The organism is Candidatus Bathyanammoxibius amoris (genome assembly GCA_024451685.1).
GTDB lineage: Bacteria > Planctomycetota > Brocadiia > Brocadiales > Bathyanammoxibiaceae > Bathyanammoxibius > Bathyanammoxibius amoris.
Map to the genome: position 1 here is coordinate 1 of JAMXCW010000010.1, position 55441 is coordinate 55441.

The 55441-nt window shown below is 52.2% G+C and carries 67 protein-coding genes and 5 tRNA genes (1 of these 72 cut by a window edge); 10 read left to right on the forward strand and 62 right to left on the reverse strand.

Annotated elements, in window-relative coordinates; translation table 11 throughout:
- The 3 genes from NOU37_06660 to NOU37_06670 form a co-directional block, all read left to right on the forward strand.
- Positions 1-348, forward strand: a 348-nt coding sequence (locus tag NOU37_06660; protein ID MCQ4574914.1) for a hypothetical protein, incomplete at its 5' end; no start/stop codon positions are given.
- A gap of 437 nt (positions 349-785) precedes the next feature.
- Entirely contained in the window at positions 786-1595 is an 810-nt protein-coding gene (locus NOU37_06665; GenBank protein MCQ4574915.1) for a 1-acyl-sn-glycerol-3-phosphate acyltransferase, read from the forward strand.
- Positions 1588-2196: a YIP1 family protein gene (locus NOU37_06670; protein ID MCQ4574916.1), complete on the forward strand. Its 609-nt coding sequence runs from the start codon at positions 1588-1590 to the stop codon at positions 2194-2196. The genes NOU37_06665 and NOU37_06670 overlap by 8 nt, the downstream gene beginning before the upstream one ends.
- A 62-nt stretch (positions 2197-2258) precedes the next feature.
- Here the strand turns inward: NOU37_06670 and glnE are convergent, their stop codons facing one another.
- The 10 genes from glnE to NOU37_06720 all read right to left on the reverse strand — a co-directional run bounded on the left by glnE (position 2259) and on the right by NOU37_06720 (position 13588).
- Positions 2259-5357 (reverse strand): bifunctional [glutamate--ammonia ligase]-adenylyl-L-tyrosine phosphorylase/[glutamate--ammonia-ligase] adenylyltransferase, encoded by a 3099-nt coding sequence (gene glnE, locus NOU37_06675; GenBank protein MCQ4574917.1) that lies wholly within the window; start codon positions 5355-5357, stop codon positions 2259-2261.
- A 179-nt stretch (positions 5358-5536) separates the two neighbouring features.
- A complete protein-coding gene (locus tag NOU37_06680; GenBank protein ID MCQ4574918.1) occupies positions 5537-6463 on the reverse strand; it encodes an FAD-dependent oxidoreductase in 927 nt (308 codons plus the stop codon).
- A gap of 15 nt (positions 6464-6478) precedes the next feature.
- Entirely contained in the window at positions 6479-6727 is a 249-nt protein-coding gene (locus tag NOU37_06685) for a glutaredoxin family protein (protein ID MCQ4574919.1), read from the reverse strand.
- A 107-nt stretch (positions 6728-6834) separates the two neighbouring features.
- Positions 6835-7617 (reverse strand): Sir2 family NAD-dependent protein deacetylase, encoded by a 783-nt coding sequence (locus NOU37_06690; GenBank protein ID MCQ4574920.1) that lies wholly within the window; start codon positions 7615-7617, stop codon positions 6835-6837.
- Complete coding sequence (cobO, locus tag NOU37_06695) at positions 7607-8125, reverse strand: cob(I)yrinic acid a,c-diamide adenosyltransferase (protein MCQ4574921.1); 519 nt, start codon at positions 8123-8125, stop codon at positions 7607-7609. The genes NOU37_06690 and cobO overlap by 11 nt, the downstream gene beginning before the upstream one ends.
- Positions 8126-8564: 439 nt before the next feature.
- Positions 8565-10391, reverse strand: a complete 1827-nt coding sequence (locus tag NOU37_06700; protein MCQ4574922.1) for a hydroxylamine oxidoreductase — start codon at positions 10389-10391, stop codon at positions 8565-8567.
- A gap of 40 nt (positions 10392-10431) precedes the next feature.
- Positions 10432-11496: a cytochrome c family protein gene (locus NOU37_06705; GenBank protein MCQ4574923.1), complete on the reverse strand. Its 1065-nt coding sequence runs from the start codon at positions 11494-11496 to the stop codon at positions 10432-10434.
- A gap of 18 nt (positions 11497-11514) precedes the next feature.
- Positions 11515-12249, reverse strand: coding sequence for a hypothetical protein (locus NOU37_06710; GenBank protein ID MCQ4574924.1), 735 nt, complete (start codon positions 12247-12249; stop codon positions 11515-11517).
- Positions 12250-12273: 24 nt separating this feature from the next.
- Positions 12274-13047: a cytochrome b N-terminal domain-containing protein gene (locus NOU37_06715; GenBank protein MCQ4574925.1), complete on the reverse strand. Its 774-nt coding sequence runs from the start codon at positions 13045-13047 to the stop codon at positions 12274-12276.
- A gap of 13 nt (positions 13048-13060) precedes the next feature.
- Complete coding sequence (locus NOU37_06720) at positions 13061-13588, reverse strand: ubiquinol-cytochrome c reductase iron-sulfur subunit (GenBank protein ID MCQ4574926.1); 528 nt, start codon at positions 13586-13588, stop codon at positions 13061-13063.
- Positions 13589-14023: 435 nt separating this feature from the next.
- Between NOU37_06720 and NOU37_06725 the strand changes: the two genes are divergently transcribed.
- From NOU37_06725 to NOU37_06745, 5 genes are all read left to right on the forward strand, one after another.
- On the forward strand, positions 14024-15814 hold the full coding sequence (locus NOU37_06725) for a DUF255 domain-containing protein (protein MCQ4574927.1): 1791 nt from the start codon (positions 14024-14026) through the stop codon (positions 15812-15814).
- Between the two features lie 130 nt (positions 15815-15944).
- Positions 15945-16664, forward strand: a complete 720-nt coding sequence (locus NOU37_06730) for a 4Fe-4S binding protein (protein MCQ4574928.1) — start codon at positions 15945-15947, stop codon at positions 16662-16664.
- 50 nt (positions 16665-16714) lie between these two features.
- On the forward strand, positions 16715-17191 hold the full coding sequence (locus NOU37_06735; GenBank protein ID MCQ4574929.1) for an AsnC family transcriptional regulator: 477 nt from the start codon (positions 16715-16717) through the stop codon (positions 17189-17191).
- A 22-nt stretch (positions 17192-17213) separates the two neighbouring features.
- Complete coding sequence (locus NOU37_06740) at positions 17214-17675, forward strand: AsnC family transcriptional regulator (GenBank protein ID MCQ4574930.1); 462 nt, start codon at positions 17214-17216, stop codon at positions 17673-17675.
- Positions 17676-17778: 103 nt separating this feature from the next.
- Positions 17779-18864 (forward strand): tetratricopeptide repeat protein, encoded by a 1086-nt coding sequence (locus NOU37_06745; GenBank protein MCQ4574931.1) that lies wholly within the window; start codon positions 17779-17781, stop codon positions 18862-18864.
- Positions 18865-19030: 166 nt separating this feature from the next.
- Here NOU37_06745 and NOU37_06750 read toward each other — a convergent pair whose 3' ends face one another.
- From NOU37_06750 to NOU37_07000, 51 genes are all read right to left on the reverse strand, one after another.
- Entirely contained in the window at positions 19031-19480 is a 450-nt protein-coding gene (locus NOU37_06750) for a dual specificity protein phosphatase 23 (GenBank protein MCQ4574932.1), read from the reverse strand.
- Between the two features lie 30 nt (positions 19481-19510).
- Entirely contained in the window at positions 19511-19927 is a 417-nt protein-coding gene (locus NOU37_06755) for an HIT family protein (protein ID MCQ4574933.1), read from the reverse strand.
- Complete coding sequence (gene rplQ, locus NOU37_06760) at positions 19924-20760, reverse strand: 50S ribosomal protein L17 (GenBank protein ID MCQ4574934.1); 837 nt, start codon at positions 20758-20760, stop codon at positions 19924-19926. The genes NOU37_06755 and rplQ overlap by 4 nt, the downstream gene beginning before the upstream one ends.
- Complete coding sequence (locus NOU37_06765) at positions 20750-21772, reverse strand: DNA-directed RNA polymerase subunit alpha (GenBank protein ID MCQ4574935.1); 1023 nt, start codon at positions 21770-21772, stop codon at positions 20750-20752. Before NOU37_06765 ends, rplQ begins: the two co-directional genes overlap by 11 nt.
- 54 nt (positions 21773-21826) lie before the next feature.
- The gene (gene rpsD, locus NOU37_06770; GenBank protein ID MCQ4574936.1) at positions 21827-22453 is read right to left on the reverse strand and encodes a 30S ribosomal protein S4; all 627 of its coding nucleotides are present in this window, start codon (positions 22451-22453) and stop codon (positions 21827-21829) included.
- Between the two features lie 6 nt (positions 22454-22459).
- Positions 22460-22840, reverse strand: a complete 381-nt coding sequence (rpsK, locus tag NOU37_06775) for a 30S ribosomal protein S11 (protein MCQ4574937.1) — start codon at positions 22838-22840, stop codon at positions 22460-22462.
- Complete coding sequence (locus NOU37_06780; GenBank protein MCQ4574938.1) at positions 22840-23685, reverse strand: SAM-dependent methyltransferase; 846 nt, start codon at positions 23683-23685, stop codon at positions 22840-22842. Before NOU37_06780 ends, rpsK begins: the two co-directional genes overlap by 1 nt.
- 7 nt (positions 23686-23692) lie before the next feature.
- A complete protein-coding gene (gene rpsM / locus NOU37_06785) occupies positions 23693-24073 on the reverse strand; it encodes a 30S ribosomal protein S13 (protein MCQ4574939.1) in 381 nt (126 codons plus the stop codon).
- 19 nt (positions 24074-24092) lie between these two features.
- Positions 24093-24206 carry a 50S ribosomal protein L36 gene (rpmJ, locus tag NOU37_06790; protein ID MCQ4574940.1) on the reverse strand — a complete coding sequence of 38 codons (114 nt, stop codon included), beginning with the start codon at positions 24204-24206 and terminating at the stop codon, positions 24093-24095.
- A gap of 33 nt (positions 24207-24239) precedes the next feature.
- The gene (gene infA / locus NOU37_06795) at positions 24240-24458 is read right to left on the reverse strand and encodes a translation initiation factor IF-1 (GenBank protein MCQ4574941.1); all 219 of its coding nucleotides are present in this window, start codon (positions 24456-24458) and stop codon (positions 24240-24242) included.
- A gap of 11 nt (positions 24459-24469) precedes the next feature.
- The gene (gene map / locus NOU37_06800; GenBank protein MCQ4574942.1) at positions 24470-25225 is read right to left on the reverse strand and encodes a type I methionyl aminopeptidase; all 756 of its coding nucleotides are present in this window, start codon (positions 25223-25225) and stop codon (positions 24470-24472) included.
- On the reverse strand, positions 25222-25884 hold the full coding sequence (locus NOU37_06805; GenBank protein ID MCQ4574943.1) for an adenylate kinase: 663 nt from the start codon (positions 25882-25884) through the stop codon (positions 25222-25224). The genes map and NOU37_06805 overlap by 4 nt, the downstream gene beginning before the upstream one ends.
- The gene (gene secY / locus NOU37_06810) at positions 25881-27263 is read right to left on the reverse strand and encodes a preprotein translocase subunit SecY (GenBank protein MCQ4574944.1); all 1383 of its coding nucleotides are present in this window, start codon (positions 27261-27263) and stop codon (positions 25881-25883) included. The genes NOU37_06805 and secY overlap by 4 nt, the downstream gene beginning before the upstream one ends.
- Complete coding sequence (gene rplO, locus NOU37_06815) at positions 27260-27706, reverse strand: 50S ribosomal protein L15 (protein MCQ4574945.1); 447 nt, start codon at positions 27704-27706, stop codon at positions 27260-27262. The genes secY and rplO overlap by 4 nt, the downstream gene beginning before the upstream one ends.
- Positions 27703-28170 (reverse strand): 30S ribosomal protein S5, encoded by a 468-nt coding sequence (gene rpsE, locus NOU37_06820; protein MCQ4574946.1) that lies wholly within the window; start codon positions 28168-28170, stop codon positions 27703-27705. Before rpsE ends, rplO begins: the two co-directional genes overlap by 4 nt.
- A gap of 39 nt (positions 28171-28209) precedes the next feature.
- A complete protein-coding gene (gene rplR, locus NOU37_06825) occupies positions 28210-28578 on the reverse strand; it encodes a 50S ribosomal protein L18 (GenBank protein ID MCQ4574947.1) in 369 nt (122 codons plus the stop codon).
- 18 nt (positions 28579-28596) lie between these two features.
- The gene (rplF, locus tag NOU37_06830; protein MCQ4574948.1) at positions 28597-29160 is read right to left on the reverse strand and encodes a 50S ribosomal protein L6; all 564 of its coding nucleotides are present in this window, start codon (positions 29158-29160) and stop codon (positions 28597-28599) included.
- A gap of 14 nt (positions 29161-29174) precedes the next feature.
- On the reverse strand, positions 29175-29570 hold the full coding sequence (gene rpsH / locus NOU37_06835; GenBank protein MCQ4574949.1) for a 30S ribosomal protein S8: 396 nt from the start codon (positions 29568-29570) through the stop codon (positions 29175-29177).
- A gap of 10 nt (positions 29571-29580) precedes the next feature.
- Complete coding sequence (locus NOU37_06840) at positions 29581-29766, reverse strand: type Z 30S ribosomal protein S14 (GenBank protein MCQ4574950.1); 186 nt, start codon at positions 29764-29766, stop codon at positions 29581-29583.
- Positions 29767-29769: 3 nt separating this feature from the next.
- Entirely contained in the window at positions 29770-30309 is a 540-nt protein-coding gene (rplE, locus tag NOU37_06845; protein MCQ4574951.1) for a 50S ribosomal protein L5, read from the reverse strand.
- Positions 30310-30313: 4 nt separating this feature from the next.
- Complete coding sequence (gene rplX / locus NOU37_06850) at positions 30314-30655, reverse strand: 50S ribosomal protein L24 (GenBank protein ID MCQ4574952.1); 342 nt, start codon at positions 30653-30655, stop codon at positions 30314-30316.
- 15 nt (positions 30656-30670) lie between these two features.
- Positions 30671-31039 (reverse strand): 50S ribosomal protein L14, encoded by a 369-nt coding sequence (gene rplN / locus NOU37_06855; protein ID MCQ4574953.1) that lies wholly within the window; start codon positions 31037-31039, stop codon positions 30671-30673.
- A gap of 2 nt (positions 31040-31041) precedes the next feature.
- Positions 31042-31299, reverse strand: coding sequence for a 30S ribosomal protein S17 (gene rpsQ, locus NOU37_06860; protein MCQ4574954.1), 258 nt, complete (start codon positions 31297-31299; stop codon positions 31042-31044).
- Between the two features lie 2 nt (positions 31300-31301).
- Positions 31302-31526 (reverse strand): 50S ribosomal protein L29, encoded by a 225-nt coding sequence (gene rpmC, locus NOU37_06865; protein ID MCQ4574955.1) that lies wholly within the window; start codon positions 31524-31526, stop codon positions 31302-31304.
- Positions 31527-31528: 2 nt separating this feature from the next.
- Entirely contained in the window at positions 31529-31936 is a 408-nt protein-coding gene (rplP, locus tag NOU37_06870; GenBank protein ID MCQ4574956.1) for a 50S ribosomal protein L16, read from the reverse strand.
- Positions 31911-32585 carry a 30S ribosomal protein S3 gene (rpsC, locus tag NOU37_06875; protein MCQ4574957.1) on the reverse strand — a complete coding sequence of 225 codons (675 nt, stop codon included), beginning with the start codon at positions 32583-32585 and terminating at the stop codon, positions 31911-31913. Before rpsC ends, rplP begins: the two co-directional genes overlap by 26 nt.
- Before the next feature lie 16 nt (positions 32586-32601).
- Positions 32602-32943, reverse strand: a complete 342-nt coding sequence (gene rplV / locus NOU37_06880) for a 50S ribosomal protein L22 (protein ID MCQ4574958.1) — start codon at positions 32941-32943, stop codon at positions 32602-32604.
- A gap of 20 nt (positions 32944-32963) precedes the next feature.
- Entirely contained in the window at positions 32964-33248 is a 285-nt protein-coding gene (gene rpsS, locus NOU37_06885) for a 30S ribosomal protein S19 (GenBank protein MCQ4574959.1), read from the reverse strand.
- A 9-nt stretch (positions 33249-33257) separates the two neighbouring features.
- Positions 33258-34088, reverse strand: coding sequence for a 50S ribosomal protein L2 (rplB, locus tag NOU37_06890; GenBank protein MCQ4574960.1), 831 nt, complete (start codon positions 34086-34088; stop codon positions 33258-33260).
- Positions 34089-34099: 11 nt separating this feature from the next.
- Positions 34100-34381, reverse strand: coding sequence for a 50S ribosomal protein L23 (rplW, locus tag NOU37_06895; GenBank protein ID MCQ4574961.1), 282 nt, complete (start codon positions 34379-34381; stop codon positions 34100-34102).
- 6 nt (positions 34382-34387) lie between these two features.
- Positions 34388-34999, reverse strand: a complete 612-nt coding sequence (rplD, locus tag NOU37_06900) for a 50S ribosomal protein L4 (GenBank protein MCQ4574962.1) — start codon at positions 34997-34999, stop codon at positions 34388-34390.
- Positions 34996-35637 (reverse strand): 50S ribosomal protein L3, encoded by a 642-nt coding sequence (gene rplC, locus NOU37_06905; protein ID MCQ4574963.1) that lies wholly within the window; start codon positions 35635-35637, stop codon positions 34996-34998. Before rplC ends, rplD begins: the two co-directional genes overlap by 4 nt.
- Before the next feature lie 49 nt (positions 35638-35686).
- The gene (gene rpsJ, locus NOU37_06910) at positions 35687-35998 is read right to left on the reverse strand and encodes a 30S ribosomal protein S10 (protein MCQ4574964.1); all 312 of its coding nucleotides are present in this window, start codon (positions 35996-35998) and stop codon (positions 35687-35689) included.
- A gap of 55 nt (positions 35999-36053) precedes the next feature.
- A complete protein-coding gene (gene fusA, locus NOU37_06915; protein ID MCQ4574965.1) occupies positions 36054-38126 on the reverse strand; it encodes an elongation factor G in 2073 nt (690 codons plus the stop codon).
- Between the two features lie 9 nt (positions 38127-38135).
- Positions 38136-38609, reverse strand: a complete 474-nt coding sequence (gene rpsG, locus NOU37_06920) for a 30S ribosomal protein S7 (protein ID MCQ4574966.1) — start codon at positions 38607-38609, stop codon at positions 38136-38138.
- 11 nt (positions 38610-38620) lie between these two features.
- Complete coding sequence (gene rpsL / locus NOU37_06925) at positions 38621-38995, reverse strand: 30S ribosomal protein S12 (protein ID MCQ4574967.1); 375 nt, start codon at positions 38993-38995, stop codon at positions 38621-38623.
- 15 nt (positions 38996-39010) lie between these two features.
- Positions 39011-43114, reverse strand: coding sequence for a DNA-directed RNA polymerase subunit beta' (rpoC, locus tag NOU37_06930; GenBank protein MCQ4574968.1), 4104 nt, complete (start codon positions 43112-43114; stop codon positions 39011-39013).
- A gap of 23 nt (positions 43115-43137) precedes the next feature.
- Positions 43138-46818 (reverse strand): DNA-directed RNA polymerase subunit beta, encoded by a 3681-nt coding sequence (gene rpoB / locus NOU37_06935; GenBank protein ID MCQ4574969.1) that lies wholly within the window; start codon positions 46816-46818, stop codon positions 43138-43140.
- Positions 46819-46860: 42 nt separating this feature from the next.
- A complete protein-coding gene (gene rplL, locus NOU37_06940) occupies positions 46861-47304 on the reverse strand; it encodes a 50S ribosomal protein L7/L12 (protein MCQ4574970.1) in 444 nt (147 codons plus the stop codon).
- A gap of 6 nt (positions 47305-47310) precedes the next feature.
- Entirely contained in the window at positions 47311-47856 is a 546-nt protein-coding gene (gene rplJ / locus NOU37_06945; protein MCQ4574971.1) for a 50S ribosomal protein L10, read from the reverse strand.
- Positions 47857-47866: 10 nt separating this feature from the next.
- Positions 47867-48547, reverse strand: a complete 681-nt coding sequence (gene rplA / locus NOU37_06950; protein MCQ4574972.1) for a 50S ribosomal protein L1 — start codon at positions 48545-48547, stop codon at positions 47867-47869.
- Between the two features lie 4 nt (positions 48548-48551).
- Positions 48552-48977 carry a 50S ribosomal protein L11 gene (gene rplK, locus NOU37_06955; GenBank protein ID MCQ4574973.1) on the reverse strand — a complete coding sequence of 142 codons (426 nt, stop codon included), beginning with the start codon at positions 48975-48977 and terminating at the stop codon, positions 48552-48554.
- A gap of 1 nt (position 48978) precedes the next feature.
- Entirely contained in the window at positions 48979-49527 is a 549-nt protein-coding gene (gene nusG / locus NOU37_06960; protein ID MCQ4574974.1) for a transcription termination/antitermination protein NusG, read from the reverse strand.
- A gap of 141 nt (positions 49528-49668) precedes the next feature.
- Positions 49669-50121 (reverse strand): preprotein translocase subunit SecE, encoded by a 453-nt coding sequence (gene secE, locus NOU37_06965; GenBank protein ID MCQ4574975.1) that lies wholly within the window; start codon positions 50119-50121, stop codon positions 49669-49671.
- 20 nt (positions 50122-50141) lie between these two features.
- Positions 50142-50218: transfer RNA gene (locus NOU37_06970), tRNA-Trp, on the reverse strand.
- A 17-nt stretch (positions 50219-50235) separates the two neighbouring features.
- Entirely contained in the window at positions 50236-50385 is a 150-nt protein-coding gene (gene rpmG / locus NOU37_06975; GenBank protein ID MCQ4574976.1) for a 50S ribosomal protein L33, read from the reverse strand.
- Positions 50386-50395: 10 nt separating this feature from the next.
- Complete coding sequence (tuf, locus tag NOU37_06980) at positions 50396-51598, reverse strand: elongation factor Tu (GenBank protein MCQ4574977.1); 1203 nt, start codon at positions 51596-51598, stop codon at positions 50396-50398.
- A gap of 50 nt (positions 51599-51648) precedes the next feature.
- Positions 51649-51723: transfer RNA gene (locus tag NOU37_06985), tRNA-Thr, on the reverse strand.
- A 72-nt stretch (positions 51724-51795) separates the two neighbouring features.
- Positions 51796-51866 (reverse strand) — tRNA-Gly (locus NOU37_06990).
- A gap of 3 nt (positions 51867-51869) precedes the next feature.
- A tRNA-Tyr gene (locus NOU37_06995) sits at positions 51870-51954 on the reverse strand.
- Between the two features lie 119 nt (positions 51955-52073).
- Positions 52074-52148: transfer RNA gene (locus tag NOU37_07000), tRNA-Thr, on the reverse strand.
- Positions 52149-52269: 121 nt separating this feature from the next.
- Here NOU37_07000 and NOU37_07005 point away from each other — a divergent pair.
- Both NOU37_07005 and NOU37_07010 read left to right on the forward strand, forming a co-directional pair.
- Positions 52270-53163: a phospholipase D-like domain-containing protein gene (locus NOU37_07005; protein MCQ4574978.1), complete on the forward strand. Its 894-nt coding sequence runs from the start codon at positions 52270-52272 to the stop codon at positions 53161-53163.
- Between the two features lie 16 nt (positions 53164-53179).
- Positions 53180-55018, forward strand: a complete 1839-nt coding sequence (locus NOU37_07010) for a tetratricopeptide repeat protein (protein ID MCQ4574979.1) — start codon at positions 53180-53182, stop codon at positions 55016-55018.
- A gap of 141 nt (positions 55019-55159) precedes the next feature.
- On the opposite strand, the gene modC is transcribed toward NOU37_07010, so the two are convergent.
- Positions 55160-55441, reverse strand: the 3' end of a protein-coding gene (gene modC, locus NOU37_07015; GenBank protein ID MCQ4574980.1) for a molybdenum ABC transporter ATP-binding protein. Its footprint extends 792 nt past the window's final position; 282 of the gene's 1074 nt are visible here — the last part of the coding sequence; its start codon lies beyond the right edge, outside the window; its stop codon occupies positions 55160-55162.

Below are 55441 nucleotides of genomic sequence, written 5' to 3' on the forward strand. Positions count from 1 at the left end.
ATATTACAGGACATTCCAGATTTTGCCGGACAAAGAGACAAAAACTCCGCAAGGCAGATTGATGTAATATGGTTTGACGAAGATGAAAATCCAAAATTTTGTATAGAAGTAGAGCACACAACCGATATCACAAAAGGATTACATAGGCTCCTACAATTAGAACACTTCCACGTAACTTTCGTAATTGTTGCAACAGAAGACAAAAGATCTAAATATGAAATAGAGATGAATAAGTCTCCCTTTAGAAAAATGAAAGAGCGGTACAAGTTTATCTCATATGAAGAGGTATTAGAGTTATGTGAAGCTGCCTTGAACTATAAGAAATTAAGAGATACACTCCTTGGGTAACATTTTAGCACTAATGTAAAAACAAGAATCCACCTTGTGAAAATACATCCTTCTTCACTTCAATTTATATAAAACCCTACACTGACAGCTTCTCGTAGCTGCCCCATTTATGGGGCGCATATAAATAACCTGATAAATCAGGCAACTACCGAAATATTATTGTAGTGGTAGGGTTTACTCTGCTTCAACGACCGTAAAGATCGTTGTCTACCATAATAGTCGAGCAAGCCTTCGGGCTGAGGCCCTCAAGGCCGAAGGCTCGCACGCTGCAATTTATAAATAATTTCAGTCCGTATCGGACAGACCTGAAGGTCTGTCCCTGCAGGGGTGCCGCGGGGCTTCGGCCCTGCGCCAATCCCCCACAAAAGTGTTAGACACGTAACCCTTTCCCCGCACCCAACATAACAGATTAGATTCGTTGACAGAAGGTGTTGTGGATGTTATATTTGCTACGGGAATTATTGGCCAAAATGTTCGTGAATATACTACGAAGCACGCCCGTCAGAATAGTTTACCTTGTATACGCATGGATTGTCGTTGCCGGTATCTGGCTGATCGGCTACATCTTTACCTTGATTGCCTCTGTCGGGAGTAAGCGAAAGGACTATGTATACAACACCCTGTGCCGGCTGGGGGCACAGGTGTCAGCGAAGGGATTGGGCATGCGTGCCGTGGTGGAAGGGGAAGAAAACATTCCCATGGACGAGCCGGTTATATTTATATGCAACCACCAGAGTTATTTTGACATATACACGGCCTTCGCTTTTATCCCCAGGAGCTTTTGTTTTATATCCAAGGAGGAGGTCTTCAAGTTGCCGGTGATCGGGGGTTACATGAAGACAGCCGGACACCTATCCCTGCCGCGCGAGGAGGGCCGGAGGTCTTATTCAACGCTTACGGAGGCGGTCAAGAAGGCCAGAGAGGGGAAGTCCCTCCTGATTTTCCCCGAAGGCACCAGAAGTCCGGACGGAAGGCTTGGCAGCTTTAAGAGGGGCATCTCCCTTATCGTGCTTAAGGCGGGGAGAAAGGTGGTACCGATGTGTATAATCGGCAGCCGCGATTTTTTGCCCATGGGCACACTTATTCCTAACCCTGCGGAACGTAACATAACGGTAAGATTCGGCAAACCGATGGAATTCCGGAGGGTGGCAAAGATGACGAAAAAGGAGTCCGTAGATTCAGTGGAGAGGCTCAGGCAGGCAGTGGCACATCTGCTGGAGGACACAGGAGAAGGCGGCCGTGGATGAGGAAAGACAAGAGAGTTTCTTCGGTCGCATAGAAGGGCTCATAAGGACCGGGCAGGAGATAATACTAAGGCCGCAAGGTTTCTTCAAGAACCTTCCGGCAAAAGACGGCTACCTACGGCCGTTACTGTTTTCTATGGTCATCTTTTGCATCGTTCTGGGCTACAACCTGGTCCTTGTCTCCTCAGGGCTTCTGCGCCCCGATGGACAGGGGTCGGCGGACAGCCCGTCTTTAACTGATGCGCTGACGAACGTCCCCGTGCTTGTAGTGCTCTGGCTCTTCGGTCTTATCCTGGGGTCCCTCGTGCTCCATGCCACTTTCAAACTGCTAAAGGGCAAAGGGCGCTTCGAGTCCACTTTCAGTATATTCGCATACAGTTCCATAGCCAACCTCCTGACGATAATACCCTCGATAGGGCATTATGCCTGCACTATCTACACCCTCGTACTTATAATGCTTGCAGGGAGGGTCGTCCACAAACTCTCAAGCATCAGGGCCGTAGCGGCTCCGATACTCCCCGCACTCGTCCTGTGGGGAGTAATGATGGTCCTGGTCCTCTCGGGGATCATACCAATCGAGCGACTAACCTCGAGCCTCAAATAGTAGTCCCGCGTTTTTAGAGCGTCTCCCGGTACCACATGGATAAAAATCTTCCCTGCGCCGCGCTACGCGTGCCTGTGAACGTCGCATATCTCCCTGAAAATCTCGCGGGTGAGGGAGGTATGGCTCTCATTATCCGCGAGGAGTCCTTCCGCCGGCGAGGGAATCTCGTCGGGCGAATAGCCCAGCCTCTTGGCAAGTTTGTCCAGGGCCTCGTGTGACTCGGGAAGCTTGTCCTGGGTAATGTCATGTACTATGCGAAGGCGGCTCTCCACCTTCCTGAGAAATTTGTACGCGGACACAAGGGACTTATAATGTTTTTCCTCCATGAGGCGAGAGTCGTATATGTTGTGGAGTGCGTCCAGTGTGTTCGGAGTCCGGATGTCAGGATAATCCCCGCCGTACTTAAGCTGAAGGAGCTGCGCGATAAACTCTATGTCAACAATCCCGCCAAAACCCCTCTTAATGTCTTTCCCTGTGGTAGACTGCTCCATGCGCCCCCTCATCTCCGCTATCTCATCGACCATTTCCGGCCGCCACTGCCCGGCATAGATACACTCTTCTACGGCCCCCATGACCTCCCTCCCAAGCCCTTCGTCACCTGCTATCCACCTGGCCTTTGTAAGGGCCTGTTTCTCCCAGAGGCCTGCGCCGCCGCTGTAATACTTCGCAAAACTGTCCAGCGACGTTACCAGTATCCCGCCCCTGCCCTCCGGCCTGAGCCTGGTATCCATCCTGTACAGCGTCCCCCATTCAGTCATTTCTCCCAGGGCCTTCATCAGTCTGTGAGAGATATCGGTAAGCTGGTTAGACACGCCTGTCTTCGGCCCTTTTGCCTCCCTGTAAACAAATACCACGTCAATGTCGGAACTATAACACATCTCCCTGCCGCCAAGTTTGCCTAGGGCGAGAACTCCAAATTCAGGCGCGTCACCTTCCCAGTCAACGCCTTTTGCGCACATGTGAAAGGCGTTTACGAGGACGGCTTCCGCCAGTCCGGAAAGGTCTTCCATGGTAGTCTTCATGTCGGCCTTGCCCAGTATGTCTCTGACGCCGATGCGGAGGATCTCCTGGTTCTTGTACCCGTGGAGGCACCGCAATGTATCCGGGGCATGTGCCATAATGGCGGAGAGCTCGGCGGTCATCTCTTTTGTGTCCTTGTGCTCACCGATAATCAGTGAATCTATGAGCTGGTCTACCATGCCGGGGTTCTTTATAAGTATGTCGGAAAGGAACTGGCTCCAGGCGCACAGGTCCACGAAGACCTCCAGGGCCTGTGGGTTTTCCACCAGCATCTGGAAGAAGATGGTCTTGGCGCCGAGCGAGGCCGTGCAGCGTTCCAGATTGTTGAGGGCCATATCAGGGTCCGGGGCGCGTTTAAGCATGGATAAGAGGGAGGGCGCCATACTGGCAAAGAAGGCGCGGGTTCTTGGGGAATCATGAAGCGGAGGAGCCTCTCTGGAAAGCAGCTCTATGTTTCGGTGGGCCTTGGTCAGGTCCTTAAAATTGTACTTTGCAAGCATACTTTCCATCTGCTCGACTGTGTGTTCGGGGTCCAGAATCAGGTCCACCTCCGGCGCGGAGGCCTCGCCCTCCTCTCCAAAGAGGTTATGGAATAAATTGTTAAGTATACGGTTGGTCCTCCTTGTATGCTTGCCCAGTTCCTTCTGGAACCTTTCCTGTGCCGTAGCCGTTTTTGTGTCACGGAAGCCGAGCTTTAGCGCAAGCTTACGCTGTTCCTCAACATCAGGGGAGAACTTGTGGACCTGCAGCTCATGCATGGTCTGTAGCCGGTGCTCAAGCGTCCTCAAGAACGTGTAACTCTCCTCCAGTGATTTCCTTTCATGTGGTTCGAGACATCTTGTCTCCTCCAACAACTCAAGGGAGCGGAGGGTGTTGTGATGTCTGATATCCGGATGCAGCCCGCCGTGGAACAGTTGCAGGAACTGCACCGTGAATTCCACGTCCCTTATCCCCCCAAACCCCGTTTTAACCTCCAGGTGGGCCTCGCCCTTCTTTTCAACCACACTCTCTATCCTTCTCTTCAATCTCTTTATCTCGTTTATCTCGGCCAGCCTCAGGAACCTCTGATACACAAACGGCGTGATACTCTCCATAAACGCCTTACCCAGAGGCATGTTTCCGGCCACAGGCCGGGCCTTTATCAGGGCCTGTCTCTCCCACGTACTGCCCTGGGTCTGGTAGTAATTGCAATAGGCGTTAAGCGACCTCACCAGGGGACCAAAGCGTCCCTCCGGCCTGAGACGGGTATCCACCCTGAAGACGTAGCCTTCACTGGTACTTGTCCTGAGTAGGTGTACCACCTGCTCGGCCAGCCTGTGGTAATATTCCGCAGCCGCAGCCTCCTCAAGCCCCAGACCCTCAGGTGAGTACACAAAGATTATGTCGATGTCGGAGCTGTAATTTAGCTCCTCGCCCCCCAGCTTCCCCATGGCAATGACCACAAAACCTATTTTCTCAGGGTCTTGCTCTTTAATCTGGAATTTTTCTCTAAGTTGCTCATGGGCAACACGCAGCGCCGCCTGCGCCTCTACCTCCGCAAGGTCAGTGATTGCCTTTGTAACCGTTGAGAGCGAGGCACCCAGCACCAGGTCAAGGTAGCCTATTCGCAACAACTCCCTCCGTTTAAACCTTCGCAGGGTATTAAGTCTTTTATCAAACGACTGAAGCACGTCTATCTCGGAGAACAATACCCTTCTCAGCCCGTCCTTGCTTGCAAACTTCTCCTTCTCATCAAGACCCGACAGCCAGTAAAAGTACTCCGGGTTCCGGATCAGGGTATTGGAAAACGCCTGGCTGGAGCCGAAGAGACCCACCAGCATATAGACAGACGACGGGTTCTGTCTCATGTAGGAATACAGGTTCATCCCGCTGCAGCATGCCGCGGCAAACCTCTCCATGTTGTTCAAGGCCGCGTCCGGGTCGGGGCAATCTTTCAATGCGTCTGTGAGGAAGGGCAACACCTCAAGGAAGAGCTCCGCCTTTGGCAGACTGCCGGCCAGGGCCTTGAGGTTTTTGCGGGCAAGCCTCGCATTCTGAAGTCCATAGCCTCTGAGAGCGGCGGATACTCTCGACTCCTCCATCTCCTCACCCAGGACTATGTCTCTTAATTCCAGTGAACAGGTGTCCGGCAACTTTGTCATGGAAACATCTCTTCCCAAACGAGAAATGAACAAGAAGGGACAAAAGTGTATGCGGGCAAAGACCGTGTCAGCGGCAAGTTTGTTTTAACGGGAACCCTGACGAATCCTGCCCCTGCGGGATTCTTCGCTCAAAAGACTCAGAATGACACCGGGCATTGGGGCAACCTTTTCAGAGGTCTTTAGCGTCTCTTTAATAAATACTCAAACACACCCATGGCCGCCAGGGCACCCTGGCCGGCGGCTATAACAATCTGTTTATCCTTAACGTTTGTAACGTCACCGGCGGCAAAAAGACCCGGAACACCGGTGGAGGTGTCACAGTCCACAACTATTTCCCCAAAATCGTTAATCGCAACAAGGTCCCTGGCAAGGGATGAATTTGGCCGCAGGCCGATTTCCACAAATATCCCGTCTACCGTCAAGCTCCTTTTGCCGCCGTTACCCTCCCGCGGCTTTACGGTAACACCCTTGACCGTTTCCTCACCCACTATCTGTTCAATCACGTAACCAATTAAAGGTTCAATATTTGCGGACGCCTTCACGCCCTCTATCAGCGGTGCCTCGTCCGCCCTCCACTGCCTGCGTGAGATGAGATATACCTTACTGGCAATCCTTGAGAGTTCAAACGCGGCGGAAAGGGCGGAATTGCCGCCGCCAACCACTGCCACGGTCGCATCCGCAAAGAGCGGGGCATCGCACGTGGCGCAATAGCTGACGCCTTTGCCACGATATTTTTCTTCGCCCTCAACTCCCAGCTCCCGGGGGTGAGCGCCGGTCGCAATCACGGCGGACCGGGCAGAGAATTTCTTGCCGGATTCCGTAACGGCGACGTAGTTACCGTTCACCCTGGAAAGCTCTGTGACCCTTTCACCCGTATGCTGCTCTATGTCAAACTGGTCCATCTGTTCTACTAATTTTTCCACAAGCTCAGGGCCTGTTATATATCGGAATCCCGGATAGTTTTCGATGCCAAAGGTGGTGGCGACCTGCCCGCCGACGTCTTTACTCACTATTTGAACGTCAATCCTCTTACGGGCGGCATAAATCGCCGCCGTTATCGCGGCAGGACCACACCCGATTATCAAAAGCTCACGCTCCGGTTTCATGGCTTACAGTTTTCCCTAAGAATCCTTTTTCTCTTCTCCCAGTAACTTGTCAAGCCTCTCCTGGTTAAAGCCCAGCATTACCTCACCATTCACTGCTATGACAGGAACGCTCCTGCCACCGCTGAGCTCTGTCATCTCTCGCAGCGCGTCCTTGTCCTGAGCCACGTTATACTCCGTGTACTTAATTCCTTTCTTGGCAAAGTATTCCTTGGCCTTCAAGCAATAAGGGCATGTAGGGGTAGTGTATATCTTCACCTCAGCCATGGCTACAACCTCCCAATAAGGATGTGTTGAAACTAAGGGCCCTCAAGTGCATACTATTATATACAATACAGGACTTCAAGGCCATTTCACACCACCCACAGTACCCGCTATACGGCCATCCCCAGCGTCTCCATGAGCTTTTCGGCGGCTTCGTCGAGGGGTAACCGTATGGCGGCGTCCGCGCGGCTGTCGTACTGCGTCGGCTGGAGGTTTATTATGATGAGCCTTGCCCCATGCCCCATCGCCACTTCCGGCATATCCGCCACGGGGTAGACTACCAGGGAAGAACCCATTACAAGAAGAAGGTCGCAGTGTTTCAGATATTCAACGGCCCTCTGATATGCCCCCCCGGGAAGTTCCTCGCCAAAAAGGACTATGTCGGGCCTTATCACGGCCCCGCACTCCGGACATAGAGGCGGGAGTTCTCCCTCCTCCACCCTCCTGATTATATCTTCCAGGCCGAACTCCTTTGGGCACGTACGGCTGGTGCACCTCCCGGTACTTAACCCGCCGTGCATCTCCATTACGTTTTTCGAGCCGGCCTTCTGGTGGAGTCCGTCTATGTTCTGGGTAATAACGCACTTTAGCCCAAAAGAATCCTCCTGCTCCAGCCGCGAGAGGAAACGGTGTGCCAAGGTAGGTCTGGCATTTTGGAAGCCGGGAAGGATTTCTCTGCCAAACTCGTAAAAACCTTTAGGGTTGCTGGCAAAACCCACGTCCGTAAAGAGCATCATCTTGGAGGGATCTTTCGCCCAAAGTCCTTCTTCGGGGCTTCGGAAGTCGGGAATCCCGGCCGAGGTGCTGATACCCGCTCCGGTCAGCGACACTATGCCGCGGGACTCCTTTATGATAGAGGCAACACTCTCTATCCTGTTGCTATCAGTACTCAACCCCGGGCCTCGCCTCAACGCCTTCTTTATAATAATGCTTCACGGCCCTTATCTCGCTTACCAGGTCCGCCGCATCGACTATCCGGGGATGGGCATTGCGCCCGGTTAAAATAAGTTCCACCCCCTTCGGCCTCTTCTTTATGAGATCCACCACCTGGCTGACGTCTATCATATTATAATCAATGAGCAGGTTTATCTCGTCAAGGATGACCAGCTCGTAGTCACCCGAGAGCACCGCCTCCCTCGCCCTCTCAAAACCCTTCTTCGCCAGCTCTGTGTCTTCCGGTGTGGGCTTGCCACATACAAACTTAGACGAGCCGAAACGTTCCACGGTGACGTTCTTCATCTCCCCCAAAATCTTCACCTCACCGCTCGGCCTCCCCTTGAGGAACTGGACCAGCAGCACCCTGTGTCCGTGTCCCAGAGCGCGTATGGCCTGGCCAACGGCGGCCGTGGTCTTACCCTTCCCGTCACCCGTGTAAACCTGTACTGTCCCTATCTTTTCCATATTGTGGGCATCCTATCATACAGGACAGAGTTAAGGCAATACTTTAAGTAGGGGCGACCCGCCGGGTCGCCCCTACCATCACTACAGGTTAGAACATCCGTAGGTCAAGGCAACCCCGGTTTTGTCATTGCGAGGGGTGTAGCCCCGAAGCAATCTCTTTAACGCACAGGGGATTGCTTCGCTACGCTCGCAATGACACCTGGGATACGGTGCGTCGAGACGTCATGCCATAGGCAGATGCGCCTTTGGCGCGCACACTGCGAGTAGATTCTTCGTATCGTTTGGAATGACAAACTGTTGCCGCAGGGCTAAAGCCCTGCGGCACCCATAAATGAGGCCGCTGATGTGGGCATAAAAAGGCCCCGGTTACGGATGTAACCGGGGCCTTTTTCACTGATTCAGACCAAAGACTTCAGAAAGGAGGTTGTTTCTACTGCTGTTACTTTCTCCTCCTCATTACTATGCCAGCTCCGAGTACAAAACCGATAATACCTCCAAAGATAAGTGCCAGAGAAGGTATGCTCTTATACCTGCCCTTCTCCTTGAGGAGGCGGTCCGTATCCTTGGCCCTCATAAGCATGCGTGATTCACTCTCGATATAGGACAGTTTCTCAAAGACCTTGGAAGCCCCGTACCACCAGGAAATATCCTGCTGTACGTGAGCCGTTCCTTTATAGAGGAACGCCTTATCGCCAAACCACATATCCGTGTACCACCGCTCTATCTTGGATGGGTTGTACTTTCCGGGATAGAACACGCCGTAGACGCCGAGTATTGGCCCCAGCACGGGCAGCTTACCCTCCGTCTGTTTAAAGGCGTTGTAGATGGGTTCTCCAAGGAGACCCGGACCGAGCGCGTCAGCAACCACGTCACCGAGCGGGTAGATGTCCCTGTCCGCGGGGCCGGGATCAAACGCGCCGGCGGCAATCACGTCTTCTATCGCCTTCTGCGCCCTGTCCTGGAGACCCCAGACCTGGAACATAACGTCGTCCAGGTTTTCAAGAAACAACCTTCCCCAACGGGGGCTGTGGCAGTTGGTGCAAACCTCTATCCACTTCTCCCTCTTCTTCTTGCTCTCTGGACTGTAAATGTCCAGCTTATAGTCCAGGGGCGGAAGTTTTACGCCGTACGGGTAGTCCTTGAGTGACGACTTGAACTTCATGCCTTTAGGCGGCACCGTGCCCATTCGCCAGATACCCTTCGATACGGTGTTGTGAGTGTATTTGCCGTCAATGGAGTACATATGGCAGAACTGACAGGTCGGGGTGCGATAATCCTTGCCGGGTATCACCTCCGCGAGGGGCTTCTCAAAGTCCCACTCATCGCCTTCCATATCATATATGTAGCCCATCTTGGACTCACTGTAGGACTCGGCGTCCGGGTGGTCATAGCCCATGTGGCAACTCATACAGGCCTCGGGCCTTCTGCCCTCGGACGCGCGGAAGGCATGCCTCGTATGACAGATGTCACATTTCTCCGAGGCGGCGTGACAGTAGTCACAGCCGAACTGCAGCTGGCCGATGCCCATCCTGTAGAGTTCAGGATACCAGGGTACTATAACGTTTGCCTCCGTAGTCTGTGGATGGTTCGGTCTGCCATATTCCTTTTCAGACAACCACTCGTTGACCTCCTTAACGTGGCACTGGCCGCAGTGCTTGGAGGAAGGCATATAGAGTTCCTTATGGTCCTTCCCGTGACACCAGCTACAGTCCACCTCATCCAGCTGCTGGTTCAGGCGTTTTTCTATACCCTTTGTCTTTTCGGCAAAGTATTCGTTCTTCTTGGGGTTGGCGTGGGTAGATCCCCTCCAGTCGTTTACCAGGCCGGGGTTTAACTCCTCGTGGCACTTGACGCACTCGTCGGCCTTATATTTCTCCAAGAGCTGGTCGTAATACGTGCCGTCGGGCCTCACATAGTGCCTGGTCGGATACCAGTACATGTGCATGGCCGGCGGCTTGTAAAAGTCCATCCACGGCCCGCTTCCCTTCTCGAGGCCCACGTACTCCTCGTACCACTTCTTGAGGGTGTCGTTATCATAGAGTTCCCCGAGCTTCTCCTGGGCCTGGGGTTCAGGCGCCTTATACTCCTGTTGTTGCTCCTGTTGTTGCTCCTGTTGCTGCTCCTGTTGTTGCTCCTGTTGCTGCTCCTGTTGTTGCTCCTGTTGCTGCTCCTGTTGTTGCTCCTCGGCGACTGCGAGAATTCCCCCAGACACCCCAAGGAGTAGGGATAAAATCAACAGCGCTCCTAAAGGTCTTAGAAATCTCATAAATACATCTCCTTTTAAACTTCCTTCTTTAATCTCCATATTATTCTTTCAGCCAAGCCTCGGAAGGCGAGATATTCTCCGACTCCATCAACAGCTTGGAGTATTTGGTGAACCACCAATCTCCGGACTTGCCCCGTTTTTTGTAGTACTCGGGCCTCATCTCGTGGCGCCGGCTTATATGACAGTCAAAACACACGTTGTAAGGGCTGTTAACGCGGGCAATTTTCTGGCCCTCCTGAGCCTTCCCGATGTCCATAAAGTAGCTGTACAGCTCGCCCGGGCCATGACATCCCTCGCAGGTCACACCGGTCTCCGTGTACTTCCCGGTCTTCGGGTTATACCCGGTGGTGTGACACTTGTAACACTTCTTCCTGTACTCCTCATCACCGTCAACAAAGTCGGCGGCACGTTTTACTCTTTTAAAGCTTGTAAACTTGGTGCGCTTCCAGCGTTCTACGTGCGGGGCGGTAAGCCCGGTATGACAGCTCAAACACTTCTTGCTGCCCGTAAATATCGCATGTTCACCCGTTACGGTCAGATGCCTGAAATTTCCCCATACCGGGTTGAGATTGGGATCGGTTTCTTCGGGTGAGAGTTCGGTAAATTCGAGCCACAGCGCAAAAATCGCTTCCGCGCTCTCCAACCTCTTTTGCATCTGCCGTCTGTAAGGGAGCATGCCGCGGTGGGCCATCTCTTTCGCGAGCGCCCTTCCTTCTCCATCATGACATACCGTACACCCATAGACGTCGAACGGGAAATCCTTCACTATACGGTGCGATGCGATCAGCGCCCTTTCGTCTATATGGCAGGTCATACATCTGTCAACCTTGTCGCCGTTTTTTTCCTTTGCCCACGTAGCCGTGCCTTTCAGGAGTACCTGTTTAATCTCATACTTCGGGTTCCTAAGTTTTGCAATTTTCTCCGCTAATTTCTCTTTCTCCTCCTCATCAGTAGCGGCTTTAAGCTCGTTCTCGGCCAGCACCAGCTGCTGAGCATAATATGCCCTCTGGTACTCCATCCACAAAGGGTTGGTCTCCTCTTTCAGCCACAGATAGGACGACCATAAAAAGAGGATACTGAATAACAGGAATAGTTTACGTTTCATTTAACCACGTGCTCTCTTCTAAATATTAATCCACGGTGTAGCAAGGACGTATTTTATGCTAAAACCCAACCTCAATGCGACCTTTATGACGGTACCTATCATAACAAGCATAAAGAACATGGTGATGCTGTACCTTACGGGGCCAAGCTCTTTGTACCAGCGGTTCCACCTGCGGGCAGGGTAGTACATGCCCCCGCCGAAAAATGCGATGAGTAACAGCAGGCCTATGGCCCAGTGGGGGCTCCACAGCGGCGGCGGAGTAGGGAAGTCCAGGGTCCACTGCTCCCACGGCCAGAACCAGGCCCAGAAGGGTCCTCTGCAATATACCCCGATGAAGATAAGGAGAAACCAATATATAAAACCAAGGGTGAAAAAAGACACCGCAAACTTCCGTTCAGAGAACGTATAGTAACCGCAACCCCTGGGGTTATTGTCGATGTAAGGGATAATCATAAGACCCACGACTATAAACGCCGGCATGACAACACCGGCAAACCAGGGGTCAAAATACACGAGCACCTCCTGGAGACCCAGAAAGTACCAGGGGGCTTTAGCCGGATTTTCAGGTTCACCGGGGTTGGCCAGCTCTCTCAGGGGGGCATCTACGTAATAACTATAAAATAAGATGATGGTAAGGAACAACAGGCCGCAAAGGAACTCCTTGGCCACAAGATGCGGCCAGGTATGCACCTTATCCCCACCGGGTACCCTTTTTGCCTCTACTTCCTTGAAAGGAGCCTCTACACTTGCCATATAACCTTTCTACCTCCCGTGACCTTACAGTTGTCCTGAAAATCCATCCTTCCTCACGCGCCAGAAATGCAATATTATTAAACCACCTGCCAGGCCGGGCAGGGCGATGCAATGCCACACGTAGGCGCGAAGAAGCGCGGGTGCCTGGATGGACGTACCACCAAGAAGCGCAAAACGCAAGTCATTATCTATAGTAAAACCAAACCACTCGGAGAACGGCCCCTGATAGCCAATAAACGGGCTGGCTCCCGCCATATTCGTGCCAACCGTTATAGCCCAGTATCCCAGCTGGTCCCAGGGCAGCAGATAGCCGGTAAAACTCAAGAGCAGCGTCAGTACCAGCAGAACCACACCGACTACCCAATTAAACTGTCTCGGGGCCTTGTAGGAACCGGTCAGAAACACTCTAAACATGTGGAAGCACACAGTTATCACCATGGCATGCCCCGCCCAGCGGTGTGTGTTCCTCAAAAGCCTGCTAAACGGCACGGCGTTATTGCTCAGGTCAATCATGTCCGCATAGGCGCGGTTTACGTCTGGGGTATAATAAAACATCAACAGGACGCCCGTCAGGGCCTCGAATAAAAAGATGAAGAAGGTCAAACCACCCAGGCAGAAAGTAAAACTTATTTTTGCACTGTTCTTTTTTACCGTAAGCGGGTGAATGTGCATCCATACGTTGCCAACTATATGGAGCACACGGTTCCGGGACGTGTCAACGTATCCATGCCTGAATACCGACTTCCAGATATCACTTTTCGTAATGGATTCTTTGGCCTTATTAAGGTCAGGGAGCATGCCCTACTCCTTATTAAATAGTCAATGCCAACTCGCGCTCTATTATCTGGCTCGTGTCCACCATCAATTTACCGTTATCGGAGACGTGCATCTCGAAGTGGTACAGGGGTCTGGGGGCCGGCCCCGCGAAGTTCACACCGTCCCTATAATATTTGCTGCCGTGACACGGACACTCAAAGACACCCTTCGCTTCCGTCCAGTGCACCGCACAACCCAGGTGTTGGCATATCATCGAGATGGCGCTAAAACTATTACCCTCCCTTACGATAAACACCCTCCTGGCCTTAATTGTCACCACACTATGGTCAGGAAAGTCGGCCGGGTATCCCACGGGGAATTTCTTTGAGGGTTCAAACAGCACCTTCGGGATGAAAAAACCCGTAAAACTCATCATCTTTGCCGCAAACGCCAGAGTCGTGCCCAGAAAAATGGCCCATCCGGCATATATAAAAAAACTGCGACGGGTCGTCCAGGTAGTTACAAGATCCCCTTTTCCCAGGACCTCCCTCCTTTTTGCCCCCGTAATATCTTCTACAGTCATGGCAACCTCTCCAGCTTTCGCCCCTTAAATACATAAAGATATTGAGCTAAGAGATGTCGTACGTACACCATTAATCAAGTCACGACGCAATTGCCATACCGTTTTCATTTTCTTCCATTAAAGAAACGTGTCCAGTATCCCCACTAACCTTAATAACGTACCCATCATAGTAGCAAAAAAGCACTTAAGAAAATTGGCAAAATCAGACAAATTGCAACACAATACGCGCTTTCTGAAGCACGTTACATATAATAGACAAAAGGGGCATCATAAGACAGAAGTTTATTTTTGTCAGGTAGTTACATTTGTGCACCCAAGTACACGCCTTTGTGTACCCAAGTGTTCGCTCAGCAGCAGGCAAATACCCTTGTAATCACACTCACATTGGGCTATCTTGGGCCTACAACCCCACATTTCCATATTATAGGAACAAAAGTGAAAAAAGACCCCCCACCCGGAGCGGAAGAACACCACTTTTCGCCCAGACCGAACCAGGCCCACCTTATTAACTGGCATTTCTGGGACGATGACGCCTTTAACCGGGCCCGGAAGGAAGATAAACCCGTCTTTTTGAGCATAAGCGCAACGTGGTGTCACTGGTGCCACGTATTCGACGAGACCACTCTGTCAGACACGGAAGTAATCAAGCTCCTTAACCGGGAATTTATACCCATCAGGGTCGACGCCGACAAAAACCCGCATATACAAAACCGCTACCTGTCGGGAGGCTGGCCCACCAGCGCGTTTCTTACACCTACAGGCGACACCATCGCCAGCGGCACTTACATGAAACCCGACGATTTCAAGAAACTCGCCCAAAAGGTAAGCATGTACTATAAAGCCCACAAGGGAAAACTCTATGCCACAATCGCACATTCAAAGGTAAAGAAAAGCTTGGACAGAGAGAGCCGGCAGATACCGGAAGGCGAACCTGCAAAAGAGATAGCCGACCATGTGGTCGGCATTATTAAAGACATGTTCGACCCTGTTTACGGGGGCTTTGGTAACGAACCAAAATTCCCACAACAAGAGGCCATTGAGCTGCTACTCGCCGAATACCACACGTCCGGCGACAAAGAACTCCTGGATATGGCAACAAAAACCCTGGACAGTATGATGAAAAGCACCCTCTGGGATGAGGTCGAAAAGGGCTTCTTCCGTTACTCTACCAGAATGGATTGGTCAGTACCCCATTACGAGAAGATGCTGGAAGGTAACGCCGGATTTCTTAAGGACTATATCCTTGGCTACCAGGTCACGGGCAAAAAAGATTACCGACGGGTTGCCGAAGAAATCATTTCTTACGTCGACACCAGCCTGTCTTCCCCTGAAGGCGGTTTCTATGGCAGTCAGGACGCGGACGAAGAATATTATAAGCTGGACGGCAGGGAGAAAAAAACCCCTCCGAAGGTTGATACACACATTTACAGCAACTGGAACGGCCTGGTTATATCTCAATACATACGCGCCTATCAGGCCCTCGGCCGGAAGGCGTACCTCGACAGGGCCGTTAAAGCCCTGGAATACCTGACGGCCAGGGCACACAAGACCGGAACAGGCATGTACCACTATACAGTAAACGGTGAAGTAAAGTTAAGCGGGCTTCTTGTAGACCAGGTATATATGGCAGACGCCTTGATCTCCGCCTACGAGACCACTATGAACAGGAAATACCTGGAGACCGCGACAGGCATAATAAATCGCGCGATAAAGGATTTATGGGACCCGTGCCGGGGAGGTTTCTTTGACATCCCCGAAGAAAGCGCCCGTATAGGACATCTGGCTTTCCGGGAAAAACCCCTCTTAGAGAACGCCCAGGCCGTACGGGTCTTGAACAGGCTGTTCTATCTTACTGGCAAAGACAACTTTCACGAGTTCGCAGGTATGGCCCTGAAGACCTTCCTTAATAGTTATCGGGACTACTCCATACAGGCCGCCTCTTACGCCCTGGCTGTTATAGAGTATCTTAACCACCCCGTCCAGGTTACAATCATAGGCCCTAAAGAGGATGCGCGCACCCTGGCCCTGCATAACGAGGGCCTGCGGTTTTTCCTGCCGTGGAAGGTCATTCAGGTACTCGACCCGGAGACGGACCCCCTGCAATTAGGCCCCATAACGTATTCACCCGCGGAAGAACCCCTGGCCTACGGGTGTCGTGAGGGCGCCTGCTCTCCACCAATGCGCACCCCCGCGGAATTAAGGGACTTTATGAAGGGGAAACAATAGGACGTGAACCACTCGCAGTTCCCGCTCAACTTCACCCCAACATTTTACGCCATAACTATATAGCTGTGGGACAGGGATTTAGCAATTGACAATGACAGCCGCCTGGACTTAAAATGGAGTTTTTGCCGCCATGAATCCAAGTCAAACACTACAACAAGAAGATAAATTATCCGTCCTCAGGAAGTACAAGAAGTACGTAACAAAGGACGGCAGGGCTATCCTCTTTACCATCAAGTCGTGCCGCGGTGAGGAAGTAGATTGCCCCAACCTGCTTAACGCGCCCAGGCCGCTGGCCCGGAAGATTACAGAAAAGCTGGATGAACTGTCTTTCAATCAAAGGCTCTTTGATAAGATTCCCGCCAGGATACTGCCTCACATGACCTTCAAGATGGCTGTGGCCGGTTGCCCCAACGCCTGCTCCATGCCGCAGATAAAGGATTTTGGGGTAATCGCGCAGGAAAGTGTGGTCGTCGACACGGGCTGCGAATGCAACCTGTGCAAGAAGTGCCTCAAGGCATGCCGGGAGGGGGCCATAACCCTGAATGAAGACCGGACCGTTATCATCGACCAGGAAAAGTGCGTGGATTGCGGCCTCTGCGCCAGAGTCTGCCCCACAGGCTCCATAAAGATTGACAGGGTCGGATATGCAATCGTGCTGGGCGGCAAGGTGGGTAGGCACCCTCGCTTTGCGACAAAACTTGTGGACCTGGCGACGGAAAAACAGGTGTTAAAAGCCCTTGAGATATGCGCGGAAAGAATTTTGGCGGAAAAAGGGCGAAACCGCTACGGCTTCCTGAAAAAGGCGTCCTTCCACAGGGAACTCAGAGAGGCACTCGAAGAGGTGGCCTGACGCAGATAGTTATCCCATCCGCCGCCTTAGTATGACCAACATATACTCCAATGAAACTGGATAACGTAGACAAAAAGATACTGCAGCAGATACAGTCTGCCTTCCCCATCACCCCGAGACCGTTCCAGACCCTGGCCGAACAGCTCTCTCTGGAGGAGCCGGACGTGCTCAGGCGGATAAAGGCAATGGTGGAAAACAAGGTGATACGCAGGCTGGCGCCGATTATAGACAGCAAGGCCATGGGCAACACCGGCGGCCTGATGGCCATGAAGGTCCCCGAAGACCAGATAGAAGAGGTGGCGGAGTTGATAAACGCGTACTCAAGTGTCTCACACAACTACCTCAGAAAGGGTAGGAATAAGGACATCCCGTACAACATATGGTTCACAATGTCCGCCCCCGACGAGGAGGCACTGGGCAAAAATCTAGCGGAGATTGAGGATAAGACCGGACTGGTCGTAAGAAACCTGCCCACCACAAAAAAGTTTAAGATAGGCGTAAAATTCAACATATACCAGGGAGATTGACAAACACGCTTACAGGTAAACCATGGCCGACGAAACCGACATAAAACTGCTGAAACAGATACAGGACGGCATCCCGCTCACGGAAACGCCGTACCGGGACATAGCGTCCGCGCTGGGGCTCACCGAGGACGATGTAATCAGCCGGCTGGAAAGGCTTCTTGAAGAAAAGAAGATACGCCGCTTCGCCGCGTCCGTCGCCCACCGCAAGATAGGTATAACGTCAAACGCCATGACCGTCTGGCGTGTGCCGCCGGAGCGTGTCGACGAGGTCGGGCCCGTGATGGCAGCCTTCTCCGAGGTCACCCACTGCTACGAACGCCCCACCTTCCCCGACTGGCCGTACAACGTATTCACCATGATCCACGGCTACACCGACGGGGAGTGTGAACGCGTAATTGAGACCATAAAGGAAAAGACCGGACTCAGCGACTACGTAATCCTCTACAGCGAAAAAGAATTCAAGAAAACAGGGACAAGGATTTAATAAATAGACGAGGTAGAAAAGACTCCGCCTGCCATAGACATCTCCACCACATACCGGTACCATGTTTATCGTAATTGTTGTTCATCAATAATAAAGTTTGACAATGTCAGAAGACCCAAAGAAATATCTGAAACGAGGCGACAAGCTCTCTGATCAAAGTGATTATCACGCTGCCATACGGTACTACAACAGGGCGCTAAAAATCAAACCAAAGTACATCGAGGCATGGTATGGTAAAGGTTTAGCCTTGTACCACTTGGATAGCTATGATGAGGCCATTAAATACTTTGACAAAGTCATGAAGATTAAACCAAAGTATGCTCTAGCAGGGTTCGGCAAGTGTGCTGCCCTGTATCGGTTGGGCAGGTACGAGGAAGCTATTGAATACAACGATAAGGTATTGAAGATTACAGGCCCAAAACACCCCCTACCATGGTATGGCAAGAGTATAGCCCTGTATAAACTTGGCCGGTATAAAGAAGCAGAACAGGCAGCTAGAAAGGCGGCGAACTTAGGAGAAGATGTTCACGGATATGCTAACAACTGGGGAGATGTTCTTCTAAAGCTAAAGCAGTACGATGAGGCAGAGAACACATATCTTAGGGCCAACGAGCTTAAAGAGACGTGGCACTCTCATCTTGGACTAGCTAAGGTGTATATAGAACTTGGTGATGAACTTGGTGAAAAAGACCTTTACGAAGATGCCCTTGAGAACTTAAATAATATTCTCAAATTAGGCATTCCAGGAGACAAAGAAGACAAACTAGATTACTATTTTCAGAGGGGATATACGAATGCAAAGCTGGGGAACTGGAAAGAGGCGGAAAGGAATTTCCTGGAGTGTAAAGAAGACCCGAAGGCAAAGAGGAACATACGCAGGATAAAAAGTCGCCTCAAAGTCGATGGTCCCTCCTCAAGAAAACTCGTTTATGGAGGTTGGGCCCTTGCCGGTGTGTCCGTTGTTGTCTTAAGTATCTTTTGTGTGTTCTTCTTTATTAGTTCTAAGAACATTGATTCTGACCTTTTGAAGATAATAATACCAATATCTCTATTTTTTATCGCAGTAGGCGTCTGTCTACCTTACATCAGGTCATTAAAGGGTCCCGCAGGTATGGGATTTGAGAAAGAGATAAGTATCAGACCTGAATTTACACCACTCGAGCTCAAGCTTGAGTCACCGTCATTATAAAAATATTGTAGCTGCTCGATTTATCGAGCCATTTGTGTACGCCCCGTAAATAGGGCAACTACGGGTGGGGATTACCAGATTCTTCGCTGGCGCACAGGATGACAGTTAGCGGTGGCGTATTAACGGTGCGTCAAGAGTCACCATGCATAAACAATTATGACCCTACTTACCTGGAGTGTTTTTTTGCGTAGCGGATTATGACTTCTTCCTGTTCGGGGGTCTCGATGGAGCCGGGGCGTTTCTTGCGCACTTCTTTGACGGCGCTCTTGGCGCTGTAACCCCCGTGTACAAGGTAACATGCGAGCATGGTACCCGTCCTGCCGATACCCGCGTGGCAGTGCACCACCACCTTCTTGCCCATCTCTTTCATCCTGGTCGAGAACTCCACAAACTCGTCAATCTGTTCCAGAGAGGGTGCGGAAAGGTCTACAACGGGCACGTGCTTGTACTCAAAACCGAACTCCTCGAGAAGGGGCTTGTTGAGGGAATTCTCCGTGAGGGAGACTATGGCGTCTATGTCGTGTTCTTTGAGGAACTCAAAATCGCTTACCGTCGAGACCGGCATCGCCATGCCTGCTATCTCATCAGCCACAAGCCAGCTGAAATTCCTGGGCATACTTCCGACCTCAAATGATTACTTGCGTAACTACTCCCCAAGGGCCTTGAGGATGCCCCACTGCATTCTGTCTATCTCACCCTCGGAATACCTGCCCTGCCTCCAGCCGAAGTGAAACCCGTCGTCTTTGCGCCTCGGGATTATATGAAAGTGTACGTGAGGGACGGTCTGCCCGGCGCAGGGTTTGTTTGTCTGGAAGACGTTCAGGCCATCTGCTTCGGTGTACTCGGCAACGGCCCTTGCCAGCGCCGGTATCATCTCCGCCACCTTGCCCAGCTCCCTGCCGGGGATGTCCATTATCGTCTCATAGTGCTTTTTGGGTACAACAAGGATGTGGCCGTGGTTCACAGGGTTTATGTCCAGAAAGGCGAAGGCCTTTTTGTCCTCAATGAGCTTGACTGCCGGCAGCTCACCGTTGACAATCTTACAGAACGCGCACTCCTTCATTCCTTTTCTTCTTTCTTTCCGGTCTGCTCTTCAGGCTCTTTTTGCTCTTTCTGTGCCGCAGGCGCTTTTGCTTCTTTGGCCTTTTCTACCCTTGTCTCTTTCGCCCCGGCTTTAGCTTCTTTCTCTTTAGCCTCTACCTCTTTGGTCTCTATCTCTACAGTTTCAGCCTTTTGCCCTGCCGCCTTAGCCTTCGGCGCCTTTGCCCCGGCTTTTGTCGCCTCGGCCTTTGCGGCCTGTGGTCTCTTTCGCCCGGTCTTTTTGGTCTCTACCTTTGGCGCTTCGGCCTTTGGCTCGACCGCCTCTTCCTTCTTAGGCTCCTCACCCAGACCCTCAACCAGCTCGAAAATAACCCTGTCTGCGTTGTCACCAAGACGATTTCCCACCAGGCGAAGCTTCCTGTTTACTCCCCCCATCTTGTATTCCAGTACAGGGACCTTGCCGACCTTACCACCGGTAAGCACGCCCAACCTGCTCCCGGAGAGACGCATTATCCTGGTATAGCCCCCGTTTCTGGTCAAATATCTCTGCGCTATACCGCCGTCTTCCCGCCATTTCCCTTCGCCCACCAGCTTCTTCACCATCTCCTTGTCCCGCAGCCTTGACAAGATCATGCGGTAATAATGGACATAGGCGGCCTTGTCCGTATCTCTTTTCGAGACGGCTTTTCTCGCAAGGGTAATGAGCTTCTCTACAAACGGTTTTACCTCCTTGGCCTTGGGCAAGGTAGTGATAATTCTGCCATGGGTGAACAGGCTGGCCGCCAAGTTACGGCGCAAAGCGACCCTGTGGCTGGAGGTCCTGCTCAGATGTCTCCCTTTAACTCTATGTCTCATCCGAACTTACCTTTTCCTTCTTCTGCATGCCGAAACTCAGGCCGAGCTGGGCCAATTTCTTCTTGACCTCTTTGAGCGTCGTCCTTCCAAAATTCCTTATCGACAGCACCTCGTCTTCCGTGAGAGATATCAATTCTCCGATGGCCTTTATGTTTGCAGCCTCAAGACAGTTAGACGCGCGCACAGAGAGGTCGAGTTCCGTAACTGGTTTCTCCGACTGCGCCTGAAGTTCGTCTGTCACCTCTGCCTTCGACTCGGCCACGGCCTCCAGAGCAGGCTTCATGTCCAGGCGCGGCAGTTCGCGCCCTATTTCAAAAAGCTGTACAAACGGGTTAAGGTGTTTTCTTAATATCTTGGCTGCCTCTACCAATGCCATCTGCGGCGAGACGACACCGTTTGTCCACATCTCAATAATCAGTTTGTCGTAATTGGTTTTCCTGCCAACCCTGGTGTCCTCCGTATAGAACTTCACCTTTCTCACAGGAGAAAATATTGAATCCAGGGCAATCAGCCCTATTTCTGGTTCTTCCGGCTCGTTTTCTTCAGCAGTCACGTAGCCTCGTCCTTTTCTCACCTCCATTTCCACCTTAAAACTCACGTTATCTGAAAGAGTCGCTATGTGAAGGTCGGGATTAATTATCTCGGCATCACCCTCCGTGATAATGTCTTTCGCCTTTACCTCCCCCTTTTTACGCGCCTCGATCTTGAGCTTTCTCGGCTGGTCATCCTGGAGCTTCACTACGATGGACTTGATGTTGAGCAGAATATCCGTCACATCCTCGACCACCCCGGGAATGTACGTGAACTCATGTTTCACACCAGCGAACTTCACGGTAGTTGCGGCGCTACCCTCTAAGGACGATAGTAAAACTCTTCGAAGACTGTTGCCGATAGTAATTCCGTAACCCCTCTCAAAGGGTTCTACGGTAAACTTGCCGTACGTATCGGTCAGCGTCTCCTGGTCTACTGTGATGCGAGTCGGTAGCTCAAACCCTCTCCACCGAATTCGCATATTTCCCTCCCCTCTAAAAGCCTATTTTGTTTAAAGGAACCTTTTTAAACCTGATTATTTCGAACAAAGCTCGACTACCAACTGCTCCTGTATAGGAACTGAAACCTCTTCCCTCACCAACAGCCTAAGGACTTTGGCCTGCGGGGTGTCTTTATCCAATTCCAGCCACGGCGAATCAAAGCGTGGCGCATAACTCTGAAGATTGGTCGTTGCCATACCCACACTCTGCTTTCTTGTGGCCGGTTTAATAACATCACCTACCCTCACAAGGTAGGAAGGTATGTCGAGCCTTCTGCCGTTTACCATTATATGGCCGTGACCTATTATCTGTTTCGCCTCCTTCCTGGATGCAGCGAAGCAAAGAAGGTAGAGTACATTGTCCAGCCTCCTTTCCAGCAATACGAGTAGATTTTCTCCCGTGTTACCCTTTTGTCGTTCGGCCTTCTCAAAGACCTTCCTGAAAGACCTCTCCATTACGCCATAGGACCTTTTCAGTTTCTGCTTCTCCCTGAACTGCAGTCCATATTTGGACATCTTGCTTCTGCGCCAGAAATGCTGGCCGGGAACGGTTTTCCTCTTCGTAACGGGACACTTCACCGTATGGCAGCGGTTGCCCTTGAGGTACAATTTTGTCCCTTCTCGTCTGCACAACCTGCAGGACGGCCCATTGTATTTGCCCATCTCCTACTACACCCTCCTCTTCTTTCTGGGGCGACAACCGTTGTGTGGCAGTGGTGTCACGTCTTCGATGGATTTAACGCTAAGCCCTGCCATCTGAAGTGCCGTGATGGCGGATTCCCTGCCTGAACCGGGTCCCTTGACCTTTATGTCAAGCTCTGAGACCCCTTGCTTTAAGGCCTTATCAGCCACGTTTTCGGCGGCCTTCTGTGCCGCAAATGGGGTGCTCTTTCTGGAACCCTTGAACCCCACAGTCCCTGCCGATGCCCAGCATATGGTCTCTCCGTTCAGGTCTGTTATATTGATGAACGTGTTGTTAAAGGTAGCCTTTATGTGAGCCACCGCCCTGTTAACGGTGCGTCGTACATTCTTTTTGCCAGATTTGGCCATCAGCCATCCTCTCCATTGAAATGTTCAGGAAGAAACTTTTCTAATATTGAACGGACACCAAACTGATGACATAATCTCCTGTAACCGTCCATTCCCTTCTTCTTTCCAGACCTCAGTCTTCTCGCCGTTATGACAAGGTTCTTCGGCGTCACCGTGGGAGGGACTATCTCATGGAACGTAACATGATAACCGGCTCCCATTAAGACCTGTGCCCTTAAGGCATCCGTAAGAAGGTCTGCAAAGCGATAGCGCAGAGGGCCAAAATCCGTCAGGTCCTTCAACGGTTGCGTGGACCGTATCTGACCCCTGACCTGATTGTGGCAGCAAGGCACTACCATAATGTATGCCGCGTCCAACCTTATGCCTCTGGCCACTGCCTCGTCCGTGGCGGAGTCACAGGCATGGAGGGCAAGGACTATGTCTATCTTTTTCTCTCCCGGGAGCTTGAACTCCCGTGTCCGCCCTAACGAGAAATCCATGTTGTCGTAATCAAGCGTGACGGCAATCCTGCGGCACTTCTCCACAAGGGCCTCAGAGACGTCTACCCCGTAAAACGTACATTTCATACCGTCTAATTCCTTCAGTATGCGGTTCAGGGCGAAGGCCAGATATGATTTACCGCATGAGCACTCCAAAAATACCAGCTCATCATCCAATACGTCCTTGAGTGCGCGCAGGATATGCAAGGAAAAACCGACCGTTTCCTTGAACTTCTTTATTTCTCTGTGGCTGACGCCGCCGTCGGGACCTTCCCACCTGAGGGCACGCAGAAACTCACCGGAGGAAGTCAACACGGTGGAAATCGCCTCAGCGCTATACTCTGTATCCTGCAGAATGGTGCTCATATATTTATTAACCTTTTTCCACGCCCTTCTTGCCTGCTACGGTCCTTTTCCTACCCTTTCTGGTGCGGGCGTTTGTGCTTGTCCTCTGTCCCCTTACGGGCAATCCCATCCTGTGTCGCAAACCACGATAACTGCCAATACTCCTCAACAGGCTTATATTCTGGTTGGTCTGACGCCTGAGAGCACCTTCAACAACGTGGTTCTTTTCTATATAGGCCCCCAGGGTGCTTAACTGGTCTTCATGCAGGTCTTTTGCCCGAACGCTTTCGTCCATGTTCAGTTCCTTCAGAACTTTACCTGACAGGGTTCTGCCTATACCGAATATGTAGGTGAGTGAAATAACTATCGGCTTGTCAGCCGGTATGTCTACTCCCGCAATCCTAGGCATTAAAGACCCCTTCCTTTTGTCATCCCTGGCGTTGTTTGTGCCTCGGGTTGGTGCATACAACGCGAACCACGTTCTTACGCCTGATTATCTTGCAATGCTCACAGATACGTTTTACTGAAGACCGTACTTTCATATTGCTTTCAGAAACCCTTCCTGTCTCCGGCCCCTAGGGCTGACGGTAAATTATTCTCCCTCTATCCAGGTCATACGGTGACATCTCTATGGTTACTTTGTCGCCCGGCAGGATTCGTATGAAATGCATCCTCATCTTGCCAGAGACATGTGCCAGAATCTTATGTCCGTTCGGCAATTCTACCCTGAACATAGCGTTCGGGAGAGATTCTTTTACGACTGCTTCTACCCTTATAGGCTCCTCTTTAGCCATACACTCCTTGTTTATTCCCTTGTAAGTACCTCACAACCCGTATCAGTAACCACCACGGTATGTTCGAAATGGGCCGAGAGCTTACGGTCTTTTGTGACAACCGTCCACTTGTTGTCCAGCACCTCCGTCTCGGCACTGCCCTCACATATCATAGGCTCGATGGCCAAAGTGGTGCCCGTAAGCAGTGTCACGTCTCTGGCCAGCAGGGAATCACTCACATAATTCGGCACCTGAGGGTCTTCGTGCATGTCCCTTCCGATCCCATGCCCGGTATAATCCCTTACCACAGAATACCCGTTTGCCTCTGCATGCTCCTGTATGCAGGCGGCGACATGAGAGAGTTTTGTGCCGGACCTTATCGTCTTTATCGCCCTGTACAGGGACTCTTCACATACCCGTAAGAGACTCTCCGTACCGGGTGAGTTCTGCCCTATAATTAACGACACCGCCGCATCCGCCATATATTTCTTGTATTCCACGCCTATATCAACGCTCAGGACGTCGCCTTCGCTAAGTTCTCTCGAACCCGGTATACCATGCACCACCTCTTCATTGATGGAGGTGCATATGCTCCTTGGAAAGCCCCTGTAGCCCTTAAATACCGCCCTGCCGTTGTGCCGTTGGACATATTCGTCTAATTCCACGTCCAGAAAATCCGTAGTAACTCCAGCCTTCGCCAGCTCTCTTGCAAGATGCAGTGCCCCGGCAACTATCCTCCCGGCCTCCCTCATCCTCTCTATCTGTCTGGCGCTCTTGCACTCTATCATATCTCTTCCATGGACAGCGCATCCAAGTACTTAAAAATTTCGCCCCGTATGTCCACCACATCCTGGTCTGCGTCAATGGTATTGAGTGCGCCTCTTTCTTTATAATAGTCGATAAGGCCCGCCGTCTGTTCACGGTAGACCTTAAGTCTCTTTTTCGCAGTTTCTACATTATCGTCCGGCCTCTGCCCAAGCTTCCCTCCACACTTGTCGCAGACGCCGGCCTCTTTCGGTGGCATATACAGTTCGTGGTAATTGGCTCCACACGATGAACACAGCCACCTACCTGTAAGGCGCTTTACCGCCGTTTCCTCAGATACGGCAAAATAGAATACCATATCAACTTCCCGTCCCAACTCCTTCAGGGTCTTGTCCAGGGCCTTCGCCTGCACAAGGTTCCTTGGAAACCCGTCTAAAAGAAAACTCGAATTCTGGCCGCCTTTTGCCATACAATCCGCAACGATATCTACCACCACCTCGTCAGGGACAAGAAGACCTTTTTCCATATATTCCTTAGCCTTCAAGCCGGTCGCCGTGCCTGCCTGAAGGGCCTCTCTGAGCAGGTCGCCGGTAGAGACGTGCTCCATATTCCTTTCTCTGCACACGGCCTCAGCCTGGGTCCCCTTCCCTGCACCTGGAGGACCTAAGAATACGACGTTCATCCTCTCCTACCTCTTATCCTCCCCGTGCCACCGAGGAGTCCGCTGTAGTGCCTCATAGTCAGGTGGGCCTCTATCTTCTGTAGCATGTCCAGCGCAACACCCACCACTATAAGCAACCCGGTCCCGCCATAAAAACCTGCTATAGCACGACTTACCTCAAATCCCCTCGTCATCACCATCGGCAGCAATGCGATTATTGCCAGGAATGCGGCGCCAGCCAGGGTTATCCTGCTCATGACATTTTCGAGGTAATCAGCCGTCCGCCCGCCGGGCCTGATACCGGGGATAAAACTACCATAGTCCTTCATATTATCTGACATGTCTTTTGGGTTAAACTGTATCGCCGTCCAAAAGTAACAGAAGAAGGCTATAAGAAAGCAATAGAGACTCACATAAACAATCCCGCCCTGAAGGGCCTCAGTCAGGCGTGAGGTCATCCAGTAGCCGAGACTGTTGGGTTCAAACCTCACCTGCAGGCCCTGTAAGATTGCGGTTGGAAATATAAGCAGAGACTGTGCAAATATGATGGGCATTACCCCCGCCTGGTTTACCCTGAGCGGGAGAAAGTGCTTCTGGCCACCATAAACCTTTCGCCCGCGGGTGTGCTTTGCCTGCTGGACGGGGATGCGTCTCTGGCCCTGGGTAATATATACTACCCCGGCTACTATGGCCAAGAAGGAAGCTATCAACATTAACAGCTTAAAAATGCCTATTTGATGCTCAGCCGGAGCAACCGAGAACGTGAAGTTCGAGACAATCTGGGAGAATGCCCAGGGGAGACGGTCTACAATACCCACCATTATTACTATAGAAATGCCGCTTCCTATCCCAAATTCATCTATCTGCTCTCCTATCCACATCAAAAACATGGTCCCTGTGGTAAGCAGCAGGGCGGCCATGAGCTGAAAGCCCATGCCCTGGAGATACACCGGCACCACCGGCACGTTGTTTATCTCTATCGTGTAGAGTGTGCGGGTAAGGATAAAGGCCTGAAACATACAGAGACATACGGTGGTCATTCTCGTATACTGGTTTATCTTCTTTCTCCCCGCATCTCCTTCCTTGTTCAGTCGCTCTAAGGCCGGAACAACCCCTACCAGCAGCTGAAAGATAATGGACGCGCTTATGTAGGGCATAACCCCCAGGCCAAAGACAGCGCCTGACGCAAGGGCACCACCGGCAAAGAGGTCTACCAGGCCGAGAAGCTGGCCTACACCCGTACCCGTAAACTGCACAAAATATGTCTTCAGGACTTCTGTATCAATACCGGGTATCGGAATAAAGACCCCGACCCTGCACAGGGCGATGAGGCCCAGGGTGATCAAGAGCTTGCGCCGCAGTTCGGGTATCTTGTATATGTTTTGTAACTTTTCTATCACTCTATTACTTTCGCCTCACCACCTGCGGCCTTTATCTTTTCGACGGCGCTCTTGCTGAACTTGTGGGCAAAGACCTTAACCGGTCTCTTGAGGTCGCCGTCCCCCAGGACCTTTACCCCGTCCCCGTACTCTTTCTTTATGAGACCGGATTCCAGAAGGGTTTTAACGTCTATAACGTCTTTACCCTCCAGAGAATTGATCTGACTCAAGTTTATTATGCTAAAGGTTTTCTTGAAAATGTTTGTGAAACCCCTCTTCGGGATGCGGCGCACCATAGGCATCTGCCCGCCTTCAAAGTAAAGCCCCGTCTCAGTCCCCGAGCGGGCCCCGGCACCCTTTGAGCCCCTGCCGCACGTCTTGCCGAGACCGGAACCCGGACCGCACCCCAGACGTTTCTTCCGCCGCTTCGGTTCGCCATATGTCTTAACGTCCTTCAGGTTCATTCCAGGTCTACCCCTCTGAGTTGGGCTATATGCTTGGGGTCTTTCAAGGAACGCAGCCCCTCCATAGTGGCCTTCACGATGTTTAACGGGTTCCTTGAACCATAACACTTCGTCAGTATATTCCTTACCCCCGCCAGCTCTACAACCGCCCGCACGGCCGCACCGGCCTTTATCCCCGTACCGGGGGCCGCAGGTTTTAAAAACACACGGGCGGCGCCGTATCGACCCCATATCTCGTATGGGATGGTATCACCCTTTAAGGCAACGTGCGTTAGAGTCTTTTTGGCCTCCTTTGTGCCCTTAGATATCGAACTCGGCACCTCTCTGGCCTTGCCGAAGCCGACTCCCACGTTTCCCTGCCTGTCTCCAACAACTACCAGGGCACTGAAGCTCATGTTCTTACCGCCTTTGGTAACCACCGTACAGCGGTTTATGGTAACTACTACTTCTTCGAGGGCTCCTATTTCCTTTTTCTTCTGCGGTTCCGCCAAGTCTCCTCCTCTTTAGAATTTCAGCTCTGCCTTTCGAGCCGCATCAGCAAAGGCCTTCAACCTTCCATGGAACTTATAGGCACCCCTGTCAAAAACCACCTTGCTGACGCCGACTTTTTTTGCCTCACCTGCAATCTTCTCTCCTACCAGTTCCGCCGCCTTCTTGTTACCTCCCGAAGGAAGCTTTGCTTTGACGTCCGAGGAGAGGGTGGAGGCGGATGCCAGGGTTCTGCCCTCGCTGTCATCAATCAACTGACAGTACAAATTCTTAAGGCTCCTGTACACGGTGAGACGTGGCCGCTCCTTGGTCCCGAACACCTTCCGGCGCACCCGTAGATGTCTTTTGCGCCTTCCGTTCCATTTTTTCTTTTGAGGGTCCACGCCGTTAAAGAACCTCCTTTACTGCTGTGCGGCGAAGGCCTTGCCAGCCTTCCTCCGTACTACCTCGTCCTTGTATTTTATGCCCTTGCCCTTATACGGTTCCACCGGCCTCAACCTCCGCACCGTGGCGGCAAACTCTCCCACCTGCTGTTTGTCTATGCCTGTCACAGAGAACTTTGCGGGATTCGTGGGCTGTGTGACCTGTACCGTTATCCCTTCAGGAACCTCTACCTGTTTCGGCTTGCTGTGACCTAACGCCAGCACCAGGTTCTTTCCCTGCAGCTTCACGTTGTAGCCCAGCCCCACTATCTCCATCTCCTTCGTGAAACCCTTTGTCACGCCTTCTACGGCGTTGGCCACAAGCGTCCTCCAAAGGCCCTGAAAGGCCCTTTGTCTCGAATTGGTGGTAGGGACCTTTATCCGGATAGTCCGGTCCTTGGAGTCGTACTCCGCCGTCACTACGGGATGAAGGGTCTGGGAGAGCTGTCCCTTAGGGCCCTTCACCTTTACGGTACGCTGGTCTGATATGCTGACGTCCACACCCTGGGGGACGGCTACAGGTAACTTTCCTATGCGAGACATAATTGTCTATTCTCCTACCAGACCGTACATAAGACCTCTCCACCGACTTTTGCCTTGCGACATTCCCTGTCACTCATAATACCGCCGGAGGTGGACACGATGGCGATACCCACTCCACCCAGGACCTTTCTCATTTCGTCTACACCTTTGTACAACCTGCGTCCCGGCTTACTCTCCCGCTTCAGTTGACGTATAACCCTTTCTTTCCGACGACCGTATTTAAGATAGATCCTGATGACGCCCTGCTTGTCGTCTTCTGTTTCCTTATAGCCCTTTATGAACCCCTCGTCTTTCAGCACTTTCGCAATCGCACACTTCACGTTCGAGCGAGGCACGTCCACACTTTCATGCGTCTTCATGTTCGCGTTTCTGATACGCGTCAACATGTCTGCTATGGGGTCGGTCATCATGGCGTCTCTCCTACCAGCTTGCCTTTCTGACTCCGGGTATATCTCCACTGGAGGCCAGGGTCCTGAAGCAAATCCTGCATATCTGGAACTTGCGGTAATATGCCCTCTGCCTGCCGCATAGTTTACAGCGGTTATACTTGCGGGTCTTGTATTTCGGTTCTCTCTTCGTTTTTTCTAATAGAGCTTTCCTGGCCATATCTTATTCCCCGAACGGTGTGCCTAACATACGGAGTAATTCCTTGGACCTTTCTTTACGCTTACCGCTTATGACTATGGTTATATCCATGCCCTGAACAAACTCTACGTCATCAGGGTTTATCTCTGGAAAGACCACCTGTTCCTGTATGCCGAGGGTGTAATTCCCCGCCTGGTCAAAGGCGTCTGGGGACAGTCCCCTGAAATCCTTTATCCTCGGGAGGGTTATGCTGACTAGCCTGTCCATAAATTCGTACATCCTCACGCCCCTCAACGTGACCTTGCACCCGATGGCGTCTCCCTTCCTGAGTTTGAATCCCGCTACGGATTTCCTGGCCTTGGTAACTGCGGGCTTCTGACCCGTGATAAGGCCGAGTTGCTTCTGGGCATCTTCGAGGCACTTCTTGTTCTCCAGGGCCTGACCGACTCTCATGTTTACGACTACCTTGGAAATCCGGGGCACCTCCATGATGTTCTTATAGCCAAACTTCTTCATCATCTCCGGGGCGACCTCTTCCTTGTAGCGCTTCTCTAACCTGGCCATTACCTTATGCCTCGACTCCCGCGGTTATTACGTGTCCGCATTTGTAACAAACCCGAGCCTTTGACTTTCCTTTTTCCTGTTTGATACGGGTCCTGACGCCTTTGTTAAACTTTGCACAATTTTTGTTTGTACACACCACCAGCACGCTAGACACCGCGACAGGGGCCTCTTTCTGCACCCTGCCTCCCTGCGGGTTCTTTTGACTGGGACGAACGTGTTTGTTTATATAATTAACACCCTCTACCAGCACCCTGTTCTTCTTGACGAAGACCATCAACACCTTTCCGGTCTTCCCGGCCTCATCCCCGGCCATAATTTGAACTATGTCCTTCGCTGCTATATGCATACCCTGTTCTCTTCTCTACACGACCTCCGGGGCCAGAGACAATATCTTCATAAAGTTCTTCTGCCTCAACTCCCTTGCAACGGCACCAAAGATCCTGGTTCCCCTGGGATTACCATCGTTGTCAATAATAACGACCGCGTTCTTGTCAAACCGCAAATAAGAACCGTCTTCCCTGCCGATGTTGTTTTTCGTACGCACTATGACACCCTTTACCACCTCGCCCTTCTTCACCTCCCCGCCGGGCATGGCCTTTTTCACCGAGGCCACTATTATGTCACCGACCCCGGCGCACTTCTTGCGGGACCCGCCGAGCACCTTTATGCACATGACCTTCTTGGCGCCCGAGTTGTCGGCCACATCCAGTCTTGAATATTCCATTATCATGACTATGCCGCCTTTTCCACTATCCGTACCAGCCGCCAGCGTTTGGTCTTGCTGAGGGGCTTTGTTTCCATAATCTCCACCTTATCGCCTACACTCGCCCTGTTCCCCTCATCATGGGCCTTGTAGACGGTGGTCCTTCTGATATATTTACCGTAGCGCGGGTGCTTTTTCCGCCTTTCCACTTTCACAACAAGGGTCTTGTCCATCTTGTTGCTGCTCACAATGCCCATTACCCGCTTTCTCCCGCTCCTGTCTTCCATTTCTACTTAGTTTCTCCAGAATACAGTTTCTTATTGATGCCAAGCTCCATCTCTCTAAGTACCGTCTTGGCCCTTGCTATGTCTTCTCTGGTTCTTGCGTATTGCGCAGAGTTCTTGAGCTCCCCTGCCTGCCACTGGATCCTGAGGTTTAACAGCTCCCTCTTACTGCCTTCCAGCTCTTCTAATATCTCTTCGTGTGATTTGGCCCTGAGCTCTGCGGTTTTCATCGCTACAGCCTCCTGGTTATCATCCTGACCCTAACCGGAAGTTTATGTGCTACACGGCTAAAGGCCTGTTTTGCCATAACCTCGGGTACGCCCCCGATCTCGTACAGCACCGTACCGGGTTTTACAACGGCAACCCAGAATTCAGGTTCACCCTTGCCCTTCCCCATGCGTGTTTCAATAGGCTTTGAACTAACGGGTTTATGCGGGAATACCCTGATTATGAGCTTTCCCTCTCCCTGCAGGAAATGGCTCACGGCTACCCTCCCCGCCTCCAGCTGCTGTGCGGTGACAAAGCAGGACCCCATGCTCTGCAACCCGTACTCCCCGAAGGCCACGGTATTGCATCTGGTGGCGTTGCCCTTGATACGTCCGCGCTGGTTCTTCCTAAACTTGACTCTCTTTGGCATCATACGCATAGCGGCGTTTCTCCCCTGGGGCAAAGTTCCCTTTGTATATCCAGACCTTCACACCTATGGTACCGTATGTGGTAACGGCCACGTGAAATCCGTAATCAATATTTGCTCTTAAAGTGTGCAGCGGAATCTTGCCGTTGCTGACGGACTCCGTTCTGGCTATTTCCGCTCCTGCCAGTCTGCCCGCTATCTGCACCCTACACCCCTCTGCACCCGCGTTCATGGTCACGTCCAACGCCTTTCTCAGCGTCCTGCGGAATGCGGCCCGTCTCTCCAACTGTTCACCCACCGCCTCCGCAACAAGCTGGGCATCCAGCTCAGGCTTATTTACTTCCTTTATTTTTACCGTCACCTTACGTCCTGCCAGTGACTCCAGCTCGTCCGTCAGTTTGTCTATACCGGCGCCCTTGCGCCCGATAATAAGACCGGGACGGGCCGTGTGCAGGGTAATTCTGGCCTCTTCCCTGGTCCTCTCTATCTGAACAACCGGTATGCCCGCGAAGCGGTAGTTTTTCTTGATATGCTCGCGGATATTTCGGTCTTCGACAAGAAGTGTACCGAATTCCTTCTTGTTGGCGTACCAGTTTGAACGCCAGTCCTCGGTTATGCCTATCCTAAATCCCCTGGGATGAACCTTCTGGCCCATGGCGTCTACTTCCTCCCTATTGCTTGTTTTCGTCCGAAAGAACCACGGTAATATGACTGCTCCGCTTCTTAAGCGGCGCCCACACACCACGGGGTCTGGCCCAGTGCCATTTGCGTACGGGCCCGCCGTCGATCCTTATCTCGCTCACACGGAGGGCATCCAGGTCGCCTTCCATAGTCTCCTCGGCATTGGCCAGCGCAGACCTGAGCGTCTTGTCTATCATGCATGCGGCCCTCTTGCGGGTGACGCGAAGCACCTGCAGGGCATCGTTTACCGATTTACCCTTTATCAGGTCTGATACCAATCTCGCCTTCCGCGGGGAGATCTTTGCATATCTACAAATCGCCTTTACCCTCATAGCTGTCTCTGCATGAACTCCTATTTCTTTATTATTCCCTTCTTCCTGATTCCACTATGGCCCCTGAACACGCGGGTAGGAGAAAACTCGCCTAACCTGTGCCCCACCATGTCTTCCGCAACAAAAAGCTTATTAAATATTTTGCCGTTGTGGATAAGAAAGGTATGGCCGACAAACTCGGGAATGATGGTACAGGCCCTGGCCCAGGTCTTTATGGGGTCCTTCAGGCCGGACTCTCTCTGTTTCTCAACCTTCTTCATAAGTTTTTCATCTACGTACGGGCCTTTTTTTACCGAGCGGCTCATTTTATATTACTACCTCTTTTTTGTCTGTCGCCTGCGTACTATAAACTTGTTGCTGGGGGCCCTCTTGTTTCTGGTCTTGCCCCCTTTGGACAACACACCGGTGGGGCCGCAAGGCGGCCGACCGCCGTGTGACCTTCCTTCGCCTCCTCCCATGGGATGAGCCACGGGGTTCATGGCGACCCCTCTTACAGTGGGCCTTATACCCATGTGCCGTCTCCTGCCGGCCTTGCCAAAAGTTACGTTGCTGTGATCAGTGTTGCCAATCTGTCCTATTGTCGCCCTGCAGTTCTCGTGAATCTTGCGTATCTCGCCGGACGGCAGGGCTATCTGTGCATACCCGGCGTCACGGGACAGGAGCTTGATCATGCTGCCCGCAGACCTCGAAAGTTGCCCGCCGCGACCTATCTCAAGTTCGACATTGTGTATTTCCATCCCAAGGGGAATGTTCTTGAGCGGCATGGAATTCCCCGCCTTTGGTTCGACCTTGTCCCCGGAGACGACAGTCTCTCCTACCTTCAACCCCTCGGGCGCTATTATATACCTCTTCTCTCCGTCCCTGTAGTGCAGAAGCGCTATCCGCGCGGACCTGTTGGGGTCATATTCAATTGAGGCTACCTTTGCGGGGATATCGTGCTTGTCTCTCTTAAAGTCTATCTTCCGGTATTGCCTCTTTTCTCCGCCACCTATATGCCGGGCCGTCATCTTGCCCCGATGGTTCCTCCCGCCCGTCCTGGGAAGGGGTGTCAGCAGGCTTTTCTCAGGCTTTGTAGTAGTTATCTCTGAAAAATCTAAGACGCTGCCGAAGCGTCTGCCCGGAGATGTAGGTTTGTATTTTCTCATATACCGCGCCTCTAATAGCCCAAGTCTATCGTGCCACCCTCTTCAAGGGTTACTACAGCCTTCTTCCAGACGTGAACCTTCGTCAGACCGAACTTAGTCTTTTTGGACTTGCCCCGCTTGTTCATTGTCCTTACGTCTTTAACCTTTACGTGGAAGAGTTTCTCCACCGCCTGCTTTACCTGTATCCTGTTCGACTTCCTGTCCACCTCGAAGTGGAAGGTATTGTTCATGTCTCTGTCGGCGACACTTTTTTCGGTCTGTAAAGGTCTCTTTATAATCCTGTATATATCCAACGTCTCTTATCCTATATTACCAAGCTCGGAACGAGTGATGAGCAGTCTACCGTGTTTTATTATCTCGTAGGCGTTTAACTGGGTGGCTTTCATGACCTTCAGGCCTGGGACGTTTCTGGCAGATTTCCAGATTGTATGGTCATTGTCCTCCGCTACCACCAGGCAGCTGCCCTCTATACCAAGTGCCTTCAGTAAACTGACCATCTTTTTTGTACTGGGTTTACTGAATTCCAGCTTGTCTATGACCTTTACCTCTGCGTCCAACAGCTTCCCTAACATGGCGGAACGCAGCGCCTGTCTCCTGGCCTTTTTGGGCATATGGTACGAGTAATCCCTGGGTTTGGGACCAAAGACCACACCGCCACCGCGGAACAGGGGTGAACGCAGTGAGCCTGCGCGGGCCCTGCCGGTGTGCTTCTGGGCCCAGGGTTTCTTACCGGTGCCCTTTACCTCGGCCCTGGTCTTGGTACAGGCGGTACCAACCCTCCTGTTCGCCTCATACATGATTACGGCATCTTTGAGGAGGACTTTACGCACCTCGCCGCCAAATCTGGCCTCTTCCAGTTCCAGCTTCTCTACCTCTTTACCTCTGGTGTCGTAGACTGCCAGCTCTATCACGATTTCTGCCCCTGCTTGACGCTGTTCCTTATGATTACATATCCGCCATCGGCACCAGGCACGGCACCTTTCAATAAAAGCAAATTCCGCTCCTTGTCCACCCTTACCACCTCTAGATTTTGCACGGTTACCCTGGCCTGGCCCATGTGCCCCGCCATCTTCCTTCCCTTCCATACCCTTGAGGGATACGCGCTACAACCGATGGACCCTAACATCCTGGGTTTGACGTGGCCGTGGGTCATAGGCACCCCGCTGAATCCCCACCTTTTCATAGGCCCCTGAAAACCCTTACCCTTACTGAGGCCGATAACGTCCACCTTTTCTGCGCCTTCAAACATGTCGACCTTCAAGGTTTGACCGATCTCTACGGCCGGTTCTCCATCGTAGGCCACCTCACGAATGAACCTCTTCGGCCCTGTGCCTGCCTTCTTTGTGTGGCCAATATGGGGCTTTGTGACACTCTTTTCCTTCCGGTTGTCGAACCCCAGCTGAAGCGCCGAATAGCCGTCTCTGTCAGGGGTCTTTACCTGAAGGACGTTGCATGGTCCCACCTCAATGACGGTGACGGGTACTCTGACACCGTCGTCACGGAATACCTGAGTCTTCCCTAATTTTTTTCCAAGCAGGGCACCAATCATTGCGGAACCTTTCCTTAAAAGTAGTTTCTCGCAGGTCTCACTTAGTACTTTAAACCTTTATCCTTATCTCAATCCCGGCAGGCATGTTGAGCCTGTTGAGTGAGTCCACCGTCTTGGCCGTTGGCTCTACTATGTCTATAAGACGTTTGTGCGTCCTGATTTCGAACTGTTCCCTGGATTTCTTGTCCACATGGGGAGACCTGAGTACGGTGTACCTCTCAATGCGGGTAGGAAGTGGTACAGGGCCGGAAACCTTTGCTCCTGTTGCCTTTGCCGTCTCCACTATCTCGGCCGCGGCCTGGTCCAGCACCTTCTGGTCGTAGGCCTCCATACGTATCCGAATCTTTTGATCTATTACCATGTCCAACCTAAGGGAAAAGAGTCAATCTTACTTCGTTTTCATCTTATGTCAAGGTTTAAACAACACTTGCGTAGACTTCTTTGGGCGCGGCCTTGTAGTCAAATGGTTCCATAATATAGCTTCCACGACCGCTGGTTAACGACCTGAGGGTTGTGGTATATCCAAACATCTCGGCCAGTGGCACCAGTCCTTTAATTATCCTCACGCCGCTGCCGACACCCAACTCCTGTATCTCTGACCTGCGCCCATTCAGGTCCCCAAGGACGTCACCCAGATAGGATTCAGGTACTGCCACCTCTACTTTCATTATGGGTTCAAGCCGCACCAGGCCGACCTGCTGGATACATTGCACAATGGCCCGTGAAGCTGCGGTATAAAAGGAGAGCTCAGAGGAATCTACTGCATGGTGAGAACCGTCTGTCAGGGTGGCTTTTATATTTATAAGGGGATAACTGCCGGCAACGCCGCCCCGCGCAGAGTCTACGATGGCCGCCTTAACATGCTTTATGTACTGCTTGGGGATGGAACCCCCGACAATCTTATTCTCAAAGATTACCGGATGGGCGTCCTTGCACGGCTCAAAGGTTATTACCACATGACCGTACTGCCCGTGACCGCCTGTCTGCTGTACGAATTTCTCGTCTATCTCTACAGACTTGGCTATCGTCTCTTTATAAGCGACTCTCGGAGTGCCTATGTTTGCATCCACCTTGAACTCGCTGAGCATACGGTTCTTCAGTACCTCCAGATGCAGTTCTCCCATGCCGGACATTATAAGCTGCCCTGTTTCATCGTTCATGCATGCAGTAAACGTGGGATCTTCCTTCTTCAACCTCGCCAGGGCGTAGACGAGTTTTTCTTTCTCCGCCTGGGTCTTCGGTTCGACGGCCATGGATATAACCGTTTCCGGGAAGTGCATCGGCTCCAGCAGTATCTGGTGTTGACGTTCGCAGAGGGTGTCGCCGGTAACCGTATCCTTCAGACCCACTACGGCCACTATGTCGCCTGCCGTGGCCTTTTCTACCCGCTCACGCTCGTTGGCGTGCATCTTATAAATACGGCTTACCAGTTCCGTTCTGTCTGCCCGGGGGTTATATACCCTTTGCCCTGAACGCAGATTGCCAGAATAGAGACGCAGGTAGGTCATGTCTCCGTGCTTGTCTGCGAATATCTTAAAGGCGAGAGCCGCAAGGGGTTGGTCGGGCGAGGGTTCTCTGGTCATTGTGTCTTTTTTTTGGGGATGGGTTCCGGACACCGGCGGGATCTCGAGGGGAGAGGGGAGGTAATCACATACGGCATCAAGGAGCATCTGCACTCCTTTATTCCTGAACGCCGTGCCGCAGAGCACGGGGCAGAACTTTGAGCTCACGGTGCCCTGCCGGATGGCCTTCTTTATGTCTGCCTCCGTTATAGGTTCTTCCCTCAGATATTTTTCCATAAACCAGTCTACTTCCTCCGCGATATCCTCTATCATTTTTTCTCTCAGCATGGACGCTTCGGGGAGGTATTCCTCGGGCACGTCGACCACCTCATAGTTTTTGACAAGCTCTTTCTTTGACTCTGTGTCCTCATACAGCCAGGCCTTCATCTTCACCAGGTCTATGCAGCCTATGAATTTTTGTTCCTTGCCGATGGGCATCTGTATGGGTATCGCCCTGGCGCCCAGCTTTTCTTTTATGTCTGCAACGGCACGAGCGAAATCGGCACCAACCCTGTCGAGTTTGTTTATGAAACAGAGCCTGGGCACATTATATTTGTCGGCCTGCCGCCATACGGTTTCAGACTGTGCCTGCACGCCGGCCACGCCGCAGAATACGCATATGGCCCCGTCCAGCACCCTGAGCGACCTCTCCACCTCTGCCGTAAAGTCAACGTGTCCCGGGGTGTCTATAATGTTTATCTGGCTCTCGCCCCAGGAACACGTGGTGGCCGCCGCGGTAATGGTTATACCCCGTCTCTGCTCCTCCTCCATCCAGTCCATTGTGGCCGTACCCTGATCCACCTCTCCTATCTTGTAGGCCCTGCCTGTGTAGAAGAGTATCCTCTCGGTAAGGGTCGTCTTACCCGCGTCTATGTGCGCGGCTATTCCAATGTTGCGCAGTTTGTTAATGTCTAACTTCTTTTCCATAAGTGCTTTCTACCACGTGAAATGGGCAAACGCCTTGTTTGCATCGGCCATCTTGTGTGTATTTTCCTTCTTCGTATATGCGGCACCCTGTTTTCTATATCCGTCCAACAGTTCATCGGCCAGCCTTCTGTGCATGGGGCGGCCCTTTTTGGCCTTCGCGGCCTGAAGGATCCACCTGATACTCAAAGAAGTCTGCCTCTTTCTGGGGACCTCTATGGGCACCTGATATGTCGCCCCGCCTATGCGTCTGGAACGCACCTCTACCATGGGCTTCACATTGTTTATGGCCGCCTCAAGGACTTCTATCGGTTGTTTGTCCTGAACCTTTTTTGCTATGTAGTCCATGGCGTCATAAAACACCCCTTCGGCCGTACTCTTCTTGCCCTTTCGCATCAGGCAGTTTATGAACTTGGCCGCCAGCTTGCTGTTATATCTTACGTCCGGTTTTAGAAATACCTCTGTGCTTTTATACTCAAGCCCCATAGATTGCCTCCCTACTTAGGACTCTTTGCGCCGTATTTTGAACGTCCACGTTTTCTCCCCGTCACGCCGCCAGTGTCCTGAGTACCCCTGACTACGTGATACTTTACCCCCGGCAGGTCTCTAACCCTGCCGCCTCTAATCAGGACGATGGAGTGTTCCTGTAGATTGTGGCCTTCTCCAGGGATATAGGCGGTGACCTCTTTCCCATTAGAGAGCCTCACCCTGGTTACCTTCCTGAGGGCGGAGTTAGGCTTCTTGGGTGTGCGTGTCATGACCTGCAGGCAGACGCCCTTTTTATGCGGACAACCCTCAAGGTCAGGACTCTTGCTTTTTTTGCCTACCTTTTTTCTTCCCTTCCGTACAAGCTGGTTTATCGTAGGTGTCATATCGGCTTATCCTCTTTAACTACCTATTATGTCTTCCAATCCCTTTGTCTCCTCAGATTCTACCGGCCTAACCTCAATAGCGGTAAGTCCCTTAAACCCTGTACCTGCAGGAACCAGATGTCCAAGGACGACATTCTCTTTCAAGCCCACCAACGGGTCTCTCTGTCCTTTAAGGGCGGCAAGCGTCAAGACCTTGGTGGTTTCCTGGAAGCTGGCTGCTGATATAAAGCTGTCGGACTGTAACGAGGCCTTGGTTATGCCCATAAGCATTGGTTTGGCCGTAACGGGTTTGCCTTTGGCCTCTTTAACGCGCTTGTTTTCTTCTCTAAACCTGTGTTTTTCTATTACCATCCCGGGGAGCAGGTCGGTGTCGCCGGGGTCGTCTACGGTTATCTTGCGGAGCATCTGGGCTATAATTATCTCTATATGCTTGTCATCTATCGGTACGTTCTGTGACCGATAGACGTTCTGAACCTCCCTTAACATATACTCCTGAAGTTCCTCTTCACCGCTGACACGCAGGGTGTCCTGCAGCACCAATGCTCCTTCTACAAGGGGGTCTCCGGCCTTAACACGGTCACCCCGGTGGACCTTGAGGTGCTTGCCCCTGGGTACCAGGTGTTCTCTCTGATGCCCTGAGACCTCATCCTTTACGATGATGGTTCTCTTGCCGCGCCTTTTTTCTCCCAGTTCCACTACCCCGTCAATCTCACTGATAACGGCCGGGTCTTTCGGTTTTCTGGCCTCGAATATCTCGGTGACACGGGGCAGGCCTCCCGTGATGTCTTCCGTGCGGGTAATCTCCCTCGGTGTCTTGGCCAGCAGGTCTCCTGTAGCAACTGAATCGCCTTCCTCCACCTCAATGTACGCCTTCTCCGGGATAGGATAGGCACTGAGGATTTTCCCGCTTTCGTCTTCAATTATAATCTGCGGGTGGAGGTCTCCCTTGTGCTCTATGATGACCTTTCTCTCGACGCCCGTTGCGGTCTCTATCTCTGTGCGTACGGTCTTGTCCTCGACGAGATCCTCGAAGCGAATCTTTCCCGTAAATTCGGCCAGGATGGGCGTCATGTGGGGGTCCCACCTGGCAAGAACCTGCTGGGCAGAGACCTTTTTCTTTTCTTCTACCGTGATCACCGCGCCCAACGGGATAATATACTTATCTATCTGCCTGTCCTTATCGTCTACAAGCAACAACTCCCCGTTGGCCACCAGAGAGGCCAACTGACCCTGTGGATTTTTTACAACCTTCAGGTTCTGACCGAATTGTACACGACCTGTCCGCTTGGCGACGACCTCCGATTCACCGACAGAGCGGGCCGCCGTCCCACCTATGTGAAACGTCCTCATGGTAAGCTGGGTGCCCGGCTCCCCGATAGACTGGGCGGCAATTATTCCCACAGCCGTGCCCGGCTCCACCATCTCGCCCCTCGAGAGGTCCATTCCATAACACCTGGCGCATATACCCAGAGACATCTCGCACGCAAGCGATGAACGCACGCGGATCTTCTCATAACCCAGGGCCTCTATTCGTTTCGCCTTGTCTTCGTCTATTAATTCGTTTTCCTTTACAATCACCTCGTCCTTGACAAGATCGACTATGTTGCTCCGCGCGACCCTTCCCGTTATTATCCTGCTTAGGGGGATCTCTACCTTCTCGCCGCGGTAAATTGCGCTCTTGGTGATGCCGCCAAGGGTCCCGCAGTCCTCACCGGTTATGACAACGTTTTGCGCGACGTCGGCCAGCTTTCTGGTAAGATAGCCGCTATCCGCCGTCTTCAGGGCGGTATCAGCGAGACCCTTCCTTGCGCCGTGCGTGGAACTGAAGTACTCAAGTACTCCAAGACCCTCCCTGAAGTTGGACTTTATGGGTGTCTCGATTATACGGCCGGAGGGTTTAGCCATAAGGCCTCTCATGCCGGCCAGCTGGCGTATCTGCTGGGTGCTCCCTCTCGCACCTGATGCCGTCATCAGGAACACGGGGTTAATGTATTGCTTGCCGTCACGAACGTCGTTCTCGAGCTCTTTCAACATTTCCTCGGCGACTGTGTTGCTTGCATCGGTCCAGCAATCTACAACTTGGTTGTACCGTTCGCCTTCTGTGATGGAACCCTTGCGATAAAAGCCTTGGATTTTCTCTACTTCGGCCTCCGTCTTGGCCAGTATCTCCTTTTTCTTATGGGGCATTTTCAAATCGGATGCACTAAGAGACAACCCCGCCTTCGTGCACTCTTTAAACCCGAGGGTTTTGATCGCATCCAGGAGTTCAATTGTTTCCTCCCTGCCGAGCTGCCCGTAGCAGTCTCGTATAATCCTGTTCAGGCCCCTCTGGTTGAGGCTGAAATTATAAAAGGGAAGTGACTCGTTCAATATACTGTTGAAGACTACCCTTCCTACCGTGGTCTCAACCAACCCGTTCTTGGGTTCCTCGGGGCCGTTTAAACCAACTATCTTCCTTTCTCTGGGCAGACGCAACTGCATTTGAGTATGCACTTTGACCTTTTTCTCGCTGTAAGCCAGCAACACTTCGTCCATGCATGAAAATACTCTGGGCCGTCCGTCCTTTTTGCGTCCATCTGCCGCGGGCAGATGGGTAATGTAGTAGCAACCAAGGACTATATCCTGTGAAGGGCTTATGATAGGTTCCCCGGAGGCCGGAGAGAATATGTTATTGGTGGACAGCATCAGCGTTATGGCCTCTATCTGTGCCTCGTAGGACAGGGGCAAGTGGACCGCCATCTGGTCACCGTCAAAGTCGGCATTGAAACCCTTACAGACCAGGGGATGTAGCTTTATGGCGTTGCCCTCTATCAACACCGGCTCGAAGGCCTGGATGCCTATCCTGTGAAGCGTTGGTGCCCGGTTCAGGAGTACGGGGTGGTGATATACTACTTCTTCCAGGATGTCCCATACAATTTCTTCTCTCTTGCCCAGTATCCTTTTGGCGCTCTTTATCGTGTCGGCCTGGCCTATCTCCTTCAGGCGTCGTATTATGAATGGCTGGAACAGCTCGAGGGCTATCTTCTTGGGAAGTCCGACCTGATGCAGTTTCAACTCAGGGCCAACCACTATTACGGAACGGGCAGAGTAATCCACCCGTTTGCCCAGGAGGTTCTCCCTGAAACGGCCCTGTTTACCTTTAATCATGTCGGTCAAAGATTTAAGTGGCCTGTTATTGCTGCCCAGGACAGGGCGCTTTGACCTCTCGTTGTCGAACAGGGCGTCCACTGCCTGTTGCAACATTCTTTTTTCATTGCGGATTATTACCTCCGGCGCGTTCAGGTCGAGCAGTTTTTTCAGACGGTTGTTGCGGTTTATAACCCTGCGATAGAGGTCGTTGAGGTCTGACGTGGCAAAATTACCGCTCTCCAATAGTACCAGGGGTCTCAGGTCAGGGGGTATTACGGGAATAACCGTCAGTACCATCCATTCCGGCTGGTTGCCTGAATCCCTGACGGCTTCAACCAGTTCAAGCCGTCTTACTATCTCCCTCTGGCGCTGCTGGGAGGCTGTCTTGCCCAGTTCCTCACGAAGCGTCTTGGAGAGCTTGTTCAGGTCTAATTTTTGGAGCAGCTCCTTGATGGCCTCGGCTCCCATCTTGGCCTTAAAACCGTGCTCGTCGTATTTTTCCTGACAGTCTCTGTACTCGTCTTCACTGAGAAGCTGGCACTCGTTAAGCGGGGTGTTGCCCGGGTCAATCACGACATAGTCTTGAAAGTAAACGACCCTCTCCAGACTGGTAGTCTTCATTCCCAGCAGGGTGCCCAGCCTTGAAGGCATCGCCTTGAAGAACCATATGTGGATTACGGGCGCGGCCAGGCCAATATGGCCCATCCTCTTTCTTCTCTCCCGGGAGTGCGTTATCTTAACGCCGCAGCGGTCGCACACGATACCCTTGTGTTTTATACCCTTGTATTTGCCGCAGAAACATTCCCAGTTGCGCTCCGGACCGAAGATGCGTTCACAAAAGAGCCCGTCCTTTTCGGGTCTGTACGTGCGGTAGTTGACTGTCTCCGGTTTCTTTACCTCTCCATAGGACCAACTCCTTATGTCTTCAGGAGACGCAAGAAATATGCTCACAGCATCGTATTCGTTTATCTTCTCAAATAATGCTTCCACAATACACCTCTTATTCTAATATCTTATAAACCCTTCTTTTCCAGGTGCAGGTTAAGGCAGAGGCCCTGTACCTCCTTCGAAAGTACATCAAACGAGGCCGGAGTACCGGCCTCCAGGCAGTTTTCACCTTTTACCATAGACTCGTATATCTTGGTTCTGCCCTCCACATCGTCACTCTTAACGGTAAGAAGCTCCTGCAGATTGTAGGCCGCGCCATAGGCCTCCAGGGCCCAAACCTCCATCTCGCCAAACCTCTGACCTCCAAAGCGGGCCTTTCCTCCCAGGGGCTGCTGTGTTATCAGGGAGTATGGCCCCGTGGCGCGTGCGTGGACCTTATCGTCTACCAGATGGTGAAGTTTCATCATGTACATGTATCCAACCGTTACTTTCTGTTCGAAGGGCTCACCCGTACGGCCGTCGTACATGGTGACCTTTCCGTCTTCCTGCAGCCCTGCCTCTTTCAACGTGGCCTTTATCTCGGATTCCTTGGCGCCCTCAAATACGGGTGTAACGGCCTGAAAACCCAAATGCTTTGCGGCCCAGCCCAAATGGGTCTCCAATATCTGCCCAACGTTCATCCTGGAAGGCACACCAAGAGGATTTAGCAGTACCTGCACCGGGGTGCCGTCTTCAAGGAACGGCATGTCCTCTTCCGGCAACACCTTGGCGATTACGCCCTTGTTGCCGTGTCTTCCCGCCATCTTGTCTCCAACGGACAGCCGTCTCCTTGTGGCCAATGAGACCTTGGCTACCTCTAATACCCCGCTTGGAAGCTCGTCACCCCTCTTCAGCTGGTTTATCTTTCTGTCTCGCTCGTCCTTGAGGGACTCTATCTTATCGATAGAGGGTTTCGAGGTGGCAATCGCGGCGCTCCTTGCCTCCTTGCTGGAAAACTTTATGTTCTCGACGTTGAAGGCCTCCTCAAGCTCTAAGACGCGCTTCGAAGGCATGCCGACACGCACGACGAATTCCTGTAACGTCTGGGTGTCTACCAGGGGTTTCCTTGTCTCCTTCTGGATAGCCTGTACCATGGCAATAAATTCCCTGGATATCTCTCTGCCATATTTTTGCTCCGTGTCGCTAATCTGCTGGTTAATCTTTTTTCTCTCCTGTTCCGAGAGATAAGCCCTTCGAGAGAATCCCTGAGTACCCAAAACCGTACCTTCTATGCCGGAAGGCACCTCCAGCGACTCGTTTCTCACGTCTTCACCCGCACGTCCAAAGATCGCGTAAAGGAGTTTCTCCTCAGGGGACAGTTCACCACGGCTCTTCGGGGCTATCTTACCCACCAGGATGTCACCGGGTCCGACCTTCGTTCCTCCCAGCACCACTCCATGCTCATCCAGGTTCTTAAGGGCCTTTTCGGAGACACTTGGTATGTCTCTCGTAAACTCCTCCCGGCCCAACTTTGTTTCCCGGACCTCAGCCTCGAAGTCTTCCCTGTGGATGGAGGTAAACATGTCATCCTTCAGAAGCTTTTCGCTTACGACTATAGCGTCTTCAAAGTTGTAACCGTCCCAGACCAGAAAGGCCACCAGCACGTCGCACCCAAGGCTCAATTCGCCGCCGCTGGTAGCCGCACCGTCCGCTATCACCTGCCCCTTCTTTACCGATTGGCCTTCTCTGACAATGGGCCTCTGGTTGAGACAGGTACCTTCGTTAGACCCCACAAACTTCCTGAGATGATATTCGTCATGGTCGTCAATAACTATATGTTCGGCGTCAACTGCCGTAACGACGCCGGACTTCCTGGCACATATAACCATGCTGGAGTTCTGTGCCACGACCTTTTCCATCCCTGTAGCCACTATGGGCGGCGCAGTCTTCAGCAGCGGGACGGCCTGGCGCTGCATGTTTGAACCCATGAGTGCGCGGTTTGCGTCGCTGTGTTCAAGAAACGGAATCAGACTGGCCGACACGCCTACTAACTGCTTGGGAGAAACGTCTATATAATTGATCTTCGAGGATTCCGTCATATAGAAATCCCCGTTATATCTGGTGAGCACCTCGTCGGTCAGTTGACCGCGTTTCCCATTTGAGGCAGCCATGGCATCCATCGGTACCAGGTATTTGCCCTCTTCCTCGTCGGCCCTGAGATACTCTACGTTCCCGGTCGGTTTGCCGTTTCTGACCTTCTGATATGGTGTGACCAGGAACCCGTAAGGGTCAACGGTCGCATATATGCTTAGTGACGCAATAAGACCAATATTGGTGCCTTCCGGGGTCTCGATGGGGCATATCCTGCCGTAGTGGGAGATGTGTACGTCCCTGACCTCAAAGCCGGCCCTCTTACGGTTGAGTCCCCCCGGCCCCAGGGCACTCAGGCGCCTCTCATGAGTAAGCTGGGCAAGCGGGTTGGTCTGGTCCAGGACCTGAGAGAGTTCGCCACGGCTGAAGAAATAGTCTATCGTAGACATAATGGTCTTGGAGTTGATTAATACCCTGGGGGTGAGCTGGTCGAGCTCTTTACCGCTCATCCTTTCCTGAACCGTTCTGCGCAGTTTGAGAAAGCCCCTGCGAAGCTCCTCGCCCACCAGTTCGTCAATGGTCCGCAAACGGCGATTCCCGAGGTGGTCAATGTCATCCACGACGGCACCCCCGCCCTTACGCAGCTTTATTATATACTTAATGGAATTTACTATATCGTCCTTCTGGAGGGTCATCTCGTTTGCGCCGATGTCCTGATTGAATTTCCGGTTCAACCGGAACCGGCCCACCGAGCCGAGCCTGTATCTTTTCGGGTCGAAAAATTTTTCGTAAAAGAGCTGCTTCGCCTTGTCCAAATGCGGAGGGTTGCCCGGTCTGAACCTGACATACAGCTTCAACAACGCCTCTTCGTGTGAACCGGTCTTATCGTCCTGCAGCGAACTGAGCACCAGAAGGTCTTCGGCTGTCTTTACTATTTCCAACTCTTTTTGTCCGAGTTTAGCCAGATCGTCGATAATGCCTTCAGTGATTAGAACACCCGCCTTCAGCACTACTTCGCCGGTCTTTGGGTCGAATACCGTCTGGGCGGAATAATTCTGCTTCAGCTTGGCGGGGTTTGTAAGCCTTACCGTCTCTGTTTCATAAAAGAGCCGGATTATGTCTTCGTTTCTTGAGAATTCTTCTCCCATCGCCCTCAGGAAACACGTCGCGGGGAACCGTCCGCTCTGGTCTATGCGCACGTTAAGCACGTCTTTCTTGCCAACCTCTATCTCTACCCAGCTTCCTCTTTCAGGGATTATCCTGCAGGAATGCCGCCTCTTTTCGGTCTGTACCTCCTCTAAGAAATCTACGCCGGGTGAACGATGAAGTTGTGTTACTATAACCCTCTCGGTGCCGTTTATGATGAATTCTCCGCCCCCTATCATAATCGGCATCTCGCCCACATAAACATCCTCCTCGACGCACTCTCCCCTTTCCTTAAACGTTAGGCGGAGCCGCAGCCTGAGGGGTCTTCCATACGTAAGACGGAGCTGCCGGCACTCTTCAGGGCTATACCTGGCCTTGCTCAGTTCATACTTGACATACTCTAGCGACACCAGGTCGTCATAGCTTTTGATGGGGAAAATCTCCTTGAGTATGGCCTCAAGCCCCTTGCTCTTCCTCCTCGAGGCGGGGACGTCGGCCTGCAAGAACCCGCCATACGCATCTGTCTGGATACTGGTGAGGTTGGGAATCTCTACCAGGTTTTTGGTTTTTCCATAATCACGTACTTCCATTATGACCTTCCTTCAAAACGTTTCGTGCCTCAATATCGGGCACTATTTTACTTCGACGCTGGCTCCGGCTTCTTCGAGCTCTTTCTTTATCTTATCAGCATCTTCTTTGGAAACATCTTCCCTGACGGGCTTGGGCGCCTCATCCACCAGACCCTTTGCCTCTTTCAGGCCCAGTGTGGTGTGTGCCCTGACCACTTTTATGACCTGGATCTTGTTCGGTCCCACGGCCTTTAGAATTACATCAAAAGACGTCTTCTCCTCCGCGGCAGCAGCTTCAGCGCCACCGGCACCGCCAGCCACCGCAACCGGCGCAGCGGCCATGGCCTTGACGTCAAACTTCTCCTCAAAGGCCTTTACCAGATCAGAGGCCTCTGTCAGCGTAAGCCCACCCACCATCTCCAATATGTCGTTTATCTTCTTAGGGTAGGTAACCTGACTCTCCTCCGTAGCGACGGAACCCTCTGTTTTTACCTCCTCGGCAGACATTGTTCTTTAACCTCCCATCTCTGAATCAGTGTTGTCCTTTTCCTTCTTCTCTCTTACGGCGTCAAGCACGTTACGCAGTTTCTGCACCGGCGCTGATACCGCCATAGCAAATCTCGTCATTGGCGAGCTGATGAGCGTCACCATCTGCGCATAGAGCACGTCCCTGGACGGAAGCCTGGAAAGCTGCTCCACCTCAGGCCTGGAAATAAGACGCCCCTCAACCAGGCCGCCTTTTATGCTCAGGGACGGGACCTTCTTGCTCCAGCCCACAAGCGTCTTCGCCAGCACCACCGGGTCATCACCCCCGGCAATTATGGCCGTAGGACCCTTAAGCAGTTCAGCCAGCCCTCCGTTGCCCACTTCCTTAAGGGCCAATTTGACAAGCGAATTTTTCACCACCTCAAAACGTATATTCTTTGCGCCCAAGTCCCTGCGTAGATCGTCGGCCTCCATGGCATTTATGCCCTGGTAGTTCAAGATCATGCAATCCTGCACGTCTTTGTATCTTGCGTTCAGTTCCTTCGTAATCAGCGCGTTTATCGTGCTTGCCATAGTCTTGTTCCTACACCGCCAGGCTAATGCCGGGGCCCATCGTCGAGGATATCGTCGTCTTCTGGAGAAAAGCACCCTTGGCGGAGGGCGGTTTAGACGCAATGATGTGATTTATAAACGACTCTATATTCTCCGTAAGGTCTTCAGTACTGAACGAGACCTTCCCGACCAGGGCGTGGATGTTGCCGCCCGCGTCATTCCTGTATTCTATCTTTCCAGCCTTGAATTCCTCTACGGTCTCATTTATCTTGTCGGTAACCGTCCCGGACTTCGGTGACGGCATTTTTCCCTGGGGTCCCAATACCCTTCCGAGCTTGCCTATCTGGCGCATCATATCCGGGGTCGCTATCGCCACGTCAAAATCCATCCAGCCTCCCTCCACCTTCTTTATTAATTCCTCCGCCCCGGCCTCCACGGCACCGGCTTTTTTTGCCTCTTCCGCCTTCTCTCCCTTGGCAAACACCACTACTTTGAGCACTTTGCCTATCCCCTTCGGCAGGGAGATCGACCCCCTGACCATCTGTTCCGAACGCTTCGGGTCTATACCTAATTTTATCACGACATCTACGCTCTCATCGAACTTGGCCCCTGGAAGCCCTTTCAACACGTCAATGCCTTCCCTGATCGAGTATCTCTTCTTGTCATCGTACGACTTCTTGCTCTCGGCGTATCTTTTGCTCTTCCCGGCCATTTTCTTAGTCCACGACCTCCAGGCCCATGCTCCTTGCAGTGCCCTCTATAATCTTCGACGCCTGCTCCAGGTCCCGGGTATTAAGGTCCTTAAACTTCGCCTTCGCCACCGCCGCCACCTGTTCCCTGGTAACGCGGCCGGCCTTTTCTCTGTTGGGGACGCCTGAACCCTTGGCTATCTGAGCTGCCTGTTTTAGCAGCACCGAAGCCGGCGGAGACTTCAGTATGAAGTCAAAGCTCTTGTCTTTATAGACGGTAATTTCGACGGGAGTTATAACCCCTTGAGCGGCCTTGGTCTTTTCGTTGTATTGTGAGACAAAAAGACCGATGTTAACGCCGTGCTGTCCGAGGGCCGGCCCTACGGGCGGCGCGGGGGTGGCCTGTCCGCCGGGTATCTGTAACTTTATCTTTGCGATAATCACTTTCGCCATGTCAGACCTGTTCTACCTGCCAGTACTCCAGCTCTACAGGGGTTGACCTACCGAAGATGGTTAAGATTATTCTTACCCTGCCACTGGTCTCAAAGATTTCTTCCACCGTACCGTCAAAGTTCTCAAAGGGCCCTTCCTTTATTCTTACCCTGTCGCCCTCTTTGAATTTTATGCTGGCCTTAGGTTGTTCCTCCTTGCTTTCCAGGTCGGAAAGCATCTTTTCCACCTCGTAATTGGCCATGGGCACAGGCTTCTTGTCTCCTCCGATAAAGTCCCCGGTCCCGGGGGTCTCCCTTATAAGGAACCACACGTCGGAGGGAATATTACCATCTTCATCCACCTCTATCTCAGCCATAATGTATCCAGGGTATATCTTTCTCTCGCGAACCCTCTTCTTCCCACCTTTAATCTCGGAGACCTTCTCGGTGGGCACTAGCACCTTCGCTACTTTATCTTCTATTGCCCTTATCCTTGCAGATTCTTCCAGCGTATTTTTCACCTTCTCTTCCCTGTTACTTTGAACCCTTAACACAAACCACTTTTTTGGCATTGTTATAGACACCTTCAAAAAAAGCCCTCTTATACCCAGTAAAAACCCCGTTGCGAAAGACTGTATGGAAGGGGCGGAAACCGAGGGGCTTCAGTGCAGCGGCAACCTTGAGGCAAAGCTACCGCCTGAAAGGCAACCTCCTTATAGAAAACCCACCAACTTCATTATTCTTGTTATTACCCAGTCCACACTAAAGATGTACACCCCCAGGATAACGAGCAGTATTATCACTACCCCGGTAGAACCAACAAGTTCATCTTTGGTAGGCCACGAAACCTTCTGGAGCTCCCCCTGGGTATCTATAAGGAACTCCACCGTCTTCTTGCTGCTTGTGTCAAGCCTGTTAAGCCCGGTCTCAAGCCCGGTAGTGTGTACTCCAATAACGGCGACACACAAGAGAAAGAGCGCGGCAGCGGACACGAGACCCCAGGTCAGCTTTATGCCTACAAGTGGCACCACCGCCCCCGGATACAGCTCAGGGGACTCTATAAACGTTCCATAAACGGCATGCGCGGCAAAAAACGCGAACGCGCCCATCCCGACGGCCAAAAAAAGCCTGGCATGGAGCCCCTGGTTTTTCTTATATATATCCATCTGAAGTCTTACCCGCAAAATGGCAGGTCCGGAGGGATTCGAACCCCCAACACCCGGATTTGGAGTCCGGTGCTCTGCCAGTTAGAGCTACGGACCTATTAACAAGAAATAATTCTACTTCTTCTGTTCTTTATGTGCCGTGTGCCTGCGGCAAAACCGGCAAAACTTCTTAATCTCCAGCCGGTCGGTCGATCTGGCCTTTTTAGTGGTGCGGTAGTTCCTGTTGGAACACTCCAAACAAACAAGCGTTATACTGTCGCGCATGGCGGGAGCCTTACTCTAAGACCTTCGTAACCACACCGGCGCCCACAGTCTTACCGCCCTCTCGGATTGCAAACCTGAGGTTCTCTTCCATCGCGATCGGGGTAATGAGCTCTATCGTCAGCCGCACATTATCCCCCGGCATCACCATGTCCGTGCCTTCCGGCAGGGTGGCCACGCCTGTAACGTCGGTGGTCCTGAAGTAAAACTGCGGCCTGTAGCCCTTGAAGAACGGTGTGTGACGGCCGCCTTCTTCTTTACTGAGGATGTACACTTCACCTTCAAACTTGGTATGGGGGGTTATGGAGCCGGGTTTGGCCAACACCTGCCCTCTCTCGAGGTCTCCCTTATCGACGCCCCTCAGGAGTATACCCACGTTGTCACCCGCCTGGCCTTCCTCCAGCGTCTTGTTGAACATCTCTACCCCCGTAACCACCGTCTTTTTAACCTCAGGGGAGAGACCCACTATCTCCACATCTTCGCCCACCTTAACCACGCCGCGGTCTATCCTTCCGGTGCCCACCGTACCACGGCCCTTTATACTAAAGACGTCTTCTATGGACATAATGAAAGGCTTGTCTATGTCCCTTACCGGCTCCGGGATGTAGCTGTCCACCGCATCCATAAGTTTACATATAGGTCCGCACTTTTCACACTCTTTCTTGGCACAACCACATTCGCCCGCCTGCAGCGCCGAACCCCTTATGACCGGAATGTCATCCCCGGGAAACTTGTACTCGTTGAGGAGTTCCCTCACCTCCATTTCGACCAGGTCCTGCAGCTCCTTGTCTTCCAGGGCATCAAGCTTGTTCATGAACACAACCATAGCCGGCACCCCAACCTGTCTGGCCAATAGTATATGCTCGCGCGTCTGCGGCATAGGGCCGTCGGGGGCGCTCAACACCAGTATGGCACCGTCCATCTGGGCCGCACCCGTTATCATATTCTTTACGTAGTCAGCATGGCCGGGACAGTCGACATGGGCGTAGTGCCTCTTTTCCGTCTCATATTCAACGTGAGCTATAGCAATTGTAATGCCTCTTTCCTTTTCCTCGGGCGCCTTGTCAATAGAGTCGAAAGCTCTCTCCTTAGCCAGGCCGGACTTGGAAAGGATATGAGTTATTACTGATGTCAGCGTAGTCTTACCATGGTCCACGTGACCTATGGTGCCAATATTAATATGGGGCTTTGTTCTTTTAAATACCTCTTTTGCCATAGCTTACACTCTCCTTCGTCTAAAACCTCCAGCATATTGCAGGAAAGTAGTGGAGCTGCTGATGGGATTTGAACCCATGACCTCGTCCTTACCAAGGACGTGCTCTACCCCTGAGCCACAGCAGCATGTTGAAAACATGTAATTTTATCATTTACTTTGACAAATGTATATAGTTATTCCAAAATTTTTTGCGGTATAGCGGGCGATGGGAATCGAACCCACATGGCTAGCTTGGAAGGCTAGGGCTCTACCATTGAGCTACGCCCGCATATGGTGGGGAGAGGAGGATTTGAACCTCCGAAGGCTACGCCAACAGATTTACAGTCTGTCCCCTTTGGCCACTCGGGAATCTCCCCTAATGCAAATTACATCGTAACATGATGATACCAATGTACTTACGCAGACAGTGCGGGTCTTTAAAGACCCGCAAACCGAGGCATGAAACGAAATATTCTCGCTCTCAGTGTATACAAAATGGAGCTAGCGGAGGGAGTTGAACCCACAACCTGCTGATTACAAATCAGCTGCTCTACCGTTGAGCTACGCTAGCACTTAGAACGCCTTATTATAGAAATCCCGGCCTTATTTGCAAGAGAGAAAAATTCGTTTTGCCAACGGGGCGGGAATGCTCTATAATTGTCTTCTGTAACATGATTTAAATGGAGTATTTGATGCGGTTTATCGTAATCCCGGTCATAATCGCGTTTTGCCCCGTCGCCCTTGCCTCTACGGAAGTATTCTTCTCACCGGCAGATAGCGCTCAACAGCGCCTTGTCGCCGGCATAAATGAAGCCAAAACCTCCCTGGACATCGCTTCCTTTCAGTTCACGTCCGTCGATATCGCCGAGGCCCTCATCGAGGCCAAAGACCGGGGCGTACGCATACGGTTCCTGGCAGACGAAAAGGAGTCCGGGGCTGGCTCATCGTTGATCGCTTCTCTGGAGGATGAGGGACTGGACGGGAAGGAGGACATAAAATACTTAAAGGCCCGGTTCGGCGGTAGAATGCACCACAGCTTCATAATCTTCGACTCTAACGCCGTATTAACCGGTTCTTACAACCTGACGGAATATTCAGACAAATTTAACTTCGAAAACGCCATCTTCACCAACGACTCCCGGCTCGTAGCAAAATATCAGATACAGTTCAATAAACTATATGGAGAACCCATAGCGACTACCGCCGTCCCGGAGAAAGAGACAATGATGGCAAAAAAGGGGCCAGGGCGGTTTATTGCCCTAAGCCTCTCCCACCTTGGCAGACTCCTGGGACAGGACTCTACGTTGTCCGACTCTGAGAAAAAAACAATGTGGAGTCACTACAAAGACCGTTATATTCACGGCGAAGGAGAAATTGTTTCGAGTTCCATCGATCCGTCAACGGGTCCGACGGTAGTTATAAGAGACAGGCTGGGCACAGGGGTGGAGATACTCCTGGACGCCGACGAGACCGATAAGGTCTCCAAGACGTCGGGCGGCGGGATGGTAGGTTTCACAGGCAGGTTAATAGCGCGTCCCGGGGCCACGCACAACTACTTCAAGCTCGACCGCGGCAGTCTTAAATAATAGGGGAGGGAAGGACATGTCCAGAAGTAATCGTGCCTGCATACTTATATTTTCCTTTTTTCTTATCATGCTCGTCCCCCTCTCACCACAGGCGGCTGTGGCCGTGGAGGAGGAAGATTTTGTACACCTGTTGTCGCAAGCCGTTCAATCTATAAAGCAAGGCAGGTATGACGACGCGCTTAAGGCCTTTGACAAGGCACTGGAGATTAAACCCGAGGACTGCAAGGTCTGGGCCCATAAGGCCCAGTTGCTCGATCAAATGAGGCGGTATAAAGAGGCCGCAGAGGCATACGGCAGGGCCACAGGCATTAACCCCAACTATTACGAGGCCTGGATCAACGCAGGCCTGGCACTGGTGCGGGTTCAGGAAGACCACGAAAAACAGGTGGAAAGGGCCATCGAGTGCTATGACAGGGCGATAGAGATTAAACCCCGCTCGTATCAGGCGTACCTCAACAAGGGCAACGCCCTCACCAGGCTGCGGAGATACGAAGAGGCGCTGAATGTCTACGATAAGGCCATTGAGGTCGACCCGAAACACCATGCGGCCTACACGGACAAGGGTCTCCTGTTAGGCGATATGGGGAGAAATCAAGAGGCCATAGACACGCTTGAAAGGGCCATCTGGATCAAGCCCGATTCATACTTCACCTGGCAAAACATAGGCATGGCGCTCTTCCGCATGGGCCGGTACGAAGAGGCCGTCAAGACGTTCGCAAAGGCCTCCGAACTGAACCCGAAGGACTACGGCCCGCTTACCAACAAGGGCCTGGCGCTGGTAAGGCTGGGCCGGTACGAAGAGGCACTGAAGGCATACGACAGGGCACTCGAACTGCTGCCGACCTCATATGAGACCTGGTATAATAAAGGTTTCCTGTCCGTCGAACTGAAAAGGTATGAAGATGCCTGTAAGGCCTTTTCAAAGGCCGTAGAGATAAGGCCGGATTACCTGAAGGCATGGACCAGTATGGGTGACGTACTGACGCACATGGGCAGACAGAAGGAGGCCGGAACGGCCTACCAAAAGGCCGCCGGACTTAAACCGGACACGCCAGAGGCCTGGGTCAGCCAGGGCAGCGCCCTGACACACCTCGACAGGCACGAGGAGGCCCTGAAGTCCTTCAATAAGGCCGCCGCCATGTCATCAAACATATATGAGGCCTGGCTCGGCAAGGCAAACGCCCTGATAAGACTCAACAGGTTTAAAGAGTCCCTCGGCGCCTTTAATCAGGCCGCTAAACTCAGGCCGGACGCGTATGAGGTATGGTACAATACCGCTACCGTCTACATGCGCCTTACAAGATACCAGGACGCACTCAAGGCGTTCGACAGGGCCGTCCAGATAAACCCCGCCTCCAGCGAGGCCTGGTACAACAAGGCACTAATACTCGGCGAGGCCATGAGCCGCCCGGCCGATGCGTTGATGGCCGTCCAGAGGGCCACCGCACTGGAGACTAAAGAGACCCCGTCGGCCCGGAGCTGGGACTACCAGGGTCTTATACTCAGCGACCTGGAACGTTATGACGACGCCCTGCAGGCATTCAAGAAGGCCCTTGAGATTGACCCCGGTTTCTTCTCCGCATGGCACAACATGGGTATGACGCTTGACCAGGCAGGGAGGCCCGCGGAGGCCGTTGACGCCTACAAAAAATCCCTGAGTATAAACCCAGACTTTGCCGTCGCCTGGTATAACATGGCATCCGCCCAGGCCGAACTCAAGGACAAGCGCGGCGCACTCGAATCCCTGAGGCGCGCGGTGGAATTAAACCCTCAGATAAAGGACTGGGCGGGCAGCAACCCGGACTTCCAGCCCTTCCTGAGCGACCCGGACTTTGTGATGGTCTTGAGGCAGTAATTATAGCGCATTGAGGCACACCCGGACAAACGCCGTTCTCTGGCGCAACTTCGGGGCTAAGCCCCTCGCAACGACAAAAGAAACCAACGGACTACTACAAGCCTCCGGATGTTGCAGGACTTGTGCAGACATGCCCGGTCGCTAACAGACCTTTATGGCGTTGGATTTGATTATAAAAAAATACGTCTGTCCCTTGCTTATCCCAAGTTCTTTAAGTGACTCAAGGGTTATCTCGACAATGACGCGCTCTCCCAGATTCACGTACAAAACGGCCTTGTTACCCGCCACGGATATGTCTTCCACTACTCCCTTCAGAATATTGCGCGCGCTCAGGCCCACCGGCCTCTCACGGCTTACGATTATGTCCTGGGCACGCACTATCGCCGAGACATTGGAGCCGGGCTCAGGCCCGCCCATAGGCAC

Coding starts and splice junctions, on each gene's coding strand:
- rpsG (MCQ4574966.1), bottom strand. CDS start 38,609: ATGGGGCTTGAGTATAAAAGCACAGAGGTATTTCTAAAACCGGACGTA.
- rplQ (MCQ4574934.1), bottom strand. CDS start 20,760: ATGAGACATAGAGTTAAAGGGAGACATCTGAGCAGGACCTCCAGCCAC.
- cobO (MCQ4574921.1), bottom strand. CDS start 8,125: ATGGAAAAGATAGGGACAGTACAGGTTTACACGGGTGACGGGAAGGGT.
- rpsQ (MCQ4574954.1), bottom strand. CDS start 31,299: ATGGAAGACAGGAGCGGGAGAAAGCGGGTAATGGGCATTGTGAGCAGC.
- rplE (MCQ4574951.1), bottom strand. CDS start 30,309: ATGGCCAGGTTAGAGAAGCGCTACAAGGAAGAGGTCGCCCCGGAGATG.
- NOU37_06765 (MCQ4574935.1), bottom strand. CDS start 21,772: ATGCGAATTCGGTGGAGAGGGTTTGAGCTACCGACTCGCATCACAGTA.
- secE (MCQ4574975.1), bottom strand. CDS start 50,121: ATGGATATATATAAGAAAAACCAGGGGCTCCATGCCAGGCTTTTTTTG.
- NOU37_07010 (MCQ4574979.1), top strand. CDS start 53,180: ATGTCCAGAAGTAATCGTGCCTGCATACTTATATTTTCCTTTTTTCTT.
- rpsL (MCQ4574967.1), bottom strand. CDS start 38,995: ATGACACCTACGATAAACCAGCTTGTACGGAAGGGAAGAAAAAAGGTA.
- fusA (MCQ4574965.1), bottom strand. CDS start 38,126: ATGGAAAAGAAGTTAGACATTAACAAACTGCGCAACATTGGAATAGCC.
- NOU37_06745 (MCQ4574931.1), top strand. CDS start 17,779: ATGTCAGAAGACCCAAAGAAATATCTGAAACGAGGCGACAAGCTCTCT.
- rpmG (MCQ4574976.1), bottom strand. CDS start 50,385: ATGCGCGACAGTATAACGCTTGTTTGTTTGGAGTGTTCCAACAGGAAC.
- rplK (MCQ4574973.1), bottom strand. CDS start 48,977: ATGGCGAAAGTGATTATCGCAAAGATAAAGTTACAGATACCCGGCGGA.
- NOU37_06730 (MCQ4574928.1), top strand. CDS start 15,945: ATGAATCCAAGTCAAACACTACAACAAGAAGATAAATTATCCGTCCTC.
- rplN (MCQ4574953.1), bottom strand. CDS start 31,039: ATGATAATGGAATATTCAAGACTGGATGTGGCCGACAACTCGGGCGCC.
- NOU37_06715 (MCQ4574925.1), bottom strand. CDS start 13,047: ATGCTCCCTGACCTTAATAAGGCCAAAGAATCCATTACGAAAAGTGAT.
- glnE (MCQ4574917.1), bottom strand. CDS start 5,357: ATGACAAAGTTGCCGGACACCTGTTCACTGGAATTAAGAGACATAGTC.
- NOU37_06665 (MCQ4574915.1), top strand. CDS start 786: ATGTTATATTTGCTACGGGAATTATTGGCCAAAATGTTCGTGAATATA.
- rpsD (MCQ4574936.1), bottom strand. CDS start 22,453: ATGGGCAAATACAATGGGCCGTCCTGCAGGTTGTGCAGACGAGAAGGG.
- rplL (MCQ4574970.1), bottom strand. CDS start 47,304: ATGTCTGCCGAGGAGGTAAAAACAGAGGGTTCCGTCGCTACGGAGGAG.
- rplX (MCQ4574952.1), bottom strand. CDS start 30,655: ATGCATATAGCAGCGAAGGACATAGTTCAAATTATGGCCGGGGATGAG.
- rplB (MCQ4574960.1), bottom strand. CDS start 34,088: ATGAGAAAATACAAACCTACATCTCCGGGCAGACGCTTCGGCAGCGTC.
- NOU37_06840 (MCQ4574950.1), bottom strand. CDS start 29,766: ATGGCCAGGAAAGCTCTATTAGAAAAAACGAAGAGAGAACCGAAATAC.
- rplC (MCQ4574963.1), bottom strand. CDS start 35,637: ATGATTGGTGCCCTGCTTGGAAAAAAATTAGGGAAGACTCAGGTATTC.
- rplF (MCQ4574948.1), bottom strand. CDS start 29,160: ATGTCTCGCATAGGAAAGTTACCTGTAGCCGTCCCCCAGGGTGTGGAC.
- rpmC (MCQ4574955.1), bottom strand. CDS start 31,526: ATGAAAACCGCAGAGCTCAGGGCCAAATCACACGAAGAGATATTAGAA.
- rplV (MCQ4574958.1), bottom strand. CDS start 32,943: ATGAGGGTAAAGGCGATTTGTAGATATGCAAAGATCTCCCCGCGGAAG.
- NOU37_07005 (MCQ4574978.1), top strand. CDS start 52,270: ATGCGGTTTATCGTAATCCCGGTCATAATCGCGTTTTGCCCCGTCGCC.
- NOU37_06735 (MCQ4574929.1), top strand. CDS start 16,715: ATGAAACTGGATAACGTAGACAAAAAGATACTGCAGCAGATACAGTCT.
- rplO (MCQ4574945.1), bottom strand. CDS start 27,706: ATGAACCTGAAGGACGTTAAGACATATGGCGAACCGAAGCGGCGGAAG.
- rpoB (MCQ4574969.1), bottom strand. CDS start 46,818: ATGGAAGTACGTGATTATGGAAAAACCAAAAACCTGGTAGAGATTCCC.
- tuf (MCQ4574977.1), bottom strand. CDS start 51,598: ATGGCAAAAGAGGTATTTAAAAGAACAAAGCCCCATATTAATATTGGC.
- infA (MCQ4574941.1), bottom strand. CDS start 24,458: ATGGCTAAAGAGGAGCCTATAAGGGTAGAAGCAGTCGTAAAAGAATCT.
- rpsJ (MCQ4574964.1), bottom strand. CDS start 35,998: ATGGTAATAGATCAAAAGATTCGGATACGTATGGAGGCCTACGACCAG.
- nusG (MCQ4574974.1), bottom strand. CDS start 49,527: ATGCCAAAAAAGTGGTTTGTGTTAAGGGTTCAAAGTAACAGGGAAGAG.
- rpsM (MCQ4574939.1), bottom strand. CDS start 24,073: ATGCCTAGGATTGCGGGAGTAGACATACCGGCTGACAAGCCGATAGTT.
- NOU37_06705 (MCQ4574923.1), bottom strand. CDS start 11,496: ATGAAACGTAAACTATTCCTGTTATTCAGTATCCTCTTTTTATGGTCG.
- NOU37_06780 (MCQ4574938.1), bottom strand. CDS start 23,685: ATGAGCACCATTCTGCAGGATACAGAGTATAGCGCTGAGGCGATTTCC.
- NOU37_06700 (MCQ4574922.1), bottom strand. CDS start 10,391: ATGAGATTTCTAAGACCTTTAGGAGCGCTGTTGATTTTATCCCTACTC.
- rpmJ (MCQ4574940.1), bottom strand. CDS start 24,206: ATGAAAGTACGGTCTTCAGTAAAACGTATCTGTGAGCATTGCAAGATA.
- map (MCQ4574942.1), bottom strand. CDS start 25,225: ATGATAGAGTGCAAGAGCGCCAGACAGATAGAGAGGATGAGGGAGGCC.
- NOU37_06720 (MCQ4574926.1), bottom strand. CDS start 13,588: ATGACTGTAGAAGATATTACGGGGGCAAAAAGGAGGGAGGTCCTGGGA.
- rpsC (MCQ4574957.1), bottom strand. CDS start 32,585: ATGGGCCAGAAGGTTCATCCCAGGGGATTTAGGATAGGCATAACCGAG.
- NOU37_06710 (MCQ4574924.1), bottom strand. CDS start 12,249: ATGGCAAGTGTAGAGGCTCCTTTCAAGGAAGTAGAGGCAAAAAGGGTA.
- rplP (MCQ4574956.1), bottom strand. CDS start 31,936: ATGATGCCAAAGAGAGTCAAGTTTAGGAAGAACCAGCGCGGACGTATC.
- rplJ (MCQ4574971.1), bottom strand. CDS start 47,856: ATGGCAAGCACGATAAACGCGCTGATTACGAAGGAACTGAACGCAAGA.
- rplA (MCQ4574972.1), bottom strand. CDS start 48,547: ATGGCCGGGAAGAGCAAAAGATACGCCGAGAGCAAGAAGTCGTACGAT.
- rpsS (MCQ4574959.1), bottom strand. CDS start 33,248: ATGAGCCGCTCGGTAAAAAAAGGCCCGTACGTAGATGAAAAACTTATG.
- NOU37_06740 (MCQ4574930.1), top strand. CDS start 17,214: ATGGCCGACGAAACCGACATAAAACTGCTGAAACAGATACAGGACGGC.
- rpsK (MCQ4574937.1), bottom strand. CDS start 22,840: ATGGCCAAATCTGGCAAAAAGAATGTACGACGCACCGTTAACAGGGCG.
- rpsH (MCQ4574949.1), bottom strand. CDS start 29,570: ATGATGACCGACCCCATAGCAGACATGTTGACGCGTATCAGAAACGCG.
- NOU37_06805 (MCQ4574943.1), bottom strand. CDS start 25,884: ATGAACGTCGTATTCTTAGGTCCTCCAGGTGCAGGGAAGGGGACCCAG.
- NOU37_06750 (MCQ4574932.1), bottom strand. CDS start 19,480: ATGCCCAGGAATTTCAGCTGGCTTGTGGCTGATGAGATAGCAGGCATG.
- NOU37_06685 (MCQ4574919.1), bottom strand. CDS start 6,727: ATGGCTGAGGTGAAGATATACACTACCCCTACATGCCCTTATTGCTTG.
- NOU37_06680 (MCQ4574918.1), bottom strand. CDS start 6,463: ATGAAACCGGAGCGTGAGCTTTTGATAATCGGGTGTGGTCCTGCCGCG.
- NOU37_06755 (MCQ4574933.1), bottom strand. CDS start 19,927: ATGAAGGAGTGCGCGTTCTGTAAGATTGTCAACGGTGAGCTGCCGGCA.